The organism is Pedococcus soli (assembly GCF_054782575.1).
Window position 1 is genome coordinate 1,238,606 of sequence record NZ_BAAGSF010000004.1, and the last position, 56,778, is coordinate 1,295,383.

Below are 56,778 nucleotides of genomic sequence, written 5' to 3' on the forward strand. Positions count from 1 at the left end.
GGTGCTCGCCCGGGCCGCGAGGGCCGACAGGTCCGCAGGCGCCGGGCGGGCCAGGTCCTGCCGGCGGTGCAGGAGAGCGCGGAGCTCGTCATCGGTGCGCCCCCGGACGTCGTCGGCCATCGACCGGACGGCCGTGGGCTGGGGGCGGGACTTCGGGGGCACCGGACCACGGTAGTCGGCCGCCGTGAGGTCGCGTACCGCGTGACCGAGGGCCGGGTGTGGGTCTCATCCCGGCCGGGTGCTGTGCCGGGCGCCGTGTCGGGGCTCCGCCTGGTCCTGGCCCGGTCCTGTGCCGGGTCCGGGGCGGGCTCCGAGGCGGGGTCCGGGACGGGGTCCGGGCGCGGTCGAGTTTGGCGCGATTCCCAGTTGAACCACAGGTTCCCGAGGGATGATGCACAGAGCGAGAGGAGCCGCCATGTCGGAGCCCACCGGACCCACGGGGCCCATCGACCCGGTCGATCCCACCCGGCCGATGCCCACGCCGCACCCGGGGCAGCAGCCCGCACAGGGGCAGCCGCCGGCACAGGCGTCCCGGCCCGAGTCGTTCCCGTCGGCCACGTCCGAGGCGGCCCACGCGGCACCGGCACGGCCCGCGGGACCGACCGGCACGGCCGGGCCGACCAGCACCGCCGGTGCGACCGGTCCCACGCCGCCCAAGGGACCCAACCTCTGGCGCCAGGCCACCTCCACCACCGGCGGCACGATCGCGCTCATCGTCGCCTCCGTGCTCACCCTGCTCCTCGTGGTCGGCGTGCTCGGCGTCGGTGCGGTGGCAGTCGTCCGGACGGTGGCCGGGCACGACGGCGACCGGATGGGCCAGATGCACGGCCGCAGCGACAGCGCCCCGGGCCAGCAGCGCCGCCTCGAGAACGGCCCGATGGGCCGCGGCCAGCTGCCCGGCACCGAGAACGGTCCCGGCAAGGGCCACGGCAACGGCAACGGCAAGGGCAAGCCGAACGGCAACGGCAACGGCAACGGTCTCGGTGGTGGCCTTGGTGGCGGCCTCGGCATGGGCTCGATGATGGGTGGGGCAGCCGCCCTCGGCGACGTGCAGCACGGCGAGTTCACCGTGCAGGACGCCACCGGCAAGGCGGTCGTCATGACCCTCCAGCGGGGCACGGTCACCGCCGCGTCCAGCACGTCGGTCACCGTCAAGAGTGCCGACGGCTTCAGCGCCACCTACGTCATCGACGACACCACCCGTGGCCGTGCCGGTGCGCTGGCCAAGGACGACGTGGTCCTCGTCCTCGCGCGGAAGGACGGCAGCAAGGCCGTGTCCGTCCGGGTCGTCCGCGGCGCCTGACCACCGCAACGGCGGACCCGCTGCCCGGCCAGTAGCGTGAGCCCGTGAGCACCTCTCCCAGCGGCGAGCAGTGGACCCTCCGGAACGGACGTCAGGAGGCAACCGTCGTCGAGGTGGGCGGCGGGCTGCGGACCTACACGGTCGACGGGGTCGACGTGGTCGCCGGTTACGCCGAGGACGAGTTCTGCCTCGCCGGTCGTGGGCAGGTGCTCATGCCCTGGCCCAACCGCATCCGGGGTGGGCGGTACACGTTCGCCGGCGTCGACCACCAGCTGGCCCTCACCGAGATCCCGCTCTCCAACTCCAACCACGGCCTGGTCCGGTGGTTGCCGTGGCAGCTGCACTGGCACGACGACGACTGGTCCGCCCTCACCGTGCGCACGCGCCTGCACCCCTCACCGGGGTGGGACGGCAGCCTGGACCTCAGCGTCAACTACGTCCTGGACGACGACGGCCTCACCGTGAGCGCGCACGCGGTCAACGTGGGGAGCTCGCCCGCACCGTTCGGGTATGGCGCGCACCCCTACGTCGCCCTCGGGGAGACCCGGCTCGCCGATGTCGAGCTGACCATCCCCGCCACGCGTGAGGTGCTCGTCGACGAGCAGATGATCCCAGTCGCCACCGAACCGGTCCGGCCCGAGACGGACTTCCGCGAGGGGCGGGCCCTGGGCAGCACGAGTCTGGACACGGCATACACGGACCTGGCGCGGACCCGCGCGGACGGTGGGTGGGAGGTCGTCGTCGGCGGGCTCGCCACGGGCGAGGTGCGGGTCTGGGGCGACCGGGCGCTGGACTGGGTGCAGGTGTTCACGGCCAAGGGCGCCGACACCGGGGTCAAGGGAACCCGCGGCATCGCCGTCGAGCCGATGTCGTGCCCGAGCAACGCGTTCAACTCCGGGGACGGGCTGGTGGTCCTCGAACCCGGTCAGGACTGGTCGGCGACCTGGGGCATGAACCCCAGCCACCTCGCCTGAGCCTCAGACGGGTCGGGCCCCTGCCGGGTCGACGACCGGCACGACCTGGTCACCCGTGAGGCCGTTGACCTCGGGCGGGATCCGGCGCTCGACGGCGAGGGCGAGCAGGGCCATGGCGCCACAGCTGACGACGAGCATGGCGATGAACTCCGCTGACCACCGGTGGTTGAGCATGAACCCGGCGACGACAGGTCCCAGGATCGTGCCGGCCTGGAACGCTCCGGCACTGACCGCGTTGTAGCGACCGCGCAGGTGGTCCGGGGCCATGTCGTTGGTGATGGCGGGGATGGTCGGCTGCAGCAAGGTCTCCCCGAGCGCGAACAACGCGTGGAAGGCCAGCACCCCACCGGCTGCGACGAGGGTGCCAGGGGCGAACCCGGTGAGCCCGAGCGCCACCCAGGCGGCAGCCCACAGGGCGGCCATGACGAGCAGCACCCGCGTGCGGCGGCGACCGGTGATGCGGTGCAGGACGGCGAACTGCAGACCCACGATCACCGCGGTGTTGAGGGCGAAGGCGAAACCGATCACCTCGGTCGGCACCTCGCTGACCTGACGGGCGAAGGCGGGGAACCCGGCCTCCATCTGGCCGTACCCGACGAACGTGCCGAGGAACGTCAGCACGGTCATCCACACGACGGCCGGCTGGCGGACGATGTCGAGGTAGGAGCCGCCGGACCCCTCGGTGCCCTCCGGCTTCTCGGCGCGGCCGTGGACGTGGCGCAGGGGGCCGAGCAGGAGGCCGATCGGCACGAGCATGCTCGCGGCGTCGGCGAGGAAGATGACGGTGAACGACGTGGGGTTGTGGACGTCGGCGTAGAGGCCACCGATGACCCCGCCGAGGCCGATGCCGAGGTTGACCAGGGCGAAGTTGACGCCGAAGTACTGCTGGCGCGCAGGACCGGTGGTGACGGCCGCGACGAGGGCGTTGAACGCGGGCCAGGACACCCCGAAGTTGAAGCCGAGGAACACGAACGCCAGCGCCACCGTCCACGGCGTCGTCGCGAACGCCAGCACGACGCAGCCGACGAGCTGGGCGCTCGTGGCGAGCAGGAGCATCCGGCGGGCCCCGACCCGGTCGGTCAGGGCGCCACCGGGGCCGGTGACCGCGAGCGCCACGACGGCGATGAACGCCATCAGCGCGCCGGCGAGGTCGAGCGAGATGCCCCGGACCTCGTTGAGGTAGATGACGGTGAACGGCAGCGTCAGGCCGCGCCCCAGCGTCTGGACGGCCACGGTCGACAGCAGCCAGCGACCTTCGACCGACAGGTCACCCCAGAACTGGCGCACGCTCTGCCGCTGGCTCGAGGACTCACTCACGGGTCCATCCTCGCGCACGGCACCGACAGCCCCGAACCGGTTTTCCGGCCGCGCGGGGCCCGGGTGACGCGCGCAGGGCCACCCGGCACGCGGCATACCCGGAAAGGATTTGGCACCACCCGATAGCCTTGCGATGCGCACAGAGCGCACCCAAACTTTCGACGTAGAGGTGGACCAGTGCCCACTGGCAAGGTCAAGTGGTACGACGCGGAGAAGGGCTTCGGCTTCATCTCCGGTGACGACGGCAGCGACGTGTTCCTCCACGCGAACGCGCTGCCCGAGGGCGCGAGCACGCTCAAGGGCGGTGCCCGCGTCGAGTTCAGCGTGGCCGAGGGCCGTCGTGGGACCCAGGCGCTCCAGGTGACCCTGCTCGAGCCGGCGCCGAGCGTGACGGCCGGCAAGCGCGAGCAGAACCGCAAGTCGCCCGAGGACCTCGCCCCGCTCGTCGAGGACGCCATCAAGCTGCTCGACAGCACCAGCAACTCCCTGCGTCGGGGCCGCCGCCTCGACAAGGAGCACGGCACCAAGGTCGCCGCGGTCCTGCGCTTTCTCGCCGACCAGCTGGAGCCGTGAGCATGGCCACCCCCAAGAAGGACCCGGTGCTCGAGGGCGCCGTCGACCTGGCCCGTGAGGCCGCCGAGTCCATCGCGGAGGCCGGCACCGTCGGTGAGCACCTCGGCATGGAGCTCGACGAGGAGCGCCTCGGGACCCACTACTTCGCGTGCACGGCCCGGGCGTACCCCGGCTGGCGCTGGGCGATCACCGTCGCGCGGGTGCCGCGCGGCAAGTCGGCCACGGTGTGCGAGACCAACCTCGTCCCCGGTGACGGCGCGCTGCTGTCGCCGGAGTGGCTGCCGTACGCCGACCGCATCGCCCCCGGAGACCTCGGTGCCGGCGACGTCCTGCCCTACAAGGAGGACGACCCGCTGCTCGAGCCCGGGTTCGAGGCCACGGGTGACGAGGAGGTCGACGAGCTCGCGACGTACGAGCTCGGGCTCGGCCGCAAGCGCGTGCTGTCCGCCGAGGGCCGCGAGGCCGCGGCCCAGCGCTGGTACGAGGGTGAGAACGGCCCGCACGCCGAGGTCGCCGAGAAGGCCTCCTCGCCCTGCTCCTCCTGCGGGTACTTCCTCCCGATGGCAGGTGCCCTCCGGTCTTTTTTCGGCGTGTGCGCCAACGCCTGGTCGCCTTCCGACGGTCGCGTCGTGAGTCTTGACCACGGCTGCGGCGCCCACTCCGAGGTCGACGCCGAACCCGCCGAGCACGTCCACACCGGCGAACCGATCGTCGACGAGCTGAGCTACGACCTCGTCTGAGGGACGTCCCCCCCTTCCGCCCTCTTCCGCAAAGCGGGTGTCGTTCGGCAACACGGGACTTATTTGTCCTGGTATTGCCGAACGACACCCGCTTCGTCGTGTCGGCGGTTTCCACAGGCGCGCACCCGTGGGACCGCCGTCCACAGCTGCCGCTGGCGTCCGTTGGCCACGGCCGGTGACGGCATCACCCTCTCCGCATGGACTCGCAGGCAACCGCGTTGGTGGAGGCGCAGGGTGGGGTCGTCGGTGCCGGCCAGCTCGCCCGGTTGGGCATCCCCGCGTATGACGTGCAGAGCTGGGTCGCGCGCGGCTACCTGCGCCGAGCACGCCGAGGAGCCTTCGTCGCCGGCCGCCGATGGGACGACGCGGACGGCGACGAGCAGTACCGCCTGACGGTGATGGCGGTGATGCGTTCACGGCTGGACGGAACGGCCGGCGCGGTCGAGGCAGCCAGTCACCAGGCCGCACTCGCTCTCCACCGACTTCCCCTGTGGCACGTCGACCGCCGCCTCGTCGTGCTCAGCGGCGACGTGCAGCAGTCCACAACCGTGGCAGGGCTTCGGGTCATGCCGCTCCGGTCGATGGCTTCGGTGGTCGAGGTCGACGGGCTGCCCACCCTCGCGCTCGCAGACGCGGTCGTGACGACGGGCTCCGGGTCGGTCGAGGCGGGCGTGGTGGCCGCCGATGCAGCCCTGCACGGACAGGCAGCCACCACCGACGACCTGCACGCCGCCGCCGACCGGCTCCTGCCCGGGCTGCGTGGACGGGCCCGGGTTCGACGGGTGCTGGCGGCGATGGACCCCCTGGCAGAGTCGCCGGGCGAGAGCCGGACCCGACTGGTGCTGTCGGCCCTGGGGCTCCCCGTCGAGTCGCAGGTGGTCGTCCGGGACGAGCAGGGTGGGTTCGTCGGCCGGGTCGACTTCCTCGTCGCCGGGCGCGTGGTCGTCGAGTTCGATGGTGCGGTGAAGTACGGCGGCGCCGACGGTCGGGACGGCCTCGTCGCAGAGAAGAGGCGCGAGGACCGGCTGAGGTCCCTCGGTTACGAGGTGGTCCGTCTGACCTGGGCCGACCTCGCCCATCCTGCGCGGATGCTGGCCCAGATCAGGGCTGCCCTCCTGCGTCGCGCCGCCTGACCTGCTCGCCAGCACGCCGCGCACGGGTGACGTGCGCGCCATACCGTCGTCCCGGTAGCCGTGCCCCGGGCCTGGCTGACCCGGCAAAGCGGGTGTCGTGTGGCAAAACCGGGACAAATAAGTCCCGTGTCGCAGAAGGACACCCGCTTCGCGGAGAGGAGGGGTTATTCGGCGCCGGCGGCGTTGCCGCGGCCGCGTCTCACGTAGGAGAAGCCGAGCAGGCCGAGCACGATCGCGGCCACGCAGGTCCATGGCCACCAGTGGCGGTCGCCCTGGTGCAGGGCCGGGACGACGAGGGTGACGACCAGTGCCACGAGCCACGCGACGGTGCCCCACAGGGTGACGGTCGCGCTGCTCAGCGAGAGCGGCTGGAGCTCGTCCGACGCGGGGGAGTCGGGGTGCCGCTGCGACTCGCTCATGCGTGCAGCCTATCTTTCACACCGCCGCAACACGCAGGCCCTACTCTGCTGCCCATGGCGAAGTCCTCACCCACCTCCAAGCCTGCGACGGCCTCGGCCGCCAGTGCCCCCACCAGCGGACTCGACGGGTTCTTCCGGATCACCGAACGCGGCTCGACCATCCCGCGGGAGATCCGCGGTGGCCTGGTCACGTTCTTCACGATGGCGTACATCGTCGTGCTGAACCCCCTCATCATCGGCACCCAGCAGGACGGCACCGGCCAGTTCCTCGGCGGCGGTGACATCGTCAAGGCGCAGACCCTCGTGGCTGCCGGGACGGCGCTCGTCGCCGGCGTGATGACCCTGCTCATGGGGGTCGTCGCGAACTACCCCCTCGCGATCGCGACCGGCCTGGGGCTGAACGCGTTCGTGACGTTCGGCATCGCCAAGCTCCCCGACATGACGTGGGCGGACGCGATGGGCCTGATCGTCATCGAGGGCGTGATCATCCTCGTCCTCGTGCTGACCGGGTTCCGGCAGGCGGTGTTCCGAGCCATCCCGGCCGAGCTGAAGACCGCGATCTCCGTGGGCATCGGCCTGTTCATCACGATCATCGGCCTGGTCGACGCGGGCTTCATCCGCCGAACCGGCACGGGCCCGGTCCCGGTCGAGCTCGGCATCGGCGGCACCCTCAACGGCTGGCCGTCGCTCGTCTTCGTCATCGGCGTCCTCGCGATCATCCTCATGATGGTCCGCAAGGTGAAGGGCGCGATCCTCTACGGCATCGTCGGCGGCACGGTGCTCGCGATCATCGTCGAGGCGATCGGCAACATCGGTGGACAGTTCGACGCGACCGGCAAGTTCGTCAACCCGGCCGGCTGGGGCCTGAACGTCCCGACGCTGCCCAAGACCATCGTCGAGGTGCCCGACTTCTCGCTGCTCGGCAACTTCAGCATCCTCGGCTCGTTCAGCAAGATCGGCGTGGTCGCCGCGGTGCTGCTCGTCTTCACCCTGCTGCTCGCCGACTTCTTCGACACCATGGGCACGATGGTCGCGGTCGGCGCCGAGGGCGGGCTGCTCGACAAGAACGGCAACCCGCCGAACTCCGACAAGATCCTCATGGTCGACTCGGTCGCCGCGATCGCGGGTGGTGTCGGCTCGGTCTCGTCCAACACGTCGTACATCGAGTCGGCCGCTGGTGTCGGCGAGGGCGCCCGCACGGGTCTGGCCTCGGTCGTCACGGGCGTGATGTTCCTCTTCGCGACGTTCCTCGCCCCGCTGGTCAAGGTCGTCCCGTACGAGGCCGCGACCCCCGCGCTCGTCGTCGTCGGCTTCCTCATGATGCAGCAGGTCAAGGGCATCGACTGGGACGACCTGGAGATCGCGATCCCCGCGTTCCTCACGATCGTCCTGATGCCGTTCACCTACTCGATCACCGCGGGCATCGGTGCCGGCTTCGTCGTCTACACCCTCATCAAGGCGGCCCGCGGCAAGGCCGCCCAGATCCACCCGCTGCTGTGGACCGTGTCCGTCCTCTTCGTCATCTACTTCGCGATCACCCCGATCAAGGAGCTGCTCGGAGTCTGACCGGGCGCGGGTCCGGGCACCCGCACCACCACGTATGCCGCGTGGCCCCGCGAGGGGGCCGCGCGGCATACGTGCGTGTGGGTCCGGTGCGACCGCCCACCGGGAGGCGAAGGCGTCGTGAAACCGCGGTGAAAGCGCCGTCGCGCATGCTGGTGCCATGAACTCCACCGACACACTCGCCGTCCGCGCGCAGGGCCTGGTCAAGACGTTCGGCGACCAGCGCGCCGTCGACGGCATCGACCTCGAGGTCCACCGTGGCGAGGTCTTCGGCGTCCTCGGGCCCAACGGTGCCGGCAAGACCACGATGCTCAAGATGCTCGCCACGCTGCTGCCGATCGACGGCGGCACCGCTGAGGTCTTCGGTCACGACGTGGGGCGGGAGGGCCACGTCGTGCGGCAGCTGCTGGGCGTGACGGGGCAGTACGCCTCGGTCGACGAGAACCTCACTGCCACCGAGAACCTCCTGCTGTTCGGTCGCCTCCAGGGACTGAGCCGTGGTGAGTCCCGGCGGCGGGCGGGGACCCTGCTCGAGCAGTTCGACCTCACCGAGGCCGCGGCCAAGCCGATCAGCGCCTTCTCCGGCGGGATGCGGCGCCGGCTCGACCTCGCCGCGAGCCTCATCACGCGGCCGCCGTTGATCTTCCTCGACGAACCCACCACCGGGCTCGACCCGCGCACCCGCGGCCAGATGTGGGACACCATCCGCGAGCTCGTGACCGAGGGGTGCACCGTGCTGCTCACGACGCAGTACCTCGACGAGGCCGACCAGCTCGCCGACCGCATCGCCGTCATCGACCGGGGCGTCAAGGTCGCGCAGGGCACGTCCGACGAGCTCAAGTCCTCGGTGGGCCGCAGCTCGCTCGTGCTGCACCTCGCCGACCCGGCCGACCTCGAGGCGGCCACCGAGACCGCGCGCCGCCTCGTCGGCGAGGAGCCGGTGCCCTCACCCGAGTCGCGGCGCCTCGCCGTCCCGCTCGAGCGCAGCGACCAGGCCGTCGACGTGCTCGTCGCCCTCCGCGAGCAGGGGGTCGGGATCGAGTCGCTCACCGTCCAGAAGCCCTCGCTCGACGAGGTGTTCATGGCCCTCACCGGCCACGGCACCGACCCGTCCGGCACGTCCGGCCCGTCCGGCACGGCGTCCTCCACCACGTCCACCACCACGTCAGAGCTGGAGGCCGCATCATGACCACCACCACCAACCCCGGTCCGAACCCGACCACGACACCCACCGGCGCCGACCGGCCCCCGGTCCTGGACCGCCAGCTGTCGACCCACGTCTCCCTGCGCGACACCGTCGCCCAGACGATGACGCTGGCCTGGCGCTCGACCATGAAGATGCGGCGCAACTTCGAGCAGCTCTTCGACGTCACGATCCAGCCGCTGCTGTTCACGGCGATGTTCGCCTACATCTTCGGTGGCGCCATCAGCGGCAGCGTCAAGGGCTACCTGCCGCTCATCATCACCGGGCTCATCGGGCAGACCGTCCTGACGGCTTGCGTCGCCACCGGCGTCCAGCTCCGCGAGGACATGGACAAGGGCGTGTTCGACCGGTTCAAGGTGCTGCCGATCGCCCGGATCGCCCCCCTGGCAGGACCGATGGTCGCCGACCTCATCCGGTACGCCATCGCCTCGACGCTGACCTTCGCCACCGGCATCGCCCTGGGCTACCGACCCGGGGGCGGGGTGCTCGGGGTGCTCGGCGCGATCCTCCTGGCCATCGTCGCCGGCTGGTCGCTGGCGTGGATCTTCACGTGGTTCGGCACGATCGGGAAGACCGCGCAGGGCGTGCAGGGCGTCTCGCTGATGGTGATGTTCCCGTTGACGTTCCTGTCCAACGCGTTCGTCCCGACGGCCACCATGCCGTCGTGGCTGCGCGCGTTCGCCGACGTGAACCCGGTCAGCCTCGTGATCACCGCGATCCGCGACCTCGCCAACGACGGTGCCGTCACGGGCCACGTCGGCTGGGCCCTCCTCGGCTGCGCGGTCGTCATCGCGGTCTTCGCCCCGCTGTCGGTGCGGAGCTTCAACCGGAAGATGTGAACCGGCGCAGCAGCTCCGACGCGTCCGGCACGAGGTCCGGACCCGGCCGCGCGCCATACTCCTGCAGGAGCTGGCCGAGGAGTCCGGGCCGGACCTCGTCGGCGAGGGCGACCAGGGGTTCCCAGGCCAGTGAGGGGAGCGTCCGGTTGTAGTTCCAGCGGCGGGCGATCGCGAGTAGCCGCACGGCGTCGTCGGTCAGCGCGCGGTCGCCGAACCGAAGTCCCCAGGCCCCGATCGCGACGAGCATCACCCCGCTGAGGGGGAGGTCGTCCATGGGCGCGTTGGTGATGGATCCGCCCGACGACCTGGCCGAGGCGCCGAGCAGCAGGTCGCGCAGCTCGTCGGCGCGCGGGTCGGGTCCGGGTGGGCCGTGGTGGACCCGGGCGGTGAGGCCGGCGCCGGCGGCGATGGAGACCCAGGGCGTCGGCCCGCCGGTCCACCCGGGGATGTCGACCATCACCTCGACCAGGGCACGCTCGTAGTGGGCGAAGCCGTCCTGCGTCTCACCGCGGGCCAGGGCCAGCTCGGCCCGCGCGGCGTGCAGGACCATCCGTGAGCCCAGCTGGCCGCCGTCCGGCAGCTCGCCGATCTCCTCCATCAGCGCCGCGGCCCCGTCGACGTCACCGTCGAGCAGGCGCGAGACCACCGAGGTGAAGCGCATCGAGCTCGCGTCGTCGTTCGCGTGCAGCCGCAGCAGAACCGGCCACGCGAGCTCGGCGTGGTGGGCCGCGACGTGGTGGTCCCCGACGTACATCGCGAGCTGGGACAGCTCGGTGTGCAGCGACGCCTCGAGGTATGGCGTGAGGCCGTCCTGGCCGAGCGCCTGCCGGCTGTGGGCCACGGCTGCCGCCACGTCCCCGACGTTCTCGGCCGAGATGGCTGCCCAGAGGAGGAGCATCGCGACGCGGCCGGGGTCGGGCTCGTCGGCGGCGAGCTCGACGACCCGGGAGGCGACGTCGCCACCCTCGCCCTCGACGAACATCGCGTGGGCGGCCAGCGCCATGGGGTCCCGTGACGGCCCCCACCGCAGCATGGCCCGGCGCAGGTCCGAGGTGTCCCGCCCGCGGATCCAGCTGAGGTGGATGAGCAGGAGGCCCGCGGTCTCGAACGCCGCCGACCGCTCCGTGTCGTCGCGCGGGTCCCAGTCCGCGAGGACGTTCTGCGTCGCGTCGGCGAGGGCGAAGATGCGCGCGTGGTTGCCGGTCATGGTCCACAGGCTGCTCAACGTCGCCATGAGCCGGGCCACGGTGCCCGTGTCGCCACCCAGCAGCGCCCGGCGGAGCACGTCGGTGAGGTTGTTCTCCTCGACCAGCAGGGCGTCGACGGTGGCGTACTGGTCGGGGGAGAAGAAGACCGAACCGACCGCCGCCACGAGGTCCAGCGCCCAGGTGGTCTGCGCCTCGAGGGCCACCTCGTGGTCCCCGTGCTCGAGCAGGCGCAGCCCGGCGAACTCGCGCACCGTCTCCAGCATCCGGAACCGCGTCGCCCCGCCGATCTCCTCGACCGTGACGATCGACTGGTCGGCCAGGGCCTCGACCAGGTCCATGCCACCCGGACCGACCACGGCGGTCGCGGAACCGGCGTCGAACCCGTCGTGGAACACCGACATCCGGGCGGCCGCGACCCGTTCGTCCTCGGTCAGCAGGTCCCACGACCACTCGATGACGGCGGTGAGGGTGCGGTGCCGTTCGGGGGCTCCCCGGTCGCGGCTGCGCAGCAGGCCGAACCGGTCGTCGAGGGCGGCCCTGATCTGCTCGACCGACATGGTCCGCGCCCGCGCCGCGGCGAGCTCGACCGCGAGCGGCAGGCCGTCGAGGCGGGCCACGACCGCCTCGATCGTGCTGGGGTCGAGGGCGACTCCGGGACGGACCGCCTGCGCGCGACGGACGAACAGGTCGGCACAGTGGTCGGGCGCCAGCTGGGTCAGCGGCACGACGCGTTCGGCGGCGATCCGCAGGGGGGCCCGACTCGTCGTGAGGATGCTGAGGTCGCGGGTGGTGGCCAAGAGGAACGCGACCAGCCCCGCGATCGCCTCCAGCAGGTGCTCGCAGTTGTCGAGCACGAGCAGGGCCGGACCGCTGTCGAGCTCCTGGGCGATGCGCCCGCGCACGTCGGCCTGCTGGGCCGGTGTCAGGGAGTGTCGCGCGGTCACCGACCCCCGGATCCCGAGGGCCGCCCCGACCTCGGCGACGACGTCGTCCCCCGACCCGAGGCCGACGAGCTCGACGACGTGCACCCTCGGCTGGGTCGCCTCGCGGGCCAGCACGTGCGCGATCCGGGTCTTGCCGATCCCCCCGGGCCCCAGCACCGTCGTGAGCCGACCCGTCGCCAGCGCCGCCCGCAGCCGCCGCAGGTCCTCCTCGCGCCCCAGGAGCTCCTCGGCGTCGAACCGCACACCGGTGCGCCGAGGGTCGTCCGCGGCCAGCAGCTCACGGTGGGTGCGCCGCACCGCCGGGTCCGGGTCCACCCCGAGCCGGTCCGCCACGTCGCGCCGGTAGACCTCGTAACGTTCCAGCGCGGCGGGGACGCCGTGGACCGTGGCCTCGGCCCGCAGGAGCGCCACGAGGACCTCGGGGTCGTCGGGCGTGGTGGCCGCCAGTGCCTGCAACCGCGGCAGGGCCTCGGTATGCCGCGCGGTGCCGGCCAGGGAGAGGGCCAGGACGCGCTCGGCGGCGCGCACCCGGTGGCTGGCGTCCGCGCGGAGGTCGGCGAGCGGACCGCTGCCACGGTCGCCGACGGCCACCTCGGTGGCGGCGCGGGCGGCGGGTTCGGCCTGCTCGGCGGTTCCGGACCGCCACGCCTGCTCGGCACCGTCCACGAGCTCGTCGAGCAGCCAGGCGTCCACCGCGGCACGGGGCAGGCCCAGCCGGTAGCCGCCGTCGTGACGTTCGACCAGGGAACGGTCGATGGAGCGCAGCCGCGACACCAGGACCTGCAGCGCCTTGGTCGGCTTCTCGGGAGGGTCGCCGCGCCACACCTCCTCGACGATGCGGTCGTCGCCCAGGCCGGCGGGGTGCGCGGCGAGGAGGGCGAGGAGCGCTGCCGGCCGGTCACCGGGGATGACTCGGTCGTCCCAGGTGACACGGTCCAGGAGGCGCAGCCGGGCGGTCACCCCGCCAACCCTAGGACGCTGGCGGGCTGAGGCGGGCGGGCACGCGGCATACCGGGTCGGGCGGGCGCGGCCTCCCTGCTCGACCACGTGCCATCCGCGCCGGGGCACGTGCTGGGTCCCTGCTCGGGCACTCGGCCTCGCGGGCGGAGGGGCACGCTGGAAATACTTAGCACAGGTAATGAGTTATGCTAAGTACCTGAACCAAGGAGACCATCATGACCCCACCGCCTGCGCGCTCACCGCGCCGCACCGCTGAGGCCGGTCTCACCCCCGCAGCGGTCTCGCGGCTCGCCGGAGAGCTCCGACTCGCGTGCATGCGCATCTCGCGCCGCGTGAGGTTCGAGAGCACCGACGCCATCGCGCCGCACCAGTTCTCGGTCCTGAACCGCCTGGAGAAAGCTCCCTGCACGCCGGGTGAGCTGGCCGAGATCGAACGGGTGAGCGCCCCCAGCATGACCCGCACCGTCGGACGACTCGTCGAGCTCGGTCTCGTCGAGCGCACCGCCGACCCCTCCGACCGCCGACAGGTCATCCTGTCCCTCACGCCCGACGCCCTGACGCTGCTGCGCGACATCCGTCGCAAGCGCGACGCCTGGATGTCGGTGCGCGTGGGCCACCTCACGCCGGCCGAGCAGGACATCCTCGAGCAGGCCGCGGTCATCCTCACCAGGGTGGCCAACGAATGAGCCCGACCTTCTCCTCCCTGTCCGTGCGGAACTACCGCATCTACGCCACCGGCGCGTTCATCTCCAACATCGGCACGTGGATGGGCCGCGTCGCGCAGGACTGGCTGGTCCTGACCGAGCTGACGAACCACTCGTCCACCGCGCTCGGCATCGTCACGGGGCTGCAGTTCCTGCCGTTCCTCCTGCTCGCGCCGTGGGCCGGGATGATCGCCGACCGCTACCCCAAGCGCGTCATCCTCGCGATCACCCAGACGGCACTCGCGCTGTCGTCCCTGGCCCTGGGCCTGCTCGTCGTCACGGGCACCGCGCAGCTGTGGATGGTCTACGCCATCGCGCTGTTCACCGGTGTCGCGACGGCCGTGGACAACCCGGCCCGCCAGACGTTCGTCTCCGAGATGGTGCCGCGGGAGCGGCTCGCCAACGCCGTGTCGCTCAACAGCGCCAGCTTCAACGCCGGCCGACTCGTGGGCCCCGGCGTCGCCGGCCTGACCATCGCCGCGTTCGGCACCGGGTGGACGCTGCTGCTCAACACGCTGACGTTCGTCGCCGTGCTCATCGCCCTGGGGTCGATGACCCGCTCCGAGCTGAAGCCCGCCCCGACGCTGTCACGCGGGAAGGGCGCCATCCGCGAGGGCGTCCGGTACGTCCGCGGTCGGCCCGACATCATGCTCGTGATGGCTCTGGTCTTCGTGCTGGGGACGTTCGGGATGAACTTCCAGATCACCACCGCGCTCATGGCGACCCGCGAGTTCGGCAAGGGCCCGCAGGAGTACGGCCTGCTCGGCTCCATCATGGCGATCGGGTCGCTGTCGGCGGCCTTGCTGTCGGCCCGCCGCGCCCGCCCGCGACTGCGGATCCTGCTCGTCGCGTTCGTCGGCTTCACCATCTCCAGCGGGCTCGCCGCGGTCGCGCCGACCTACACCTTGTTCGCGTTGGCGCTGGTCCCCGTCGGGCTGTCCGCCCTGACGGCGCTGACCACCGCCAACGCCATGGTGCAGCTCACCGTCGACTCCGCGATGCGTGGCCGCGTGATGGCGCTCTACATGGCCATCTTCATGGGTGGGACGCCGCTCGGCGCTCCGGTCATCGGCTGGATCGGTGACGTGTGGGGCCCGCGCTGGACCATCGGGATCGGCACCATCGCCGTCGGGCTCGTCACCGTGGTGGTGTCGGTCTGGCTCGCGAAGCACGAGAATGTCCAGGTGACCTACGAGACCAAGCGCCGCCCGCGGCTGCGGATCCGGACCGTTCCGGCGCCGACACCGGTCTCGGAGCCGGTTCCCGAGGCTGCGCGATGACACCGGTCTTCCGCCGGCGCGTGACCATCGCCGTCCTGGCCATCGTCGTCGCCGTGGCGGTCCTCGCCAGCCTCGTGCGCTGACGGCTTACCGCAGCGCCCGGTCGTCCATCTGACCGAGGCGCGCTTCCGTGGTCCGCGGGACGCTGGAGCCATGGCAGGCGACCTGCCCCCGCCGGGTGCGTTGACCATCCGCCCGCTCGGCCCGGGGACCTGAGAGGTGTCGGGCTACGGCGTCACCCGCCGTTGCGCGACCCTCGAGGGCGCGCGCCGCTGGGCGTCGTTGCACCTGTCGGACTGCGGGGGCGGCCGGGTCACCCTGCTGGACGAGCAGGGGATGGTCGTCGAGGAGAGCCCCGTGGGTTCCGGGAGCCTCGCCGCCCTCAGCCGCCGCGACGGGTGAGGGCGGGCCGCTGGGTGCGGCGAGGGCTCCTCCGCCCTACTTGAGTCGGCAGAGGATGACGACGCCGAGGAGGTTCACCTCGGGGTCGTAGCCGGCGGGGCACTTGCCGTCCTTGGGGAGGACGGTCACCGGCGGCTTGGTCGTGCTCGGCGTCGGGGCCGGCTTCGAGGTGCTGCTGGACGAGGAGGGCTTCGGGGTCGACGAGGTCGAGCTCGGCGTCTGGCCGGTCACCCCACCCACGACACCTCCGACGACACCCCCGACGGTGCCGGCGAGGCCACCGCCGGCCGTGGTCGAGGGAGCCGGGGTCGAGCCACCCGCACCCGAACCGCCGGTCCCCGAGCCACCCGCGCCGGAGCCGCCCGAACCTGCGCCCGCAGCGGACGTGCTGCTGGGCGAGGGGACGGAACCGTTGGCGCCCGGCTTCGACGTGGACGACGCGGACGGCTTGCTGCCTGCGGCGACGCCGGCGGCGGGTCCGGGCTGGACGACCTCGTTGCCCGTGGGCAGGAAGGGCTGGCCGGTGCGCTGGGCGTCGGAGAGCGTGCCGTCGGGGACGACGGCGAAACCACCGCGGTAGGCGCGGGCGATCGCGAGGACCTCGTCGGCATACGCGTCGCTCTGGTTGTAGCGCAGGACGGCGGTGCGGGCCCCGCTCTCGGTGCCGAGGTTGCCCGGACCGGAGCAGAGGTAGACCGCGGCGCCGGTCACGGCGTCCATGAGGTTCTGCGGGTCCTTGCGGCCGTCGCCGTTCGCGTCGACGCCCACCGAGCGCCAGGTGCCCGGGATGAACTGCATCGGCCCGACCGCGCGGTCGAAGCTCGTGTCGCGGTCGAAGACGCCCCCGTCCGTGTCGCGGATGACCGCGGTGTTGTTCGTGCCGTTGAGGGGGATGCCGTAGATCCCGGGGCGGACCGTGCCGCTGGCGTCGACGCCGTTGCCGCCGTACCGGCCGTGGTTGGACTCCACCTTGCCGATCCCGGCCAGGAGGGCCCAGTCGATGTTGCACTCGGCGTCGGCCGCGTCGACGAGCTGCGCCCCGCGACGGTATGCCGCGAGCGCGGCGGCGGGGATGCCGTTGGCGCTCCCCGACAGCTGCAGGCCCGCGGCGTCGGCGACCTGGGTCGCGGTGGCCTCCGGCGGGGCCGGGAGCTCGGGCAGGGAGGGGAGGGAAGGAGACTCGGGGCGCTGGACGGCGTCCTTCGGCACGGTGACCAGGGGGCTCGAGTCGGCGACCACGTCCGTGCTGGGGTTGCCGTCGGTGGCCACGAGGACCAGCCCGCTGCCGATCAGGGCCACCGCGGGCAGGGCGGCAGCGATGGTGCGCCAGTTCACGCGGGTCACGCGGGTCATCGTCGACTCCTCGGTCCAGTTCTCCCCACCCCCGGGGCTTACACCGGGAACAACGAGGATTCGGAGCCGAGGTTACGCGCGGGTTGCCGCGGACGCGCGCCGATCAGCCGACAATGTGCTCAATACAGGCAATCAGGGCAGAGACGTCCTCGGGCTCGGTGGCCGGGAAGGTCGCCACACGCAGCTGGTTGCGGCCGAGCTTGCGGTACGGCTCCACGTCGACGACGCCGTGCGCGCGCAGGGTCTTGGCGATCGCCGCGGCGTCCACCGCGTCGTCGAAGTCGATCGTGGAGACGACCTGCGAGCGGGCGGCCGGGTCGGAGACGTACGGGGTGGTGTAGCTCGTGCGCTCGGCCCAGTCGTAGAGGCGGCCGCTGGAGTCCGCGGTGCGCTCGACGGCCCAGTCGAGGCCACCGTTGCCGTTGATCCAGTCGATCTGCGACCGCAGCAGGGCGAGCGTGGCCAGGGCCGGGGTGTTGTAGGTCTGGTTGAGCCGGCTGTTGGACACGGCTGTCGGCAGGCTGAAGAAGTCGGGGACCCACCGGCCGCTCGCGGCGATCTCGTCCACCCGGGCCAGGGCCGCGGGGGAGAACGCCGCCAGCCACAGGCCACCGTCGGCGGCGAAGCACTTCTGCGGGCCGAAGTAGTAGACGTCGGTCTCGGAGACATCGACCGGCAGTCCACCGGCACCCGACGTCGCGTCGACGAGCACCAGGGCGCCCTCGTCGGCACCCTCGACGCGCTTCACGGGGGCCATGACACCGGTGGACGTCTCGTTGTGGGGCCAGGCGTAGACGTCGACGCCAGCCTCCGCACGTGCGGTGGCCAGGGTGCCCGGGTCGGCCTTGATGATCGTGGAGTCGCCGAGGAACGGCGCGTTCTGGGTGACCGAGGCGAACTTGGACGAGAACTCGCCGAACGCCAGGTGCTGCGCGCGCTCGCGGACCAGCCCGAAGGCCGCGATGTCCCAGAACGCGGTCGAGCCGCCGTTGCCCAGGATGATCTCGTACCCGTCCGGCAGGCTGAACAGGTCGGACAGGCCCTCGCGGACCGCCCCGACGAGGTTCCGCACCGGTGCCTGGCGGTGCGACGTGCCGAGCAGGGTGGACCCCAGGCTCGCGAGGTAGTCGACCTGCTCGGAGCGCACCTTCGAGGGACCGGAACCGAACCGGCCGTCCTTCGGCAGGAGGTCGGCGGGGATCGTCTGGGCGGCGTTGTCAGTCACGCGCCCAGTGTCGCACCCCGTCCCGAGGCGTGGGACGTCAGGTCCACCGTCCGGACTCCACCCCGCGCCATACCGTCCTCTCCGCCCACTCCGCGGCGTTGTGGTGCAGCAACCTCTGCTAGCAGAGGTTGCTGCACCACGGACAGGGAGCAACCTGTGTCGGGTGCTGCAACCTGTGCTGAGTGCGCTCTGATCGACGTCAGACACGGACGCGCCGCCGAGCGCGCAGGATTGCCGCGTCGACGCGTGAGCGAACCAGGCGGAGGTCATCAGCCTCCGCCCACACGAATCGGGTGACCTCGCGACCGGCATCGCGCAGGCGGTCCTCGCGCCACTTCTCCGTCGCCAGGGCAGCTCTCAGCTGATCGGCCGTGGGGTTCACCAGGTCGCCGGAGTACTTGGCCATCCCGTCGAACTCGATGACCACCGGCTCGTCATCGAGCTCGAAGTCGGCCCGCCACCGTCGCCCTTCCGCCTGCACCCAGACCTGCGGGGTGAAGCGGTAGCCCAGGACGCGCAGGGTGTGCGCCAGGCGGGTCTCTCCCACGGACTCATGGCGACCATCGGCGTGCTTCAGGAGCTGGCGGACGGCTGTGATGCCGGGGTGTCGGCCATGGGCGCGGACGGCTGCGGCGAGCTCTTCGGGCGTCGCGAGACCGCGACGGAGGGCGGCGTCGGCAGCGACGAGCGTCTCGAACGGGAACGGACAATGACCGGGCCGCGACGGAACGAGGCCGACCTGCACCACGGCTTGAGCCACGGGAACGGTGAGGTAGCCACGCGGACACAGGACGGGGTCGCCACCGAAGGCGGGATGGAGAAGGGCCGATGGCCGATGCCTGGAGTGGTCATCGCGCACGCGGCACAGGTGGGCCGTGCTGAGGTCGGACTTCCAGAGGGGTACGTCGTGCAGCACCAGCGCGGACTGGTGGCTCGCAACCGCCCGTCCGTCGAACGAGCGGATCAGGGCGAGCGTGAGGAGGCTGTGTCGCCGGCGCTCGGTGTCGAAGTGGTCGTCCCCCTCCTACGGGGGACGGTCAGCGTTCGGCGGATGCACGGCATACCAGCCGCGGATGAGGCGCGTGACGGAGCCGAGTCGTCTCAGTCGGCGGAGGTCCGATGGACCGATGCCGATCTGTGCCGCCTCGGCAGCCGAGACGATGCCGTCCTTGGCCAGGTCGTGGAGTTCCATCGCGAAAGGGTGTCGCAGATGACCCGTTCCTCGCGGAGGGCCTGTGGACAACGCGGTACCTCGGCCAGTCCGGGCCCCACCCAGCACAGGTTGCTGCCCAAGGGGTAGGGAGCACCATGTGCTGACTGCAGCAACCTCTGCTAGCAGAGGTTGCTGCAGTCAGCGGCAGTCAGGGGCAGAGTGCCCCTGGCGGGTATGGCGCGGGGGTCAGGCGCGGTGGCCGGTGACGGCGTCGAGGCCGCGGGGGCCCTCGCCGACGTACCGGGACGACGGGCGGATCAGGCGCCCGGTCTTCTTCTGCTCGAGGACGTGGGCGGACCAGCCGGCGGTGCGCGCCGAGACGAACAGCGGCGTCATCATGTGGCCGGGGACGTCGGCGAAGTCGAGCAGCACGGCCGCCCAGTAGTCGACGTTGGTCTCCAGGACGCGGTCGGGCTGGCGCTCGCGCAGCTCGGTGAGCGCGGCCTGCTCGAGCTCGAGTGCGACCTGGTAGCGAGGAGCCCCGAGCCGCTTGCAGGTGTCGCGCAGGACGGCGGCGCGCGGGTCGTAGGCCCGGTAGACCCGGTGGCCGAAGCCCATCAGGCGCTCGCCGCGGTCGAGGACGTCCTTGACGTAGGCCCGGGCATCGCCGGTCCGCTCGACGCCCTCGATCATGTGCTGCGCGCGGGACGGCGCACCACCGTGCAGCGGCCCGGACAGTGCTCCGATGGCGCCCGAGAGGCAGGCGGCGACGTCGGCGCCGGTGGAGGCGATGACCCGGGCGGTGAAGGTCGAGGCGTTCATGCCGTGCTCGGCCGCCGACGTGAAGTAGGCGTCGATCGCCTCGACGTGCGCCGGGTCGGGCTCGCCGCGCCAGCGGATCATGAACCGCTCCACGATCGTCCTGCCCTCGTCGACCCGCGCCTGCGGCACCATCGGGGTGTTCTGCCCGTGGGCGGACTGAGCGATGAACGACAGGATCATCACCGAGGCGCGGGCCAGGTCGTCCCGGGCCTGCTCGGGGGAGATGTCCAGCAGGGGCTTGAACCCCCACAGCGGTGCGAGCTGGGCGATCGCCGACTGCGCGTCGACACGGATGTCGCCCGTGTGCACCGGGAGCGGGAACGGCTCTGCCGGCGGCAGGCCGCGCTCGAACGAGTTGTCGACGAGCAGGCCCCAGACCTGTCCGAAGCTGACCTTCCCGACCAGGTCCTTGAGGTCGACCCCGCGGTAGCGGAGCGAGCCGCCCTCCTTGTCGGGTTCGGCGATCTCGGACTCGAAGGCGATGACACCCTCGAGCCCGGGCTTGAAGTCACTGTCGGACATCGGGTCCCCGATCTTGTTCGTCAACACTGGCGATGGTCAGGCTCGGGACATTCTGCACCGTCGGCGCCGTCCGCCACCATGGAGCCATGCTCATTGCGGACGAGGACTACGACGGCGAGACGTTCACGGGCGACCTCCGGGGCGGTTCGGGAGCCTCCGCGGAGAACGCCCGGTTCCTCGAGTGCACGTTCGACGAGGCGGACCTGTCGTCTCTGCGGGCGTCGCGTGCGCGGTTCAGCGAGTGCGGGCTCACCGGGGTGCGTGGGGCGGGGGTGGACCTCTCGGAGACGGCGTGGCAGGACTGCACCGTCCGCGGTGCCCGGCTCGGCGCCGTCCAGCTGTATGGCGCGCAGCTGCGCCGGGTGCGCTTCGAGGGTTGCAAGATCGAGTTCCTCAACCTGCGCGGGGCCAAGCTCCTCGACGTGCAGTTCGTCGACTGCCAGCTCGTCGAGCCGGATCTCGCCGAGGCCGAGCTGACCCGGGTCCAGGTGGACGGTGGCCGGGTCATCGCCCCGGACTTCTCCCGCGCCCGGCTCAAGGACGTCGACCTGAGCTCGTCCGTGGTCAGCGCGCCACGCGGGATCACCGGGATGGCGGGCGCGACGATCTCGCGCCTGCAGCTCATCGACCTTGCCGAGGCGTTCGCCGTGGAGCTGAACCTCAAGGTCACCGACTGAGGGTCAGCCCTTCGCGCGGCGCTTGTCCCGGACCGACAGGCTCTGCTTGCCCTCGTCGCGGATCTCGAACAGCTCGATCGCCTTGAGGAGCTTGATCAACGAGCCGTAGCCGTAGTTGCGGGAGTCGAACGACGACTGGTTCGAGATGTACTGCCCGATCGTGCTGACCCTGGCCCAGCCGTCCTCGTCGGCAGCGCCCTCGGCGGCGTTGCGCAGCATCCGGACCAGGCGCGCGTCGCCCTTGAGGTCGGCGGGGCTGCGCCGCGACGAGGACGGAGCGTCCGTGGCCTTGCTGGCGGCCGCAGCCGCGGCGGTCGCAGCCTTCTTGCGTGCCGTCGTCCGCTTGGCGGTCGGGGCCGCCGCGGCAGCCGGCTCGGCAACGGGCTCGGCAACGGGCTCGGCCGCCGTGGAAACCGGCTCGACCACCTCCTCCTCGGGCTCGGAGAGCTGGTCGAGCCGCAGGAACTTCGTGCAGGCGGTCTGGAACGGCTCGGGCGTCTTCGCCTCGCCGAACCCGTACACCTGGGCCCCCTTGGCGCGCAGGTGCATCACGAGCGGGGTGAAGTCGGCGTCCGAGGACACGATCCCGAACGCGTCGGGGTGGTCGTTGTAGAGCAGCGCCATCGCGTCGACGACCATCGCCATGTCGCTGGCGTTCTTGCCGCGGGAGTAGTCGAACTGCTGGATCGGCTGGATCGCGTTGGCGTGCAGCACCTCGGTCCATGGCCGCAGACCGGGCTTGGTCCAGTTGCCGTACGCCCGGCGGATGCTCGTCTCCCCGAGCTTGGACAGCTCGCTGAGGATGAGGTCGAGCTTCTTGGCGGAGGAGTTGTCCGCATCGATGAGCAGGGCGATGCGTGCGCGGGGGTCCATGCCGCGACGCTACGCCCGAACCGCGGCACGGGGCGCGGGCCACGCGGCATACAGTCCTCTGGTGCCGTTGCTCCTCGACCTCGCCCCGCTCCGGGAGAACGCGCCGTACCGCCGCCTGTATGCCGGGTTCACCCTCTCGAACGTCGGCTCCCAGCTCGCGGTGGTCGCCATCGGCCTGCAGGTCTACTCGCTCACGCACAGCACCGCGGCGGTCGGCATCGTGGGCCTCTGCGCGTTGGTGCCGTTGGTGTTCATGGGCCTGTACGGCGGCACGCTGGTCGACCACTACGACCGCCGGGTCGTCGGGCTGGTCGCGCAGGGGGTGGCCTTCGTGACGAGCCTGCTCTGCGCCCTGCAGGCCTGGATCGGCAACACGCAGGTGTGGGTCCTCTACCTCCTGGTCGCGGTGTGGAACGGCGCGTTCGCCGTCTCCTCACCCGCCCGCAGCTCGATCTACCCACGCATCCTGCGGCGCGACCAGCTCCCCGCGGCCAATGCGTTGTCCGTCTTCGCGATGAACGCCTCGATGACCGTCGGCCCGCTGCTCGCCGGTGTCCTCGTCGATGCAGGCGGGTTCAAGGCGGCCTACACGACCGATGCCGTCATCACGACCGCGGCCCTGTGGGGTCTTGCCAAGCTCCCGCCGCTCCCGCCCGAGCCGACGGAGGAGGGTGCGACACCGAGCAAGCCTGGACTGCGTTCTGTCCTCGACGGATTCGCGTTCCTCGCCACCCGCCCGAACGTCCGCATGACGTTCGTCGCCGACATCGCCGCGATGCTGCTGGCCCAGCCCCGGGTGCTGTTCCCCGCCGCCGGCGCGGTGATCTTCGGCGGCGGCGCCAGGACCGTCGGCGCCCTCAGCGCGGCGGCGGCGGTCGGCGGGATCGTCGCGATGTTCTTCTCGGGACGGCTCGGCCACGTGCGACGGCAGGGGCTGGCGATCATGGTGTCGATCGTCGGCTGGGGGTTCGCGATCGCCGGCTTCGGTGCGGCCATGCTGGCCGCCGGGGGAGTGCTCAGCCGCGGCCACGCGCTGTGGTTCGGCCTGCTCGCGATGGCGGTCGCCGGGGCGTCGGACTCCGTGAGCTCGGTGTTCCGCACGACGATCCTCCAGGCCGCGACGCCGGACCACCTGCGCGGGCGGCTGCAGGGCGTGTTCATCGTGGTGGTCGCCGGTGGACCGCGCCTCGGCGAGATGGCGGGAGGCTTCCTGTCGACCGGTGTCGGTGAGGCCTGGACGGCCGTGATCGGCGGTATGGCGTGCGTGCTCGCCATCGTCGTCCTGGCCCGCGTGCAGTCGGGCTTCCTGCGCTACGACGCCCGCCACCCCACGCCCTAGCCGGCGACCGGGTGGCCGACCGCCGGTTCGCGGCCCTCAGGCACCCGGTGCCGGGGCTCGGAACGCCGGTCTCCGGGCCTCCGGTTCCCGAGCCTCCGGTTCCCGGGCTTTCGCTTCCCGGGCCGTCAGGCGACGACGTCGCGCTGGGCCAGCGCGCGGCGGCGCACGTCGTCCGGGTCCTGCATGGCCCAGCGGACGGTCGCCGTGGCCAGGCCACCGATCGGGCGGCCCACGAAGCGCTCGGTGACGGGCAACCAGGGCAGCCGCAGCGGCATACGGGCCCAGCGGGGGAGCATCGCGACCGCACCGGCGGCCAACGCGCTGTAGCCGGCCCGCGCAGCGAACGGTAGAGGGGGGTGGACGAGCAGGAACCGGGCCGCCTCGCGCGCCGCCTCGGTGGACTCGAGCTCGGGGCGGTAGTCCTCGATGGTCTGGCGCAGGGCGGCGACGGTGCGCGGCGGGTCGATCACGCCGAGGGCCTCGGCGACCACGCAGCTCTGCTCGACGTAGCGGTCGGCCTCGGCGTCGGTGAGGGGCGTCACGGCGTACCGCTGGTAGGCCGTGAGGAAGCTGTCGGCCTCGGTGACGTGCACCCACTTCAGCAGGTGCGGGTCGCTGGCGGAGTAGGGGCGGCCGTCGGGCGCCTTGCCGCGGACCCGCTCGTGGATGCCGCGGATGCGCGCGATCAGCGCCTCCGCGTCCTCGATGGTGCCGAACGTCGTCGTCGCGAGGAACTCGCTCGTGCGCTGGAGGCGTCCCCACGGGTCACCCTTGTAGCCCGAGTGACCGGCGACGCCGACCATCGCCAGGGGGTGCAGGGACTGCAGGAGCAGCGCCCGGATCCCGGCGGGGAACATCGACGCGTCGGCGTGCACACGCCAGATCGGGTCCTGCGGGGTGAACCACCGCGGACCCTCCGCACCCCAGATGCGCTCGGCCTTCACCTGGGCGTCGTTGCCGGCGACCTTGGAGCGCAGGGCGTGCGCGAGCTGGCGACGGGCGCCCGCACTGAGCGCGCCGGCACCGTTCGAGATCGGGTCGAGCAGGGCCACCTCAGTGACCGCTGCGACGGCGGGGGAGCTGCTTGAGGCGCTCGGCGGGGGTGGGGAGGTCGGCGGGACGGACCCGCGTCGACAGGTCGCTGTTGGCGATCAGCTCCCCGATGGGCGTCGTGGTGGTCGGGTGCGCGGCGATGGGGTCCTCGCCGGAGAAGACGACCCAGACCGCCTCGCCGTGGTCGGCCCGCGGGTCGAACGTCTTGAGGACGGACCCGTCGCGGACGGTCCCGGCGTGCTCGATGGCCCGGCGCCTGGCCTTCTGCCGGTCGAGGGCCTTCTGCGCTGCAGCCATGGCCGGCTCCTTGGCCTGCTGGGCGAGCACGATCGCGTGCGGGCCGTACTTCACGCCCCACCGGATGATGCTGCCGACGGCCTTGCCCTTGCCTGGCATCGTGCCTCCCTGTCGCTGGCTCGTTCTCCCCACCCTAATCTCGGACCATGACAGTTGCGCGGCGCGTGGACTACACCGGCGAAGGGCTCTCCGAGGACGAGGTGGCTGACACGCCCTGGCAGCAGGCACGGCTCTGGGTCGACGAGGCGATCGCCCGGTCCGAGGCGCAGGACGACGTGCCGGAACCGACGGCCATCTCCATCGCGACGGTCGACGCCGACGGGCAGCCGAACGTCCGGACCGTGCTCATGCGCTTCTTCGACGACCGCGGACCCGGGTTCGTCACCGCGACCGTGTCGGCGAAGGGTCGGGAGATCGCCGCCACCGGCGGCATCGCGGCGGCGCTCACGTGGCCGTCGATGTTCCGCGCCATCCGCTTCCGTGGCCGGGCCGTCGAGCTCGACCGCGAGGAGATCGAGGGCTACTTCTTCTCCCGCCCCTGGGCCTCGCGCATCTCGGCGTGGGCGTCACAGCAGTCCCAGCCCGTCGGCAGCCGGGCGGACCTCGAGGCCGCCTACGACCGGTATGCCGCGCAGTTCCCCGACCGGGGCAAGGCCGACGACGTGCCCGTCCCCGACTTCTGGGGCGGGTGGCGGGTGCACTGCGACGAGGTGGAGTTCTGGGGCGGGCGACGCAACCGGCTGCACGACCGGCTGGTGTTCACCCGTACCGGCGAGGGCACCCTCGACGACCCGGCGAGCTGGAGCCTGTCCCGCCGTCAGCCCTAGGGCTGCAACGACGCCCGCTTCTCGCGCGCGTTCTCGTCCTGGCCGTCGACGTCCCGCTCCACCTCGTCCTCGCCGTTGCCGGAGTTCGCTCCCTCGCTGGGCTCACGCTCCTTGCGGCGCAGGAGGAACGACGCCAGCGCCAGCACGATGACGGTCCCGGTCAGCAGCCCCATGAGCCGCAGCGTGTCGGCGAACTCGGGCTTGCCCAGCAGGTCGGGTGCCTTCACCGACAGCACGACGATCTCCTTGATCGAGGCGATGATGCCGACGAGCAGGAACGGCTCGGCCACGAGCTCGCGGCGGGCCAGCGTCGTGCGGACGGCGAACAGCAGCTCGACGACGATGAAGACGAGCAGCAGGAGGTCGAGGATCTCGGCCGACGTCTCGATGACACCGCCGCTGCCGAGGTCACCGAACGCCAGGGCGGTCTTGCCGATCACCACTCCCGCGAGGCCGAAGAGGATGACGGCCACCGCCAGGTAGACGACGTTCTCGACCTGCTCGATCAGCCGCTCGATCCACTCGCCCATGACGGACATGGTGGCCGACGGCGCGCCGGTCGGCACCCTGAGCGCGCCGTCGGGTCCCCTCCAGTCGTGTCCGCATGGCGGGATGGGCGTTGATGAATCGTGAGACGTCGGCACACTTGTGAAACGAATCACACACGCGCACGCCAAGGGTGTCGTCCGCGCGGTCCTCCTTCTTCGACCGCCGATTTCCAGGAGCCCCATGGCCACCGCCATCCACCCCGTCGTCGCCGAGGTCACCGCCCGGGTGACCGAACGAAGCCGCGCCAGCCGCACGGCATACCTGCAGCGCCTCTCCCGCGCTGCCTCCGAGCTGAGCCTGCGCCCGGCCCGCACCGACCTCGGGTGCTCCAACCTCGCCCACGCCGTCGCGGCGTGCGGGGGGAGCGACCGCACCACCATGGCTGCCGACACCGGGGTCAGCCTCGGGATCGTCACGTCCTACAACGACATGCTCTCCGCGCACGCGCCCTTCGAGCACTACCCGCAGGCCATGAAGCAGACCGCCCGTGAGGTCGGTGCCGTCGCGCGCGTCGCCGGTGGGGTCCCCGCGATGTGTGACGGCATCACCCAGGGCCGGGCCGGCATGGAGCTCAGCCTGTTCAGCCGCGACGTGATCGCGATGTCGACGGCGATCGCGCTCTCCCACGACGTCTTCGACGGCGTCCTCATGCTCGGGGTCTGCGACAAGATCGTCCCCGGCCTCGTCGCCGGTGCGCTGTCGTTCGGCCACCTGCCGACCGCGCTCGTGCCCGCCGGGCCCATGGCGAGCGGGCGCTCCAACGCCGACAAGGCCGAGACGCGCAAGGCGTATGCCGCCGGCGAGGCGGGGCGCGAGGAGCTCCTCGCCAGCGAGGTCGCGTCCTACCACTCGCCCGGCACGTGCACCTTCTACGGCACCGCCAACTCCAACCAGATGCTCATGGACGTCATGGGCCTGCACCTGCCCGGTGCAGCCTTCATCCACCCCGACGACCCGGTGCGTGACGCCCTCACCGCGGCGACCACGCGTCGCGTCGCGGAGATCGCGGGCTCCGAGCAGCCGTACGGCATCGGCCAGGTCGTCGACGAGAAGTCCGTCGTCAACGGTGTCGTCGCCCTGCTCGCCACGGGCGGCTCGACGAACCACACGATGCACCTGATCTCGATGGCTGCCGCTGCCGGGGTCGACCTGACGTGGGAGGACTTCGACGACCTGTCTGCGGCCGTCCCCTCCGTCGCGCGGATCTACCCCAACGGCCCCGCGGACGTGAACCACTTCCACGCCGCCGGAGGCACGCCCTACCTCGTCCGCACCCTGCTCGACTCGGGGCTGCTGCACGAGGACGTCCTCACGCTCGCCGGGCCCGGCCTGCGCCACTACACGCGCAAGCCGCAGCTCGTCGACGGCGTCCTGGAGTTCGTCGACGCCCCGGCGGAGTCGCTCGACCCCGCGGTCCTGCGCCCGGCGACCGACCCGTTCGCCGCCGACGGCGGGCTGCGTGTCCTGCGCGGCAGCCTGGGCCACGCCATCATCAAGGTCTCGGCCGTCGCCGACGAGCACAAGGTCGTCGAGGCCCCGGCCCGGGTGTTCACCGACCAGGTCGGGTTCCTCCAGGCGTTCTCACGCCGTGAGCTGGACCGTGACGTCATCGTCGTCATCCGCGAGCAGGGTCCCAGCGCCAACGGCATGCCCGAGCTGCACGCGCTGACCCCGTCCCTCGGTGTCCTCCAGAAGCGTGGCCACGCCGTCGCGCTCGTCACCGACGGCCGGATGAGCGGAGCGTCCGGTGCGATCCCGGCCGCGATCCACGTGACACCGGAATCTGTTCACGCCGGCCCCATCTCGAGGATCCAGGACGGTGACGTGATCCGTGTCGACGCCCGCACCGGTCGACTCGACGTCCTCGTCGACGAGGACGAGTTCGCCGCGCGGCTGCCCGCCCAGCGGGTGAGCGAGGAGGGGGTCGGTACGGGTCGTGAGCTGTTCGCGCCGATGCGTGCGGCAGTGGGCCGCGCCGACGAGGGCGCCCACGTCTTCGCCAGCCTGGGGCGCGCCTTCGACCACTCCGTCATCCCCTCCGAGGAGATCTCATGACCGTCCCCGCGACCGTTCCCGCCAAGCCCGTCATCTCCCGCGAGGCGGACATCCTCGACCTCGCCCCGGTGATCCCCGTGGTCGTCGTGGACTCCGTCGAGCAGGCGGTCCCCCTCGCGCGGGCGCTGCTCCGCGGCGGCATACCGGTCATCGAGCTGACCCTGCGCAGTGCGGCCGGTCTCGGCGCCATCGAGGCCGTGGCCTCGGAGGTCGAGGGCATGGTCGTCGGCGCGGGCACCGTGGTCACGCCCGAGCAGGTGCGCCAGGTGCAGGACGCCGGCGCACAGTTCATCGTCACGCCGGGTTCGCCCCCACGGCTGCTGGAGGCGGCTCTTGCTTCAGGCCTGCCCCTGCTCGCGGGTGCGGGGACGCTGACCGAGATGCTGACGCTGGCCGAGGCCGGGCTCGAGGCGATGAAGTTCTTCCCCGCCGAGGCCAGCGGTGGACGCCCGTACCTCTCCGCCGTGGCCGGGCCGTGCCCGCAGCTGCGCTTCTGCCCGACCGGCGGCATCACGCGGGAGACCGCGGCGGACTGGCTCGCGCTCCCGAACGTCGGCTGCGTGGGTGGCTCGTGGCTCACCCCGAAGGACGCCGTCGCGCGCGGCGACTGGGACGTGGTCGAGCGGCTGGCGGCCGAGGCTGCCACACTGCGTCCCTAGGGGATCGCGCCTGTCACCGGGCGATTCGGCATCGTGTGGTGCCCCGCGAACAGGTGGGCGGTGGCCTCGTCGGGGGACTTGAGGCCGCCGCCCACCGCTGTGCCAGAGACCATCCGGGGGTCTGGGCGTCCGCACGTCCGGGCATGGAACAGCCCGCGGGCCTCGCCTCGCCGAATTCGAGCGGCTCGACATGTGCAGGGGACGACCTGCACGGCCCGCGGGCTGCGGTGAACTGCTTGGGATTGCGCAGGATGCGCCGTCGAAGCAGTCGACGTTGCGCACCTAGCGCGCAGTCACCTCACGCGTCCAATATGAAATCAATTCCTGGACCACCTCCCTTCCGTGTACCTCGACGCTAGGTCCACCCAGCGCGTCCCGCAACGGGTTAAGGGAGGGTGTCCGGATCGTGGCCGCCGCCGGGTCGCGACGACGGCCACGATGCAGGGGTCCACGGTCCCGGCCTCAGACGGAGGTGACGACCTCGTCGTAGCCGAGCCGCGGGAGGCGGTCGAACCAGGCGTCGGGGCCGGGGCGGCCGATGTTGACGACCATGAGGGCGCGGTGCTTCCCGTCGGGGAAGAACTCGCGGGAGACGGCGGCGGCGTCGAAGCCGGTCATCGGGCCTGCGGCCAGGCCGGCCGCGCGGACACCGAGGATGAAGTAGGCCGCCTGCAGCGTGGCGTTGAGGTCCGCGGTGGTGCGACGGTTCTCGTCGTCGGCCGCCAGCATGTCGCGGGCACCCGGGAAGATCGGGAACACCGTGGGGAGCTCGTCGTGGAAGTCGTCGTCGGCCGCCAGGATCGCCACGAGGGGGGCGGTGGACGTCTTCGGCTTGTTGTTGCCGCCCATGTGCTCGACGAGCCGGCCGCGTGCCTCGGGGGAGCGGACCAGGACGATGCGCAGGGGCTGGTTGTTCATGGCGGTGGGGCCCCACTTGACCAGCTCGAAGATCGCGCGCACCTGCTCGTCGGTGACGGGCTCGTCGCTGAAGGAGTTGGCGGTCCGGGCCGCGCGGAACAGGAGGTCGGCGGCCTCGGGCGCGAGCTCGAGGTGGTCGGCGAACTGGGCCTCGAGCTCGGTCAGGTCATCATGCGTCTGGGTCATAGAAAGTTGAACAGTCAACTTCATGGTTGCATTCCCCAACCACGCCGCCGCAGGTCAGAGCCGCCGGAGCTCCCCGTCAGGCGCGGGCGGTGAGGCTGTCGACGCCGAGGTGCTGGCGCCTCGGGCGGATCTCGGGGCCTTCCCAGGGGCACCCGCACGATCCGCGGAGGACGACCTGCGTGGGCAGGATCTGCGGGGCGACGTCGCGGGTGCGGCCCTGGATGCGCTCGTGCAGGCGGATCGCCGCCCAGCGACCGAGCCCGTGCGTCGGCTGCTTCACCGTGGTCAGGCCGGGGTCGACGTACCGCGACGCCATGATGTCGTCGAACCCGACGATCGCCAGGTCCCGCGGCACGACCACCCCGCGCCGTGCGAGCAGCGTCATCGTGGCCAGGGCCAGCTCGTCGTTGGCGCAGACCAGGGCGTCGGCCCTGCCGGGGGCGGCCATCAGCGTCTCGACGATCTCGAGGGCCGAGGACTCCTCGAACCAGACCCGCAGCGGTGGCAGCCCCTCCGTGACCCCCGCCGCAGCGAGGGCCGAGACGAACCCGTCGTAGCGCTGGCTGATGTCGTGGGAGGTCTCCGGGTCGCCGACGAAGACGAGCTTGCGGCGGCCGTGCCCGAGCAGGTGCGTGGTCAGCTCCTCGGCGCTCTCGCTGTTCTCCACGAGGACCGTGTCACAGCCCTCGATCGGGGCGTGCGCGAGGACGACCGTGGGGGTCTTCGTGGCCAGGGTGCGGATGATGGAGTCGCTCGCCGTGCCGTGGGTGAGGACGAGCCCGTCGACCCGCGCGAGGAGGGTGCGCAGGGTCGTGTCGAGGTCGGCGATGCCGGCGGCGAGCACGACGACGACCGACTGGCCGTACTGCGCGGCCGTCGACTCGTACCCCGCGAGCAGCTCGGCGAAGTACGGACCGGTCAGGCCGGGGAGGACGAGCCCGTGGGCCTCGTGCCGCTTCACGTCCAGCGTGCGCGCGGCCCGCAGCGGCACGTAGTCGAGCTCCTCGACGGCCCGCAGGACCTTCTGGCGCGTCAGCGGCGAGGACCGCGCGGAGCCCTGGAGGACCCGCGAGACGGTCGCGATGCTGACCCCGGCCCGCTCGGCGACCGTGTAGATCGTCACCGGTCGGTCGTCAGCCTCCACGCTCACCGTCGGGCCCTGTCCATGGGGAGCATCCTTGCGGGCAGGCTGGGGACCGGCAAGCACGCCACCGACCGCGTCCGCCCCTCGGGAGCGGCCGCGGCCGGGTGGGTGCGGTCAGGACGTCGTGGTCGCCTGCTCGAACGGGTTCGGTATGGCGTCGAGCAGCGTGCGCGTGTAGGCGTCCTGCGGGTTGCGGATCACCTCGAGGGCGTTGCCCTGCTCGACCACCCTGCCCTGCGACAGCACGAGGATCTCGTCGGCCAGCAGCCGTGCGCTGAGCAGGTCGTGGGTGATGTAGAGGACACCGATGTCGTGCCCGGTGACCAGCTCCTGCAGCAGCTCGAGCACCTCGGCGCGGATGGAGACGTCCAGGCTGGAGATCGGCTCGTCGGCGACGATCAGCTCGGGGTTGGCCGCCAGGGCGCGCGCGATGACGACGCGCTGGCGCTGGCCGCCCGAGAGCTCGTGCGGGTAGCGGTCGAGGAACCGGTTGCTCGGGGTGAGCGCCACGGTCTCCATGAGCTCGCCGGCGACGGCGTCGGCCTCCTGCGCCGAGAGCCCGCGGTGGTTCCGCAGCGGACGGGTCAGCGTGTACCGCAGCGTCAGTGCCGGGTTGAGCGAGCTGTAGGGGTCCTGGAACACCATCTGCACGTGCTTGCGGTAGTCCCGCAGCTGGCGCGTCCTCAGCTTCTCCACCGCGATGGTGCCCTCGGAGCCGATGAAGCGGATGGTGCCGCTGCTGGGCTTGTCGACCCCGGTGATCATGCGGGCGAGCGTCGTCTTCCCGCTGCCGCTCTGGCCCACCAGGGCCGTCACCTCGCCCTTGCGCAGGGCGAAGGAGACGTCGTCGACGGCCAGGGTCTGCTGCTTCCTCAAGCCGCGTCGCCGTTCGAAGACCTTGGTCACCGAGTCGACCTCGAGGAAGACCTCGCCACGGCGGGCGCGATCGCTGTCCTCGGCCGTCTTGACGAACTCCGGCCCGGCGAAGCGCGTGGTCTGCTCCGGCAGGCCGTCCGGCTTGTCCTCCGAGGGCCCGCGCTGCAGGTGCGCCACGTGGCACGCCACGCGACCTCCGGCCAGGGGGAGCAGCTGCGGTTCGTCGCTGGAGCAGCGCTCGATGGCCTCGGGGCAGCGCGCGGCGAACCGGCAGCCGCTGATCGGGCGCGTGAGGTCCGGTGGGCGGCCCGGGATGTAGGTCACCCGCACCGTGTCGGCGCGCGGGTTGCTGTACGAACCCAGCAGTCCCTTGGAGTAGGGGTGCAGCGGGTCCTTGACGAGCGTCGTGGCTGCCTGCTGCTCGACGAGCTGGCCGGCGTACATGACGAAGATCCGGTCGGACAGCTCCATGACGGTGCCGATGTCGTGGCTGATGAACAGCACGGCGAACCCCTGCTCCTTCTGGAGCCGGCGCACCGCCTCGAGGATCGAGCGCTGCACGACGACGTCCAGGCCGGTCGTCGGCTCGTCGAGAAGGACGAAGCGTGGGCGGTTGCAGAGGGCCAGCGCGAGGTTGATGCGCTGCTTCATCCCTCCCGACAGCTCGTGCGGGTAGGCGCTCATGAACTTCTCGTCGATCATGACCATCGAGAAGAGCTCACGGACCCGCTCCGTCACGGCGTCGCCGCGCAGCTCGCTGTGCTCCTCGATGGCGTCGCGGAACTGCGCCTCGACGCGCATCACGGGGTTGAGGGAGTTCATGCTGCTCTGGAACACCGTGGCGATGTCGCGCCAGCGGCGGTGCCGCAGGTCCTCCTGCGACATGGAGGCGATGTCCTCGCCGTCGAACTCGATGCTGCCGTTGCTGATCCGTCCCGGCCGTTCGAGCAGGCTCAGCAGGGCCATCGCCAGGGTGGACTTGCCGCTGCCCGACTCGCCGATGAGGCCGACGAACTCGCCCTCGAGGAGGTCGAAGCTGACCTTGTCCACGGCCGTGAGAGCCGGTGACATCTTCGGCTCGAACCGGACGCTCAGGTCACGGACGCGCAGCAGCGGGTGGCTGTTGCGACGGGTGTCGGCGGCAAGGGTCTGCGACGTGGGCACCGATTCGGTGGTCGCGGCGGCGGTGGTGGCGTCGGTGGTCGTCACGAGTCCTCCCGGAGGTGGGGGTTGGACAGCAGGTCGACGCCGAAGTTGATGAACGTCAGCGACGTGATGAGGAGGGCGAGGATGAGCCCGGGCGCGAGGACCCACGCCCACAGGCCCTGCCCGACCGCACCCTGGGAGTCGGCCTGGTAGAGCATGGTTCCCCACGAGATCGAGTTCGGGTCGCCCAGGCCGAGGAAGGACAGGCCGGCCTCGGCCCCGATGGCGCCGGTGGAGGCGCCGACGAACCCGGCGGCGACCAGCGAGGTCATGCTCGGCATGATCTCCCGGAAGATGATCCGTCCCGACCCCTCGCCGGCGAACTTCGCCGCGGTGACGAAGTCGCGGTTGCGCAGGGTGATGATCTGCGACCGCTTGGCGCGGGCGTGACCGGCCCACGACGTGATGCCGATGACGAACACGATGAGCGGTATGCCGCGCACCTCGCTGTAGGCGATCAGCACGATCATGAGGGGCAGCACGGGCACGACGATGGCGACGTTGGTGATGAACGAGAGGATGTCGTCGATCACCGTCCCCTCCTTGTAGCCCGACCACATGCCGATGACGAGGGCGATCGCGGTGGAGACGAGGCCGCCGAAGAGGCCCACGAGCAGGGAGACGCGGCTGCCGTAGACGAGCTGGGAGAAGATGTCGGCGCCCTGGCTCGTGGTCCCGAGCAGGTGGTCGCCGCTGACGGGCAGCAGCGCGTCGAAGTCCGAGCGCGTGCCCTCGTAGGGCGCGATCAGGGGTGCGAACGCGGCGATGAGGATGAAGGCCAGCAGCAGGATGATGCCGACCCGGGCCTTCGTGTTGCTCCACAGGAGCTGCCACCACCGTTGCTGGCTGTAGCCGGCGTCGCCTTCGCCCCGCTCGTCGGTGGCGTCGCCGGGGCGTTCCTCGGAGCCGGTCTGGACGATTCCTGCGGTCATGACTGCGCCCTCCGTGCACGCGGGTCGAGCACCCCGTAGAGGAGGTCCGCGACGAGGTTCGCCAGCAGGACGCCGACGATGATGAACAGGAGCAAGGTCTGCAGCAGCGGGAAGTCGCGGTTGCCGATGGCCTCACCCATGAGGCGCCCCATGCCGGGGTAGTCGTAGATCTGCTCCACGAGGATGGAGCCGCCGAGGACGCCGCCGAGCGCGATCGCGAAGCCGGTGACGCTGGGCAGCAACGCGTTTCGCGCTGCATACCGGAGGGCAACCACGCGGTCGGGGAGGCCCTTGGCCTTCGCGAGCCGGATGTAGTCCTCGCCCAGGTTCATCACCATGGTGTTGCGCATGCCAAGGATCCAGCCGATCGGCGCGGTGATGAGCAGCGACAGGGCGGGCAGGAACGAGTGGGACACGGCCTCGGTGATGAAGGGTCCGTTGAAGCCCGGGGTGGAGGCGGAGTACCCACCGCTGGTGGGGAACCAGCCCACCGTGTAGCCGAAGACGAACAGCAGCAGCAACGCGATCCAGAACGACGGCAGCGTCCCGATGAACGTGGACCCGAGCGTGACGATGCTGTCGAAGCGGGTGTTGCGTCGCCACGCGGCATACGCACCGAGGGTGATGCCGATGACGAAGGCGAGGATCTGCGTGACCCCCACGAGCACGAGGGTCCAGGGCAGGGCCTGACCGATCACCTCGGTGACGGGGTAGGGGTAGTACGTGTAGGAGATGCCGAAGTCGCCGTGCGCCAACGCCCCCAGGTAGCTGACGTACTGCGTGAACAGGTTGCCGTCGGGCGCGCCGAGCATGGCGCGCATGGCCTGGACGGCGGCGGGGTTGAGCTGTGCGTCCTTGCCGGCGAGCTTCTGGACCATCACCTCGGCAGGATCTCCGGGCTGGAGCCGGGGGATGATGAAGTTGAGGGTGATCGCGGCCCAGAGGGTCGCGAGGAAGAACGCGATCTTGCGGACGAAGTACCTCACGGCGGACCTCCTTGTCCGTGTGCGCCCTCGGGCCGGGAGACCGTCGAGCTCGTGGCGGGCCTCACGGCCCCGGGGGGCCAGCGGGAGCACCGGTGTCGGTGCTCCCGCTGGCGCGGGTTGCTGCTGGACCTGTGCGTCGCCGGGTTACTTGGCGGGCTTGAGGTTCGTGATGATCAGCAGCCGGTCGTCGGCGGGCTGGGCGTAGGGGTTCGCCTCGTCCGGCCAGCCGACGGCCTTGTCCGTGCGGTAGAAGATGCGCGCCGGGGCGTAGATGAGCGGGATGACCGGGTACTTCGTCATCATCGTGTCGACCAGCGTGCCGACGAGCTGCTTCTGCTTCGCCTCGTCGACCGTGGCGCTCAGCTCCTTGACCGTCGCGTCGGTCGACGCGTCGCGGAAGCGCTCAACGTTGCCGAGGATCGCGGTCTTGGTCGGGATCTGGTTGGACGCGAGCTTGCCGCCGATGTTCTTGGCGTTCTCGCAGCCACCGTGCAGGTACTCGAGCAGGGCCTGGTAGTCGCCGCTCTTCTTCTGCGCGTCGACCGACTCGGGGGCGGTGGCCAGCACCTTGGAGTTGACGCCCATGGCGTTGAGGTCGCGGACGATCACCTCGGCCATCGACTGGTAGTCGATGTACCCGGCCTGGACCGTGAACGTGATGTTGATCGGCTTGCCGTCCGGCGTCGTGCGCTTGCCGTCGGCGCCCTTGGCGTAGCCGGCGGCGTCGAGCATCTGGTTGGCCTTGGCGGTGTCGAACGGGATCACCGTGTTCGCGCCGCCGTTCGCCGCGTACTGCTCCGGGAGCAGGTTCGCCGCGGCCGGGAGCTTGAGCCCGGTCTGGCTGGCCGGCTTCATGATCCCGTAGGTCGCCTTGTCGGACATCTCCTGGCGGTTGAAGCCCTGCGCGATGGCCTCGCGGAACTTCACGTCGTTGAACGGTGCCTTCTCGACGTTCGGCGAGAAGACGGTCATGCCGTTCGGCGGGAAGTACAGGTGGTTCGTCTTGGGGTCGGCGTCGATGAACGCACGCTTCGGGTTGGGGATCTCACCCTGGTAGGCGTCGAGCTGGCCCGACTTCAGCTTCAGGGCGGCCTGAGCGGCCTCGAAGTTGCCCTCGAGGACGAGCTTCTGGACCTTGACCTTGTCGGCCTGCCAGTAGTCGGCGCGGCGGACGAGCTCGAGGCGACGGCCGTTGTAGCTGCCGACCTTGAACGGGCCGGTGCCGACCGGGGCCTTGTCGATGTACTTCGTGGGGTCGCCGACCTTGCCGTACACGTGCTCCGGGAGTACCTGCATCTTGATGAGCTCGTCGAACTTCGGGGCGGCGTTGCCCGTGAACTCGATCCGGACCTTGTTGCCCGTGGCGGTGACGCTCTTCGCCGGTGCGCCGAACACGTCGGTCCAGATGCCGGCGCGGTCCAGGGCGGGGTACTGCTTGGCGAGGTTCAGGGTGAAGGCGACGTCCTTGGCCGTGAACGCCTGGCCGTCGCTCCACTTCACGCCGTCGCGGATGGTGAAGTCGAGCGTGGTCGCGCCGCCGTCCCACGTGAAGTCGGTGGCCAGCCAAGGGGTGACCTTGCACGTGATGCCGTTGCGGATCATCAGGGGCTCGTAGAGCCACGTCTTGGTGACCGCGTTGACGGCGTAGGGGTTGTAGTCCACCAGTCCACCGATGGTCGCCGGTGCGTCCGACGGGAAGTTGAGCTGGGCGATCATGCCGTCGCCACCAGCGCCCCCACCTCCCTCGCCTCCTGCTGAGCGGCTGCCCGCGCAGGCCGAGAGGCCCAGGGCTCCGCAAAGTGCAAGAGCCACAACGGATTTGGTTTTCGTCGACATTGACTGACCTTCCGGGGTGATGAATGTGTTGTCACCTTGGGTCGGTCCGCAGTGGCGTGTCAACGGTTCTGGCCATGAAAGTACTTTCATGGCCACGGCTCGTGCTCAGTGATCGAGTTTCATTTATTTACAAGCGAATTCGGGTTGTCATCGGCGCTTGCGCCACTGCTATACAACAGGGGTGTCTTTTCGGACGAACGCGATGACGCGTGGCCACCATGAACTCTCCAGCGACGCAGGGCTGAGGGCGGTGTTCACGGACGAGGCATGCCTGGCCCGTCTCGACGCCGGTGACAACTCGCTCCTGATGTACCCCGCCAGCGCCCACGAGGCCGGCCCGCTCAACCTCTGGTTGCGGCGCCTCGACGGCGACGACGCGGCATACGTCCCACTGCTCGGGCCTGCGAGCCCCAGCTCGGTGAGCTGGTCCGCGGAGGTCCCCACGGTGACCGGCGAGTGGGACGGGCTGCGGTATGCCGTGACGTTCCGCCTCGCCGCGTCGGCCCCCGTGTGGTTCTGGCACGTGGCGGTCGAGAACACCGGTGACACGGAGGTCGAGGTCGACGTCGTCCTGACGCACGACCCCGGCCTGGCGCCCTACGGGGCGGTCCGCAACAACGAGTTCTACGTGAGCCAGTACCTCGACCTCACCCCGGTGACCACGAGCCGTGGCACCGCGATCGCCGTGCGGCAGAACATGCCCGGCGAGCTGGTGCCCTGGGTGCTCGTGGGTTCGCTGGCCAGCGGCGCGGGCTGGGCGACCGACACCCTCCAGCTGGTGCGCGGTGCGCAGCGGCCGGGAGAGCCCGTCGCCCTCGCGACGGCCGTCCTGCCCTCGCACCGGCTCCAGCACGAGCACGCCCTGGTCGTCCTCCAGGACGCCCCGGTTCGCCTGACTCCCGGAGGGAGGCACCTGACGGGGTTCCACGGCACCAGCCTCGAGGACCACCCGGAGGCCACCTCGGACTCGGACGCCCACTGGGCGGACGTCGCCCTGGCCCAGCCCGAGGCCGACGCTGTCGACTGGTTCGAGGACGCCCTCGCGTCGCAGGGGGCGTCGCACGGGTCCGGTGCCCGCTCCGGCGCGCTCTTCAGCGCTGCACCCGTGTTCTCGAGCGAGGACCTCGACGCCGACACCCTGCGCGAGATCACGGGTCACACCGACCTCGACCATGCCGAGCACGACGACGAGGGCGAGCTGCTGGCCGGGTTCGGCAGCGACGGTTCGCACGTCGTCACGGCCGCCAAGGAACGCGCCGTCCTCCGCCCGCACGGCCACCTCCTGCGGACCGGCGACTCCCTCGTGCCGGACACCCGCGGACTCACCTCGACGGTCTGGATGACGGGTGGCTTCCACTCGCAGGTGACGCGGGGCCACGTCGGTCGCGACCGGCTGCTGTCGACCCGTCGCGGCTACCTCGGCGTGCAGCGGGCCCAGGGCCTGCGGGTCTTCGTCGAGGACGGCGCGAGTGCCACCGGCTGGGCGCTGCTCGAGACCCCGAGCGCCTGGTCGCTGCGCACCGACTCCGCCACCTGGTGGTACTGCGCCGACGACGTCGCCCTCGAGGTCACCTCGTCGGCCCCCACCACCTCCCACGAGCTCGGCCTGTCGGTGCGGTGGCTGTCCGGTGCCCCGCGCCGCGTCCTCGTGGCCCTGCACGTCGCCCTGTCGGGCGACGACGGGCTCGACCCCGCCGACCACCTCCTCACCGAGCGTGACGGCGGCCTCGACATCGGTGACGACGACACGACCCTGCGACTGGACTGGCAGGGCAGCGGGATCGCCGTCGGCGGCGACGAGCTCCTGTTCGCCGACGGCACGACGCGTGGCACCCCGTGGGTGACCCTCGAGGTCCCTGCGCGCAGCCGGTTCGACCTGACCCTCTCGGTCGCCGACGCGCGGACCGACCTGGAGGTGCGTCCGACGGCCGACCAGCACCTCGGGCCGGACTGGACCTCGACGGTCTCCCGCGGCCTGCGGCTCGGGACGCCGGTCGCTGCCGCGTCCGACCCCGCAGGCGCCCTTGCCGCCGAGGTCGCCCGCATCGACGCGGTCCTGCCGTGGTTCACCCAGAACGCCCTGGTGCACTACCTGTCCCCGCGGGGTCTCGAGCAGTTCTCGGGCGGCGGGTGGGGGACGCGTGACGTCTGCCAGGGACCGGTCGGGCTGCTCACGGCACTGGGGCGCGACGACGAGCAGCGCGACGTGCTGCTTCGTGTCTTCCGGGCCCAGAACGCCCGGGGCGACTGGCCCCAGGCCTTCGACTTCCTCCCGCCGCTGGCCGAGGGCGGCCAGCAGGACGCCCATGGTGACGTCGTCTACTGGCCGTTGCTGGCGACGGGCGACTACCTGCGGGCGACCGCAGACGCCTCCCTGCTGAGCGAAGGGGTCCCCTTCGTCGGTGACGACGGCCTCACCGTGCCGGCCTCCGTGGAGGACCACCTCCGCAGGGCCCTGGACCGCGTGGCGGAGGTGCGCGTCCCCGGAACGGCCCTGCCGGCCTACGGGCACGGGGACTGGAACGACTCGCTCCAGCCGGCCGACCCCCACCTGGCGGCCCGCCTCGTCTCCACGTGGACCACCGTCCTGCTCGTGACGGCACTGCGGTCCCTCGCCGAAGGCCTCGAGTCCTGCGGTGCCGCTGACGACCTGGTGACCCGGGCGCGGGAGGCGGCGGACGCCGCCGACGACGCCATCCAGTCCGACCTGATGGTCGACGGGGTCCTGCCGGGGTACGTCCTGCTCCACGACGACGGCACGTGCGAGCCGTTGGTGCACCCGCGCGACACCCGCACCGGCCTCACGTACGGCGTGCTGCCGTGGATCCACGCGATCTCGGCCGACCTGCTCACCCCGGACCAGGCCCGCGCCCACCTCGACCTGATCGAGGAGCACCTGCTCGGTCCCGACGGCGCCCGGCTCTTCGACCGCCCGGTGGCGTACCGGGGCGGGCCGATGAGCGTCTTCCAGCGTGCCGAGGCGAGCACCTTCTGGGGTCGCGAGATCGGCCTCATGTACATGCACGCCCACCTGCGCTACGCCGAGGCGCTGGCGCGGTTCGGCGAGCCGCGGCGGCTGTTCGCCGCCCTCGCGCAGGCCAACCCGGTCGGGATCACCGAGCGTGTGCCGAACGCCCGCCCGCGACAGAGCACCACCTACTACTCCTCCTCGGACGGCGCCTTCGACGACCGCCTCGACGCGAGCGAGCGGTATGCCGCGCTGATGGCGGGCGACGTCGACCTCGAGGGTGGGTGGCGCGTGTACTCCTCCGGACCGGGTCTCTACCTGCGCCTGCTCGCCGAGACCCTCCTCGGAGTGCGTGCCCGTGCCGACCGGGTCGAGCTGGACCCGGTGCTCGACCCCGGCCTGGACGGACTGACCGCGCGGGTCCCGTTGGGGGACAAGCGGTTGCGGATCACCTACCGCGTCGGCGCGGTGGGATCCGGGGTGACCCGGGTGACGTCCGGCGGCCGTGAGCTGCGGTCGATCCCGTTGCAGAACCCGTACCGTGGAGCGGGTGTCAGCGTCGCCCGGACGGACCTGATGGCGCGCGCGACGGGCGACGACATCGAGCTCACCGTGGAGATCTCCTGACATGACTGCCGACCAGAGCGCCCGGCCCTGGCTGGACCCTGACCGCAGCACCACCGAACGCGTCGAGCTCCTCCTGGCGCAGATGACCCTGGCGGAGAAGGTGGGGCAGACCCACCAGGTCGCCAACATCCACCCCGACGACGACGCCGCGCAGCTCGCCGGAGGACGGATCGGCTCCAGCCTGTTCGCCAGCGGTGCCACGGGCGGGAACGAGCGTGACGAAGGTGTCCTGGCGGCGAACATCGACGCGGCCCAGCGCCACGCGGTCGAGGCGAGCCGGCTCGGCATACCGGTCCTGTTCGGGCGGGACGTCATCCACGGGCACCGCACGGTGTGCCCCATCCCGCTCGGTCTCGCGGCGTCCTTCGACGAGGAGCTCGTCGAGGAGGTCGCCGCCGTGGCTGCCGCCGAGGCGGTCGTCGACGGTGTCGCGTGGACGTTCGCGCCCATGGTGGACCTGTCGGAGGAGCCGAGATGGGGCCGGGTGGCCGAGTCGCTCGGCGAGACGCCGGTCCTCAGCGGGCGGCTGGCTGCCGCGATGGTGAAGGGGTTCCAGGGCGACGACCCCTCGGACCCCGACCACATCGCGGCCTGCGCCAAGCACTTCGCCGGCTACGGCCTGTCCGCGGGCGGCCGCGACTACGACACCGTCTCGGTCGGCGAGAACACGCTGCGCAACCTGCACCTGCGCCCCTTCAAGGCCGCCGTCGACGCCGGTGTCGCCACGATCATGGCTGCCTTCAACGACGTCGACGGCACGCCCATGCACGCCCACCGGCACCTGCTGAGGGACGTGCTCAAGGGTGAGTGGGGCTTCGACGGCGTCGTCGTCGCCGACTGGAACGGGATCGGGCAGCTGGTCCACCAAGGTGTTGCCGCAGACCTGCGCGCGGCGGCGCTCCTGGCGATCGAGGCGGGCGTCGACCTCGACATGTGCTCGGGCTCGTACGCCGCGCACCTCGCCGAGCTCGTGGAGTCCGGCGAGGTCGACGAGGCGCTGGTCGACGACGCGGTGCGCCGGTTGCTCACCCTGAAGTTCCGGCTCGGGCTGTTCGACCGTCCCTACGTCGGCGAGCCGACCCGCAGCAACGCACCGACGGACGCCTCGAGGGCGACGGCCCTGCGCGCCGCCCACGCGGCGCACGTCCTCGTCTCCAACAACGGGATCCTGCCGCTCGCACCCGGAGCGGGGACCGTGCACCTCACCGGTCCGTACGCCGAGGCCGCGGAGGAGCTCTTCGGGACCTGGACGCTCGACGGCCGTGGTGAGGACGTCGTCGCCCCGGCCACCGCCTTCAGGGCCCGGCTGGGCGGGGAGCAGCTGCTCGTCTCCGACGGCCGGTTCAGCGACCGCTCCGTCCAGCAGGTGCGCAACGCCGACGTCACCGTCGCGGTCGTCGGGGAGCACCCCTGGCGATCCGGCGAGGCCAACTCGGTCACCGACATCGGCCTACCGGCCGGGCAGCTCGAGCACCTGCGTCAGCTGTCACGGATCGGGAAGCCGCTCGTCGTGGTCGTCTACACCGGTCGGCCGCTCGAGCTCGGTGACGTCCTGGACCTCGCCGATGCGGTGCTGGTCGTCTGGCACCCCGGTGTCGAGGCAGGAAATGCGTTGGCGGACATCGTGTTCGGTGACGTGGCACCCCACGGACGCCTGCCGATGACGTTCCCCCGGACCACGGGGCACATCCCGACGAGCACCCACCAACGGCCCACCGGTCGGCTCATCGAGCTGCACGAGGAAGGTCGGCAGGGCCGCTACCTCGACGACCAGGTCTTCCCGAGGCTGCCGTTCGGGTACGGCCTCACGTACACCTCGTTCGAGTACGGCGAGCTGCGCACGGTCGCCGGGACGGAGCTGTCCGGGGCCGGTGAGGTCGTCGTGGAGATCGATGTCACCAACACCGGTGGCCGCGCCGGTCGGGAGGTGGTGCAGCTGTCCTTCCGCGACCCGGTCGCCCAGGTGACCCGACCTCTCGTCGAGCTCGTCGACTGGGCGTTCCTGGACCTCGCGCCGGGGGAGAAGGGCACCGCCTCGTTCACCGTGCGAGCCGACCAGTTCGCCTACTTCGGCACCGACAACACCACCCGGGTCGACGCGGGGGAGATCGTCCTCGTCGCCGGCCCCGACGCCCTGCACGGGTCCCGGCTTTCCCTGCGCGTCAACCCCTGAGCGCACCAGACCGTCGTGGCACCTCGCCACGACGGCCTCGGTCGTCCCCGGACCCCCGGGGCCCTCGGGATCCCTTGGGCCGACCGAGCTCCTCAACCCCAGAACCCCTGAACCCCAGAACCCCTGCCCCCCAACGGAAAGCGTCATGATCCAGATCCAGGACAAGCAGATCCTCATCGACGGCGAGGCCCGCGTGGTGATGGCCGGCGAGATCCACTACTTCCGCGTGGCGCGCGAGGAGTGGGAGCAGCGCATCCTGCTGCTCAAGGAGGCGGGCTGCAACACCGTCGCCTCGTACATCCCGTGGCTGTGGCACGAGCTGCCCGACGGCACGATCGACGTGACCGGTGCCACGCGGCCGGAGCGCGACATCGGCGCGTTCATCGACCTGTGCGCCGAGCACGGCCTGTGGTTCATCGCCCGGCCGGGACCGTTCATCATGGCCGAGCTGAAGAACGAGGGACTGCCGTTCCGCCTCTACACCGACCACCCCGAGATCGTGCCGGTCGGCTGGGACGGGAAGCAGACGCCCAGCCGCACCGTCGACTACCTCGCGCCCGCCTACCTCGACGAGTGCCGTCGGTGGTTCGGCGCCGTCCTGCCGCTCATCGCCCGACGGCTGCAGCCGAACGGCGGCAACGTCATCGCGGTCCAGCTCGACAACGAGATCGGGATGCTCGCCTGGGTGACCAACAGCCCGGACCTCACCGACGACCTCGTCGCCGACTTCGCGCGGTGGGCCGTCGCGCGCCACGGCGGCGACGCGCCATACCCCTTGTCTGGCACAGCGATCCGCACACCCGGTGAGGAGGATGCGGGCGTGCTGCGACAGGACCTCGCGGTCTTCATGCGCGACCGGTTCCGGCGCTACGTCGAGGAGCTGCGCACGATGGCCGAGGCGCAGGGGGTGACGGACGTGCCGTTCCTCATCAACATCCACGGCACCGAGGGCGGCAGCGGGGAGCCGTTCCCCATCGGGGTCAGCCAGCTCGTCGACACGTATGCCGGGGTGCCGGGGATGCTGTCCGGGTCCGACCACTACATGGGCGACATGACGCTCAACACGACGACCGACCTCTACGTCATCAACGCCTTCATGGACGCGGTGCACGGCCCGGGCCAGCCGACGACGTCCCTGGAGTTCGAGGCCGGGTCGGGCGACTACGGCGGTGGCATCGACAACCAGTACGACCCGTCGACGGTCGACCTCAAGACCCGCCGTTCGCTGGCGCAGGGCAACCGCGCCATCAACTACTACCTCTTCGCCGGCGGCATCAACCCGCCGCTCGAGGAGCCCGTGGGCGACGGGAACGACCGGATCAGCTTCACCGGAGAGCGCCACGGCACCGCCGCGCCCGTCGGCCCCGAGGGCCAGAAGGGCATGACGTATGCCGCGACCGCGCGGGTCGTGCACGCGGTCCGGGTCCACGAGCGCTGGCTGTCGCGCATGGAGGAGGAGCACGACGGCGTGCAGCTGGGGCTGGTCCTCGACGCCTACGCCACGGAGTACCACCACCCCGACAGCGCGGTGATGACCGAGGTCGTCGACGACCTGCAGCGACACCGTGGCGCCGGCCCGCGGCGAGCGCTCGTGCGGTCGATGCTGCTCGGCGGGTACCGGTTCCCGGCAGTGCACCTGCAGCGCGACGAACCCACTGGGGTGGTCGCCCTGTCGACCGGGCGCCACCTGTCGCCGGAGGTCCAGCAGGGCCTCGTCGACCACCTGACCCGCGGCGGTGGCCTGCTCCTGCTCGGTCGGGTGCCCGACCGAGACCTGGAGGGTCGACCCTGCACGCTCCTCGCCGACGCGATGGGTGTCTCCGGGGCCGACCTCACCTGGGGGGCCGACCACTACTACCCGTCCGCCGTCGCCAGTGGCTGGGCGGCACCGTGGCCCGAGACCCGGGTCGGCTGGTTCCAGGCGCTCGAGCACGAGCGCGGTGAGGCGGTCCTGCACGACGTGGACGGAGCCGTGATCGGCATCGACGTCGAGGTCGGCGCCGGCCGCGCGATCCTGCTGGCTGCCGAGCTGCCCTCGGACGTCGGCCTGTTCGGGCGTGCCCTCCGGCGTCTCGGCGCCGCTCCGGGGCTGGAGTTCTCGGCCGCGGTGCCGGGGATCTTCGCCACGACGTCCGCGACGGCTGATGGTGAGCGGATGCTGCACCTGACGAACATCAGCGGGCACGACAACCCCGTCACGCTGACCCTCGACGGCACGATGCTCGGTGACGGCGCCCTCGTCGTCCCGCCACGGACGAGCGCGTTCCTGGCGCTCGGTATCGACACCCCGGTCGGCCGGGTCGAGTGGGCGAACGCCGAGCTCATCGAGGTCGGCGACGACCGGCTGGTGTTCGGGCCGCCGCTGGGCGGTCGGACCACGGTCGTCCTCGACACGGTCCCGGGCACCGAGGTCGTCGCGACGGCAGGCCCGGACGAGGTCGCCGTCGCGCGGGACGGGGACGTCCGGACGTTCACGGCCCCTGCCGGCTCACCCCTGGTCCTGACCCTCACCCCCGCCTGACCCCCCGGCCCCTGACGCGCAAAGCGGGTGTCGTTCGGGAACACCAGGACAAATAAGTCCCGGTTCGCCGAACGACACCCGCTTTGCGGAGGGGTGAGGGCGAGACGCGGGGTCAGGGCTCGCGGTGCACCTTGTAGGACGCGGCCTGGGCGCGGGGCTTGATCACCAGCAGGTCGATGTTGACGTGTGCCGGGCGCTGCACCATCCAGACGACCGCCTCGGCCACGTCATCGGCCACGAGCGGCTCGGCGACCCCGGCGTACACCGAGTCGGCCCGCTCCTGGTCCCCGCCGAACCTCGTCAAGGAGAACTCCTCCGTCTTCACCATGCCCGGCGCGATCTCCGTGATCCGCACCGGCTGGTCCACGAGCTCGAGGCGAAGGGTCTCGGTCAGCACGGCGACGGCGTGCTTGGCCGCGGTGTACCCCGACCCGCCCTCGTAGACGGTCCGGCCGGCGATCGAGCCGACGTTGACGATGGTGCCGGCACCCGACGCGACGAGAGCCGGCAGCAGGGCCTGGGTGACCTGCAGGGTCCCGATGACGTTGGACTCGAACATCCCCCGCCAGTCGGCGACGTCGGTGGAGGCGGCAGGCGCCAGGCCCAGGGCACCACCGGCGTTGTTGACGAGGACGTCGAGCCGGTCGCCCACGGCCGCCGCGAGCGCCGCGACGTCGGCCGCGTCCGAGACGTCGCACGTGACGGCGCGGCCGTCGATCTCGGTCGCCAGGGCCTCGATGCGGTCGGCGCGACGGGCCGCGCAGACGACCTCGAAGCCCGCTGCGGCGAGCTGCCGCGCGGTGGCCGCACCGATGCCGCTGCTGGCTCCGGTGACGACGGCGAGGGGTCGGGTGGTCATGAGGTGCCTCCTGCAGGGCTGGCGGGACGGATGGTGGCGGGGTCGATGGCGATCCAGGTGGCCTCGGCCTGCGCGAGGAGGGTGCCGTCGGCGGCATACAGGGCCGTGCCGCTGAGGTGCTTGCGCCCCTCCTCGCCGCGCTGCCACGCCATGACGACGTGGGGTTCACCGGCAACGGGAAGGGTGTCGACGCGGGCGGTCATGGTGCCGAGCACCATCGGCCGCCCCGCGATGCCGGACGCCCAGCCGCCGGGACAGTCCAGCGCGGCCCACACCGTCTCGAGGTCGACGTCGTCGCCGGGCACCCACGCGCAGGCGTAGGTGTCCGAGTCCGCCACCCGTCCGGGCTGCAGCCGCAGTCCGTCCCCACGGGAACGGCCGGTGCCGCAGGAGAAGCAGGTGGGGAACGGGTGGTCGGCCAGCCCCTCGTAGCGTTCGCCGGCCGCCTGCGCGTCCTCGAACGACACCGGACCCGGTATGCCGCGCGGCTCGGGTCCGCGGACGGCCTGCCCCTGCGCCACGAGGTGGTCGCCGTCGAACAGCTCGACGACGGTGGTCGAGCCGTCCGGACCGCCGGGGACCGTGCGCGTCGCCATCTCCCGGTCCAGCGGCGGCGGGGTCCGCAGGCGCACGGAGACCGTAGGGAGCTCCGGGGAGGTGGGGACCCGTCCGGCGAGGTGACCGCTGACCCAGCCGCCGTTGCCCGACTCGGGAGGGCCGCAGAACCGCGCCGGCACGAGGAAAGCCATGGCCCGAACCTACTGTGCGCCCCGTGGGGTGCGCCGGGGGCACCGACCCATGGAGCCGCAGACGCGGGCACGGGTGAGAATGGGCGGGATGTCACGACCCGAGGCCACCACCGATCCGACCGTCAGCCTGCGCAGCATCGCGGTGCCGGCCTACGGGCCGACGGTCATCGCGGCGATCGGTGCGGGGGCGATCGTGCCGATCGTGGCCCTCAGCGCCCTCGACCTGGGGGCGTCCCAGTCGGTCGCCGCGCTCACCGCGGGGCTCGGGCTGGTCGCGGAGCTCTTCTTCGCCGTGCCGGCGGGGGCACTCGTGAACCGCGTGGGGGAGCGCCGGGCCCTGCTCTGGGCCAGTGCCGTCGACGCCGTGGCAGCCTTCGTCGCGCTGACGGCCCCCTCACTGGCCGTCCTGATGGCCACCGTCTTCGCGATGGGCTTCACCTCGTCGGTCTTCCTCGTCGCACGTCAGGCCTACCTCATCGACGCGGTGCCGGCCTCGATGCGGGCGCGCGCCATGTCGACCCTGGGCGGGGTCAACCGGATCGGCATGTTCATCGGCCCGTTCGTCGGCGCACCGATCATCCACGCCTGGGGGCCGCGGGCCGGGTTCGCCGTCGCGGTGGCTGCCGGTCTCGCCGCCGCGGCCCTGGTGCAGTTCGGCCCGGACCTGACGGCCGCCCACGAGGCCCAGGCCAAGGAGGAGTCGCGCGACCGGACGCCGGTCAGCACCGCCACGGTGCTGTGGGACCACCGGCGCACCTACCTCACCCTCGGGCTGGGGATCATGGTCATCGGTGCGGCCCGGTCCTCCCGGGTGGTCCTGCTCCCCCTGTGGGCCGAGTACGTCGGGCTCTCGGCGAGCACCACGGCCATCATCTTCGGGATCGTCGCCGGCGTGGAGATGCTCCTGTTCTACCCCGCCGGCTCGGTGATGGACCGGTTCGGCCGCATCTGGGTGGCGGTGCCCTGCGTCGTGCTGCTGGGGATCGGGATGCTCGCCCTCCCGCTCACCCACAGCGCGGTGGCGGTGACCCTGGTCGCCCTCGTCGCGGCCGTCGGCAACGGGATGGGGTCGGGCATCGTCATGACCCTCGGCGCCGACAGCGCCCCCGAGTGGGGCCGGTCGCAGTTCCTCGGAGGCTGGCGGTTCATGTCGGTGATCGGTGGGAGCGGCGCCCCGGCCCTGATCAGCCTCGTCACCGCCGAGGCCGGGCTGGCCGCCGCCTGTATCTCCCTTGGCGGGCTGGCGCTCCTCGGCACGGGATGGCTGGGGTACTGGGTACCGCGCTTCGACCCCTCTCGCCGCCGCGGCTGAGCAGGGCGGCCCCGGCTGACGCCTCCAGATGAGAGGCTTGCCCTGTGACGGACCTGATCGACACCACCGAGATGTACCTCAAGACGATCTTCGAGCTCGAGGAAGAGGGCATCGTCCCCCTGCGTGCCCGCATCGCCGAGCGGCTCGGGCACTCCGGTCCGACCGTGTCCCAGACCGTCGCCCGCATGGAGCGCGACGGGCTGCTCAGCCTCGGGGGTGACCGTCACCTCGAGCTGTCCGACCACGGTCGCCTGCTCGCCACCCGCGTGATGCGCAAGCACCGCCTGGCCGAGCGACTCCTCGTCGACGTGATCGGCCTGGAGTGGGAGTACGTCCACGACGAGGCGTGCCGCTGGGAGCACGTGATGTCGGAGCGGGTGGAGCGCAAGATCCTCGCGATGCTCAAGGACCACCACGACTCGCCCTACGGCAACCCCATCCCCGGACTCGACGAGCTCGGGGAGGAGGAGCCCATGGAGGGTTTCCGCACCGGCCTGCAGACGCTCACCGAGCTCGCGGGAGAGCACCCCGAGGTCGTCCTGGTGCGCCGCATCGGCGAGCCCGTGCAGGTCGACCACGAGGCGCTGGCCCTGCTCACCGTGGCCCGGTTGCTGCCCGGGGAGCGGGTGCGCGTCCACCGTGCCGACGGCCGCGTGGTCGCCGTCCGGGAGGATGCTCCGGACTCCACCGCGGTGTCCCTGCCGGACGACGTCGCGCAGCACGTCTTCGGCGCGCTCATCTGAGCCATCCGTGGTAGCCCTGCGAGGGTGCTGAGCACGAACTCCAGCCGCGCCCTCACGGACCGATGCACGTTTCGACCGCTTTCTTGGGGTTTTCTTGACCCGCCGTGACCCGAACGTGACATTCCCAGAGGCCTTGTGTACGGTGGCCGAGGTCTCTTCGCCCCCCGGAGAGGCTGGCCCGATGTGGAAACGCCTAGTCCTGTCACCACGCCCGGGTCCACCAGCAACACCGCTTGGCAGGAGCGGGGGACCCAATTTCGGGCCGTCTCCGGACGGTCCTTGGGGTGAAGTCCTCGTGTGAGCGCCCGCAAGGTCGGGTGGCAAACCGCGAGGGCCGGGTGATCTACCTCCACCCGAACCCGACAGCTCACCTCGTAGGCGCTGGAGGTTCAACCATCGTGGCTTCACACAGCTCTGGTCGCCATCGCGCGCCCGGTCGTTTCAATCCCGTCTCCGAGCTCGCTGACATCGCCGCCAAGGCCGCTCAGCCCGCCGTGAAGACATCCGCCGTGATCGCCGCCTCCGGTGGCCTCGTGGCGTCCTTCGCCCTCCCCGCCTCCGCAGCCCCGGCTGCCGAGCCCTCGACCCGGACGGCCGCCACCACCGCCGCCCCCGTGGCCGTGAAGGCTCCCGAGGCCGCTGCGCCCCAGGCCGCGGACGCGTTCGGCGTGATCGGCTTCAGCGCCACCGCCAAGCCGAAGCCCAAGCCGAAGCCGAAGCCCAAGGCCCGCCCCGTGGTCGTGCCGGCCGCCCAGACGCGTGCCCCCGCCGCGGCGAGCCGCTCGACTGAGCGCTCCACCGTCCCGGCCGCACCGTCCGGTCCCGCCGTCGGTGGCGTCCTCGGCATCGCCGCGCAGTACGCCGGCATCATGTACGTCTACGGCGGCACCACCCCCGCCGGCTTCGACTGCTCCGGCTACACCGCCTACGTCTTCCGCCAGCTCGGCATCAACCTGCCGCGCACGGCCGAGGCCCAGCGCCAGGCCACCACCCCCGTGTCCAACCCGCAGCCGGGCGACCTCGTGTTCTTCGGCTCGCCGGCCTACCACGTGGGCATCTACGCCGGGAACGGCAAGATGTGGGACAGCCCCCGCACCGGCAAGGCCGTCGCCCTGCGCGACATCTGGTCCTCCAGCGTGACCTACGGTCGCCCCTGAGCCTGCGCGCTCCCCGAGGCTGACCTCCGGCTCCACGAAGGCCCCCACCGCACCGCGGTGGGGGCCTTCGTCGTGCGCCCACCGGTATGCCGGGTGCCTGATGTGGGGTGCCGCCCGCCCGTGTGACGCCGCGCAGGGCGTCGTGTGAGGATGGAGCGATGAACGCAGTGGAGATCGACGTCTGGGCCGACGTGGTCTGCCCGTGGTGCTACCTCGGCAAGCGGCGCCTCGAGCTGGCCATCGCCGAGAGCGCCCACCCGGCAGAGGTCACGGTGACCTACCACGCCTTCGAGCTCGACCCCAGCACGCCGAAGGGCACGGGTGACACCGTCCTGGCGTGGTTGGCCGGGCGGTACGGCACGGACCTCGACGGCGCCCGCGAGATGGCCGAGCGGCCGGCGACGATGGGCCGCCCCGACGGCATCGACATCGAGGTCGACAAGCAGCTGCGGTCCAACTCCTTCGACGCGCACCGACTCGTCGCTCTCGGGCTGGCCCAGGGTGGACCGGCGCTGCAGGGTGCGGTCCTGGAGCGGATGTTCAACGCGCACTTCACCGAGGGCAAGGCCATCGACGACGTCGAGACCCTGCAGCGGCTCGGTGCCGAGGCCGGGCTGGACGGGCGACGCGTGTCGGCGGTGCTGGCCGGCGACGAGTACACCGACGAGGTCCGTGGCGACGAGGAGGCGGCCCGCGAGCTCGGGATCACCGGGGTGCCGTTCTACATGGGCAACCACAAGGTGGGCCTGTCGGGGGTGCACACCGTGGAGATCCTCGGTCGGCTCATCGAGGCCGCTGCGGCCGATGACGACGAACAGGCCACGGCCGACGCCTGAGCCGGTCAGCCCAGCTGGGCCTCGAACGCGGCCAGCAGCCGGTCGCTGAACAGCACGAACCGGACGAGGTCGATCTCCGGCGCTGCGCCGGACCGGGTGGCCAGGTCCGCGCGCACCGCTGTCACGGCGATGCGCGCCACCTCGTCGGCGTCCCAGCCGTAGACGCCCGCGCTGACGGCAGGGAAGGCCACCGACCGCGCGCCGACCTTGCGGGCGACGGCGAGGCTGCGCGTGAAGCACGAGGCCAGCAGGGCGGGGTCGGTCTGGCCGCGGTGCCTGTTCGGACCGACCGTGTGGATGACCCACCGCGCCGGCAGGTCGCCGGCGCCCGTGGCCACCGCGTCGCCGACCTCGAGGCCGTCGCGGTGGGTGGTGTCCCGGAGCCTGCGGCACTCCTCGAGCAACCGGGGTCCGGCTACGGCGTGGATGGCACCGTCGACACCGCCACCCCCGAGCAGGGCCGAGTTGGCCGCGTTGACGATCGCGTCGACCTGCTCGCGGGTGATGTCGCCCCGGACCGCTTCGATGCGCGTCATACCTCCACGCGTCCTCAGGGGTTGACGGCGAGGAAGACGAACGCCGCGAGCAGGACGATGTGCACCCCACCCTGCAGGCGCGTCGCGCGGCCGGGCACGACGGTGAGCACGCTGACCAGGACGGTCAGGCCGAGCAGGACCATCTGCACCGGGCCGAGCCCGAGCAGCAGCGGGCCGTCGAGCCAGATGGAGGCGATGGCGATCGCCGGGATGGTCAGGCCGATGCTGGCCATCGCCGAACCCAGCGCGAGGTTGAGGCTGATCTGGATCCGGTTGCGCTGGGCGGCCCGCACGGCGGCCAGCGTCTCGGGGAGCAGCACGAGCAGGGCGATGACGACACCGACGAACGACTGCGGGAAGCCTGCCGCGGCCACGGCCGACTCGATGGCCGGCGACTCGACCTTGGCGAGGCCGACGACCGCGACGAGGGAGGCGAGCAGGAGGCCGAGGGAGAGGTAGGTCTGCCTGGTGCTCGGGGGGTTGGCGTGCTCGTCGTTGAGGGGTTCGCCCTGCTTGCCGACGGGGAGGAAGAAGTCGCGGTGCCGCACGGTCTGGGTGGTGACGAACATGCCGTAGAGGACCAGCGAGATGACCGCGGCGAAGGCGAGCTGGCCGGGCGTGAACTCCGGTCCCGGCTCGCCCGTGGTGAACGTCGGGACGACCATGGTGAGGATGGCCAGCGTCGTCACGGTGGCCAGCGCGGCGCCGGTGCCCTCGGCGTTGAACGAGATGAGCTTGTACCGGCGCGCGCCGACGAACAGCGACAGCCCGACGATCCCGTTGCAGGTGATCATCACCGCCGCGAACACCGTGTCCCGGGCCAGCGTCGAGGTCTCCTTGCCGCCGGAGATCATCAGCGTGACGATCAGCGCCACCTCGATGATGGTGACGGCGACGGCGAGGACGAGGGAGCCGAAGGGTTCACCGACGCGGTGGGCGACGACCTCGGCGTGGTGCACCGCGGCCAGCACCGCGGCGGCGAGCGCGGCGGCGATGACGATGACGGGCAGGGTGCCGAGATCGCGACCCCAGGTGAGGGCCAGGGCAATGAGTGCCACGACGGGAGAGAGGGTGGTCCAGGTGAGCATGGGGTTGGTCGTTCGCGCGGCCATGCTCCATTGTCCCAGAGATTTCGAACCCCCACCGCACCGTCCACGCCCGTCCGCCGCGCCGTCCTCTCCGGTAGCGCCTAGCGTCGACCCATGACGTTCTCCATCGCTGGTCAGGTCGGTGACGCGTTCGGGGTCGCCGTCGCGAGCAAGTTCCCGTTCGTCGGGGCGGTGGTTCCTGCCGCCCGGCTCGGGGTGGGAGCCGTCGCGACGCAGGCGATGGCGCGTGTCTCCTACCGCGACACCGCCCTCGAAGCACTGGCTGGTGGAGCCGATGCGCACGGTGCGGTTGCCGCGTGCACGCAGCCCGATGACGGCCGGGAACACCGGCAGCTGGGCGTCGTCGGCGTCGACTCGCAGGCGACGTTCACCGGCAGTGAGTGCATGGACTGGGCGGGTGGCGTCAGTGGGCGCGAGGCCACCGGCGGGTACGCCATCCAGGGAAACATCCTCACCGGTCGCGACGTCGTCGAGGCGATGGAACATGCCTGGCTCGCCTCGTCGGGCGGTTCGCTGACCGACCGACTGCTCGCCGCCCTGCTCGCCGGGGATGCGGCCGGGGGCGACTCCCGTGGTCGTCAGGGAGCGGCGCTGTATGCGGTGGCACCGGGTGCGGGGTACGACGGCTGCGGGGTCCTCGCCGACGTCCGGGTCGACGACCACCCGCAGGCACCGCCGGAGCTGGCGCGGCTGCTGGTCGTCAACGACCTGCTCTTCGGCACGGCCGAGGAGGTACTGCCGCTCACCGGCGCGTTGGCGGAGGAGGTCGGGAGCCGTCTGGCCGCGCTGGGGCACCCGGTCGTGGACACCGGCGGGGACGGTGCCGTCGGCCGGGCGTTGGAGTCCTGGGCCTCGGAGGCGAACTACGAGATGAGGATGAGCCCCGACGGCATAGACACCAAGGTGCTCGCGGCGCTCCGTGCGGAGACGGCCGACCTGCGCCGGGAAGGTCAGGCCGGCCCTCCGGGCTGACCGTCCTGGGGAGCCGTGCCGTTCTGGCCGGCGCGGCCGGGGTCGAGGGGGTCGACCTGGCCGGGCTGCGCGTACGGGTTCGGCTCCGTCGGCTTGAGGCGGCGGCGCTCGTGGGCCTCCCGGATCTCCTGGCGCTCGCGCTCCTCCCGCTGCTCGCGGGCCAGTCGCTGCAGCCTCGCCTCCTGGCGCTGCGCCTCGGCGCGCTCGCGCACCTGCTTGAGGAACGCCTCGTCGGCCTCGGGGTCGGTCGCCACGAACCGCCCGGGGCGGTCGTACTCGGAGTACCCCGTGTTGCCCTTGTAGGGCATCCCGCGGGGCGCTGACTGGGGCTTGCCCGCCACGAGCCAGGCGACCGCACCGACGACCGACGTGATCAGCACGATCATGATCCAGCTCGCCTTGCCGAGGTTCCGCATCCGGTGCTCGTCGGTCATGATCACGTCGAGCAGGCAGTAGATCCACAGGGCTGTACCCAGGACCCCCAAGCCGAGCTCTGCGCGAATCACGCCGCGATGGTGCCACGCCCGCACCGGATCCGTCCCGGAAATCCCCGGACCGCGCCCTTGCCGGATCACGCAACACCTACCCGCTCCGGGCAGGCGAGCGGTCAGCGACGCAGGACGCGGGCCTCCCAGGCGCGCAGGGGCGCAGTGACCGAGCTCGGCTCACCGACGTTGCCGAGCAGCAGCGTCGAACCGGCCCAGCCGTCGAGGTCGTCGAGCACGTCGAGGGCGAGCTCGTCGCCGGAGAAGTTGGCGACGACGAGCAGCTCGACGCCCTCGTGCGAGCGGGTGAACGCGTAGAGCGTCGGGTGGTCGGCGGCGAGCATCTGGAAGTCGCCGTGGCCGACAGCCGGCTCGGTGTGCCGCAGCTCGATCACCCGGCGGTAGTGGTGGAACACCGAGTCGTCGTCGGCGACCTCGGCCTCGGCGTTGATCTCCACGTAGTTGGGGTTGGCCCTGAACCACGGTGTGCCGGTGGTGAACCCGCCGTGGTCGGTGCCGTCCCACTGCATCGGGGAGCGCGCGTTGTCGCGGCTGCCGATCCTCAGGTTGTCCAGCACGCTGGCGGCGTCCGAACCCGACTCGACGGCCATCCGGTAGTAGTTCACCGACTCGATGTCGAGGAAGTCCTCCGACGACGCGAACGGCACGTTCGTCATACCGAGCTCTTCACCCTGGTAGACGTAGGGCGTCCCGCGGTGCAGGTGCAGGACCGTGCCGAGCAGCTTCGCGGATGCGACGCGGTGCTCGGGCGCGTCGGAGCCGAACCGCGACACGGCGCGCGGCTGGTCGTGGTTGTTCCAGTAGAGGGAGTTCCAGCCGGTCTCGGCGAGCCCCTCCTGCCAGCGGCCGAGCGACGTCTTGAGCTCGCGCAGGTCGAGGGTGCGGCGGTCCCACTTGTGGTCGCCGTGGTCGAGACCGACGTGCTCGAACTGGAACACCATGTCGACCTCGTGCCGCTCCGGGTCGGTGTAGAGGACGGCGTCGTCCACCGTCACGCCGGGCATCTCGCCGACGGTGAGCAGCTTCTCCGCGCGCCCCTCGAAGACCGACGCGTGCATCTCCTGGAGGAACTCGTGGATGCGGGGCCCGTTCAGGAAGTGCGGCGTCCCGTCGCCGAGCCCGGGGCTGCCGGGGATCGGCTCGCCGTCGGGCAGGGACGTGACCTTGGAGATCATGTTGATGACGTCCATGCGGAACCCGTCGACGCCGCGGTCCAGCCACCAGCGCATCATCGAGTAGACGGCTTCGCGGACCTCGGGGTTCTCCCAGTTGAGGTCGGGCTGCTTGCGGCTGAACAGGTGCAGGTAGTACTCCCCGCTGACCTCGTCGAGCTCCCAGGCCGGACCGCTGAAGAACGACTCCCAGTTGTTCGGGGCGGTCAGGGACCCGTCCGCGGACTCACCGGGGGAGCGCCACCAGTACCAGTCCCGCTTGGGGTTGTCGGTGCTCGAGCGCGACTCCACGAACCACGGGTGCTCGTCGGAGGTGTGGTTCACCACGAGGTCCATGACGATGCGTATGCCGCGCGCGTGCGCCTGCGCGATCAGCTCGTCCACGTCCGCGAGCGTCCCGAAGGTCGGGTCGATGTCCTGGTAGTCGGCGATGTCGTAGCCGTTGTCGTCCTGCGGGCTGGTGTAGATCGGCGACAGCCAGAGCACGTCGATGCCCAGGGTGTGCAGGTAGTCGAGGCGGTCGATGATGCCGCGGACGTCGCCGATGCCGTCGCCGTTGCTGTCCTGGAAGCTGCGGGGGTAGATCTGGTAGACGACGGCGTCACGGAACCCCGGGGCTTCGGTCATGGGCAGCAGTCTGGTCGCCGTTGCGTGGTGCGGCAAAGCTATTGCACGGAGGTGTCGGATGCCGGATCATCACGAGTGACCCACTCGTACCCACTGGGGGGCGGCGGGCTCGGATCGGACGGGTGTTCCTCGTGTTCTTCACAGTCGTGCTCGGCGGGATCTTCGCGATCGGGGCGGTCGCTGTCGTCGTCGGCCTCGTGGTGGCAGTGGTGGCGCGGTCGCGAGACCACCGCACCAGGGACGAGCGTCGCGCGGACGAGCACGGCGATCTCGCGCCGGGTTCGGCCAGGGTCACGCCCGGCTACGGCGCCAACCAGATCGGCGGCATGGGGCACTGACCCCGAGGGCTCAGTAGCAGCCGGTCACCGTGGCGGCGAGCATGTCCAGGCCCTGCTTGAGCGCCAGCGTCGAGCTCTTGCCGTTCACCACGAACGCGAACGTCTTCACCTGGCCGTCGGCGCCGAGGGTCCAGCCCGACAGGGCCACGGCGTCGCTGAGCGTGCCTGTCTTGGCGTGCACCCGTCCGACCGCGCACCTCGACTCGGCCGTCGTGAACCGCCCCATCGACGAGCTGAGGGTCCCGCTCCGGCCGGCGATGGGCAGGCCCGCGTCGGAGCGCAGCAGTGCCAACCGGGTGGCGTTGCCGGGCTCGAAGGCGTTGGCCACGATCCGGGCCAGCTGCAGCCCGCTCAACCGCCCGCTGCGGGACAGGCCGGAGCCGTCGTAGAGAGCGGTCGCGGACAGCCCCTCCTTGCCGAGCAGGGCCGACTGGGCGTTCCGCGCCGCCGTCCACGTGTTGCCGTACCCCGTCGCGATGGCGACGAGCCGGTGCAGTGCCTCGGCGTCCTCGTTGTCCGAGT

At 71.5% G+C, this 56,778-nt stretch carries 51 protein-coding genes and 1 riboswitch (2 of these 52 only partly in view); of the genes, 25 read left to right on the forward strand and 26 right to left on the reverse strand.

Going from position 1 to position 56,778, the window contains the following annotated elements; genetic code table 11:
- Positions 1–162, reverse strand: partial view of a helicase-associated domain-containing protein gene (locus ACYVKF_RS11995; protein ID WP_460966551.1) — the start only. It extends 2,127 nt beyond the left edge of the window; only the first 162 of its 2,289 coding nucleotides appear in the window; it begins with the start codon at positions 160–162; its stop codon lies beyond the left edge, outside the window.
- Between the two features lie 253 nt (positions 163–415).
- On the opposite strand from ACYVKF_RS11995, the gene ACYVKF_RS12000 reads away from it, so the two are divergent.
- Both ACYVKF_RS12000 and ACYVKF_RS12005 read left to right on the forward strand, forming a co-directional pair.
- On the forward strand, positions 416–1,303 hold the full coding sequence (locus tag ACYVKF_RS12000) for a hypothetical protein (RefSeq protein ID WP_460966553.1): 888 nt from the start codon (positions 416–418) through the stop codon (positions 1,301–1,303).
- Positions 1,304–1,347: 44 nt separating this feature from the next.
- Positions 1,348–2,277 carry an aldose 1-epimerase family protein gene (locus ACYVKF_RS12005; protein ID WP_056916441.1) on the forward strand — a complete coding sequence of 310 codons (930 nt, stop codon included), beginning with the start codon at positions 1,348–1,350 and terminating at the stop codon, positions 2,275–2,277.
- A gap of 3 nt (positions 2,278–2,280) precedes the next feature.
- Here ACYVKF_RS12005 and ACYVKF_RS12010 read toward each other — a convergent pair whose 3' ends face one another.
- Positions 2,281–3,594, reverse strand: a complete 1,314-nt coding sequence (locus tag ACYVKF_RS12010) for an MFS transporter (RefSeq protein WP_056919709.1) — start codon at positions 3,592–3,594, stop codon at positions 2,281–2,283.
- Positions 3,595–3,771: 177 nt separating this feature from the next.
- Between ACYVKF_RS12010 and ACYVKF_RS12015 the strand changes: the two genes are divergently transcribed.
- From ACYVKF_RS12015 to ACYVKF_RS12025, 3 genes are all read left to right on the forward strand, one after another.
- On the forward strand, positions 3,772–4,167 hold the full coding sequence (locus ACYVKF_RS12015; protein ID WP_056916443.1) for a cold-shock protein: 396 nt from the start codon (positions 3,772–3,774) through the stop codon (positions 4,165–4,167).
- Between the two features lie 2 nt (positions 4,168–4,169).
- Positions 4,170–4,907 (forward strand): DUF3027 domain-containing protein, encoded by a 738-nt coding sequence (locus tag ACYVKF_RS12020; RefSeq protein WP_056916444.1) that lies wholly within the window; start codon positions 4,170–4,172, stop codon positions 4,905–4,907.
- A gap of 197 nt (positions 4,908–5,104) precedes the next feature.
- Positions 5,105–6,040, forward strand: coding sequence for a type IV toxin-antitoxin system AbiEi family antitoxin domain-containing protein (locus ACYVKF_RS12025; protein ID WP_460966556.1), 936 nt, complete (start codon positions 5,105–5,107; stop codon positions 6,038–6,040).
- Between the two features lie 164 nt (positions 6,041–6,204).
- Here the strand turns inward: ACYVKF_RS12025 and ACYVKF_RS12030 are convergent, their stop codons facing one another.
- On the reverse strand, positions 6,205–6,459 hold the full coding sequence (locus ACYVKF_RS12030; protein WP_082553299.1) for a DUF2530 domain-containing protein: 255 nt from the start codon (positions 6,457–6,459) through the stop codon (positions 6,205–6,207).
- A 54-nt stretch (positions 6,460–6,513) separates the two neighbouring features.
- On the opposite strand from ACYVKF_RS12030, the gene ACYVKF_RS12035 reads away from it, so the two are divergent.
- The 3 genes from ACYVKF_RS12035 to ACYVKF_RS12045 all read left to right on the forward strand — a co-directional run bounded on the left by ACYVKF_RS12035 (position 6,514) and on the right by ACYVKF_RS12045 (position 10,065).
- On the forward strand, positions 6,514–8,025 hold the full coding sequence (locus ACYVKF_RS12035; protein WP_460966559.1) for an NCS2 family permease: 1,512 nt from the start codon (positions 6,514–6,516) through the stop codon (positions 8,023–8,025).
- Positions 8,026–8,182: 157 nt separating this feature from the next.
- Positions 8,183–9,211 (forward strand): ATP-binding cassette domain-containing protein, encoded by a 1,029-nt coding sequence (locus tag ACYVKF_RS12040; RefSeq protein WP_460966561.1) that lies wholly within the window; start codon positions 8,183–8,185, stop codon positions 9,209–9,211.
- On the forward strand, positions 9,208–10,065 hold the full coding sequence (locus ACYVKF_RS12045; RefSeq protein WP_460966563.1) for an ABC transporter permease: 858 nt from the start codon (positions 9,208–9,210) through the stop codon (positions 10,063–10,065). Before ACYVKF_RS12040 ends, ACYVKF_RS12045 begins: the two co-directional genes overlap by 4 nt.
- Here ACYVKF_RS12045 and ACYVKF_RS12050 read toward each other — a convergent pair.
- Positions 10,049–13,177 carry an ATP-binding protein gene (locus ACYVKF_RS12050; protein ID WP_460966565.1) on the reverse strand — a complete coding sequence of 1,043 codons (3,129 nt, stop codon included), beginning with the start codon at positions 13,175–13,177 and terminating at the stop codon, positions 10,049–10,051. The two genes, ACYVKF_RS12045 and ACYVKF_RS12050, sit on opposite strands and share 17 nt — an antisense overlap.
- 215 nt (positions 13,178–13,392) lie before the next feature.
- On the opposite strand from ACYVKF_RS12050, the gene ACYVKF_RS12055 reads away from it, so the two are divergent.
- The 3 genes from ACYVKF_RS12055 (at position 13,393) to ACYVKF_RS12065 (ending at position 15,563) form a co-directional block, all read left to right on the forward strand.
- On the forward strand, positions 13,393–13,863 hold the full coding sequence (locus ACYVKF_RS12055; protein WP_056916451.1) for a MarR family winged helix-turn-helix transcriptional regulator: 471 nt from the start codon (positions 13,393–13,395) through the stop codon (positions 13,861–13,863).
- Positions 13,860–15,161 carry an MFS transporter gene (locus tag ACYVKF_RS12060; RefSeq protein WP_460966567.1) on the forward strand — a complete coding sequence of 434 codons (1,302 nt, stop codon included), beginning with the start codon at positions 13,860–13,862 and terminating at the stop codon, positions 15,159–15,161. The genes ACYVKF_RS12055 and ACYVKF_RS12060 overlap by 4 nt, the downstream gene beginning before the upstream one ends.
- A gap of 219 nt (positions 15,162–15,380) precedes the next feature.
- Positions 15,381–15,563, forward strand: coding sequence for a hypothetical protein (locus ACYVKF_RS12065; protein WP_460966569.1), 183 nt, complete (start codon positions 15,381–15,383; stop codon positions 15,561–15,563).
- Positions 15,564–15,599: 36 nt separating this feature from the next.
- Here the strand turns inward: ACYVKF_RS12065 and ACYVKF_RS12070 are convergent, their stop codons facing one another.
- The 5 genes from ACYVKF_RS12070 to ACYVKF_RS12090 form a co-directional block, all read right to left on the reverse strand.
- Complete coding sequence (locus ACYVKF_RS12070) at positions 15,600–16,916, reverse strand: lytic transglycosylase domain-containing protein (protein ID WP_460966571.1); 1,317 nt, start codon at positions 16,914–16,916, stop codon at positions 15,600–15,602.
- Positions 16,917–17,019: 103 nt separating this feature from the next.
- Positions 17,020–18,141: a phosphoserine transaminase gene (serC, locus tag ACYVKF_RS12075; RefSeq protein ID WP_460966573.1), complete on the reverse strand. Its 1,122-nt coding sequence runs from the start codon at positions 18,139–18,141 to the stop codon at positions 17,020–17,022.
- 199 nt (positions 18,142–18,340) lie between these two features.
- Complete coding sequence (locus tag ACYVKF_RS12080) at positions 18,341–18,901, reverse strand: hypothetical protein (RefSeq protein WP_460966574.1); 561 nt, start codon at positions 18,899–18,901, stop codon at positions 18,341–18,343.
- Positions 18,902–19,165: 264 nt separating this feature from the next.
- Positions 19,166–19,333, reverse strand: coding sequence for a type IV toxin-antitoxin system AbiEi family antitoxin domain-containing protein (locus ACYVKF_RS12085; RefSeq protein ID WP_460966576.1), 168 nt, complete (start codon positions 19,331–19,333; stop codon positions 19,166–19,168).
- 207 nt (positions 19,334–19,540) lie between these two features.
- Positions 19,541–20,638 carry a citrate synthase 2 gene (locus ACYVKF_RS12090; RefSeq protein ID WP_056917400.1) on the reverse strand — a complete coding sequence of 366 codons (1,098 nt, stop codon included), beginning with the start codon at positions 20,636–20,638 and terminating at the stop codon, positions 19,541–19,543.
- Positions 20,639–20,724: 86 nt separating this feature from the next.
- Here ACYVKF_RS12090 and ACYVKF_RS12095 point away from each other — a divergent pair, with 86 nt between their 5' ends.
- Positions 20,725–21,315 carry a pentapeptide repeat-containing protein gene (locus tag ACYVKF_RS12095; protein WP_460966578.1) on the forward strand — a complete coding sequence of 197 codons (591 nt, stop codon included), beginning with the start codon at positions 20,725–20,727 and terminating at the stop codon, positions 21,313–21,315.
- A 3-nt stretch (positions 21,316–21,318) separates the two neighbouring features.
- Here the strand turns inward: ACYVKF_RS12095 and ACYVKF_RS12100 are convergent, their stop codons facing one another.
- Positions 21,319–22,188 (reverse strand): NYN domain-containing protein, encoded by an 870-nt coding sequence (locus tag ACYVKF_RS12100; RefSeq protein ID WP_460966580.1) that lies wholly within the window; start codon positions 22,186–22,188, stop codon positions 21,319–21,321.
- A gap of 58 nt (positions 22,189–22,246) precedes the next feature.
- Between ACYVKF_RS12100 and ACYVKF_RS12105 the strand changes: the two genes are divergently transcribed.
- Positions 22,247–23,527, forward strand: a complete 1,281-nt coding sequence (locus tag ACYVKF_RS12105; protein WP_460966939.1) for an MFS transporter — start codon at positions 22,247–22,249, stop codon at positions 23,525–23,527.
- Between the two features lie 125 nt (positions 23,528–23,652).
- On the opposite strand, the gene ACYVKF_RS12110 is transcribed toward ACYVKF_RS12105, so the two are convergent.
- Both ACYVKF_RS12110 and ACYVKF_RS12115 read right to left on the reverse strand, forming a co-directional pair.
- Entirely contained in the window at positions 23,653–24,573 is a 921-nt protein-coding gene (locus ACYVKF_RS12110) for an oxygenase MpaB family protein (protein WP_460966940.1), read from the reverse strand.
- A gap of 7 nt (positions 24,574–24,580) precedes the next feature.
- Positions 24,581–24,976, reverse strand: a complete 396-nt coding sequence (locus ACYVKF_RS12115; protein WP_056916460.1) for a hypothetical protein — start codon at positions 24,974–24,976, stop codon at positions 24,581–24,583.
- 47 nt (positions 24,977–25,023) lie between these two features.
- Between ACYVKF_RS12115 and pdxH the strand changes: the two genes are divergently transcribed.
- Complete coding sequence (gene pdxH, locus ACYVKF_RS12120; RefSeq protein WP_460966582.1) at positions 25,024–25,704, forward strand: pyridoxamine 5'-phosphate oxidase; 681 nt, start codon at positions 25,024–25,026, stop codon at positions 25,702–25,704.
- Here pdxH and ACYVKF_RS12125 read toward each other — a convergent pair.
- Positions 25,701–26,234, reverse strand: coding sequence for a phosphate-starvation-inducible PsiE family protein (locus tag ACYVKF_RS12125; protein ID WP_157581474.1), 534 nt, complete (start codon positions 26,232–26,234; stop codon positions 25,701–25,703). The genes pdxH and ACYVKF_RS12125 overlap by 4 nt on opposite strands.
- 199 nt (positions 26,235–26,433) lie before the next feature.
- On the opposite strand from ACYVKF_RS12125, the gene edd reads away from it, so the two are divergent.
- Both edd and eda read left to right on the forward strand, forming a co-directional pair.
- Entirely contained in the window at positions 26,434–28,308 is a 1,875-nt protein-coding gene (gene edd / locus ACYVKF_RS12130) for a phosphogluconate dehydratase (protein ID WP_460966585.1), read from the forward strand.
- Positions 28,305–28,967, forward strand: a complete 663-nt coding sequence (eda, locus tag ACYVKF_RS12135; protein ID WP_460966587.1) for a bifunctional 4-hydroxy-2-oxoglutarate aldolase/2-dehydro-3-deoxy-phosphogluconate aldolase — start codon at positions 28,305–28,307, stop codon at positions 28,965–28,967. Before edd ends, eda begins: the two co-directional genes overlap by 4 nt.
- A gap of 462 nt (positions 28,968–29,429) precedes the next feature.
- Here eda and ACYVKF_RS12140 read toward each other — a convergent pair whose 3' ends face one another.
- From ACYVKF_RS12140 to ACYVKF_RS12165, 6 genes are all read right to left on the reverse strand, one after another.
- Positions 29,430–30,071 carry a malonic semialdehyde reductase gene (locus tag ACYVKF_RS12140; protein WP_056916464.1) on the reverse strand — a complete coding sequence of 214 codons (642 nt, stop codon included), beginning with the start codon at positions 30,069–30,071 and terminating at the stop codon, positions 29,430–29,432.
- 76 nt (positions 30,072–30,147) lie between these two features.
- A complete protein-coding gene (locus tag ACYVKF_RS12145; protein WP_460966589.1) occupies positions 30,148–31,221 on the reverse strand; it encodes a LacI family DNA-binding transcriptional regulator in 1,074 nt (357 codons plus the stop codon).
- A gap of 108 nt (positions 31,222–31,329) precedes the next feature.
- Positions 31,330–33,300, reverse strand: a complete 1,971-nt coding sequence (locus ACYVKF_RS12150; RefSeq protein ID WP_460966591.1) for an ABC transporter ATP-binding protein — start codon at positions 33,298–33,300, stop codon at positions 31,330–31,332.
- Entirely contained in the window at positions 33,297–34,229 is a 933-nt protein-coding gene (locus ACYVKF_RS12155) for an ABC transporter permease (protein ID WP_056916465.1), read from the reverse strand. Before ACYVKF_RS12155 ends, ACYVKF_RS12150 begins: the two co-directional genes overlap by 4 nt.
- The gene (locus ACYVKF_RS12160; protein ID WP_056916466.1) at positions 34,226–35,215 is read right to left on the reverse strand and encodes an ABC transporter permease; all 990 of its coding nucleotides are present in this window, start codon (positions 35,213–35,215) and stop codon (positions 34,226–34,228) included. The genes ACYVKF_RS12155 and ACYVKF_RS12160 overlap by 4 nt, the downstream gene beginning before the upstream one ends.
- Before the next feature lie 144 nt (positions 35,216–35,359).
- A complete protein-coding gene (locus ACYVKF_RS12165; protein ID WP_460966594.1) occupies positions 35,360–36,931 on the reverse strand; it encodes an ABC transporter substrate-binding protein in 1,572 nt (523 codons plus the stop codon).
- A gap of 301 nt (positions 36,932–37,232) precedes the next feature.
- Between ACYVKF_RS12165 and ACYVKF_RS12170 the strand changes: the two genes are divergently transcribed.
- The 3 genes from ACYVKF_RS12170 to ACYVKF_RS12180 all read left to right on the forward strand — a co-directional run bounded on the left by ACYVKF_RS12170 (position 37,233) and on the right by ACYVKF_RS12180 (position 45,340).
- Positions 37,233–40,646, forward strand: coding sequence for a GH36-type glycosyl hydrolase domain-containing protein (locus ACYVKF_RS12170; RefSeq protein WP_460966596.1), 3,414 nt, complete (start codon positions 37,233–37,235; stop codon positions 40,644–40,646).
- Between the two features lies 1 nt (position 40,647).
- Positions 40,648–42,819, forward strand: coding sequence for a glycoside hydrolase family 3 N-terminal domain-containing protein (locus ACYVKF_RS12175; RefSeq protein ID WP_460966598.1), 2,172 nt, complete (start codon positions 40,648–40,650; stop codon positions 42,817–42,819).
- A gap of 145 nt (positions 42,820–42,964) precedes the next feature.
- Positions 42,965–45,340: a beta-galactosidase gene (locus ACYVKF_RS12180; RefSeq protein WP_460966600.1), complete on the forward strand. Its 2,376-nt coding sequence runs from the start codon at positions 42,965–42,967 to the stop codon at positions 45,338–45,340.
- A gap of 112 nt (positions 45,341–45,452) precedes the next feature.
- Here ACYVKF_RS12180 and ACYVKF_RS12185 read toward each other — a convergent pair whose 3' ends face one another.
- Positions 45,453–46,199 (reverse strand): SDR family NAD(P)-dependent oxidoreductase, encoded by a 747-nt coding sequence (locus ACYVKF_RS12185; RefSeq protein WP_460966602.1) that lies wholly within the window; start codon positions 46,197–46,199, stop codon positions 45,453–45,455.
- Entirely contained in the window at positions 46,196–46,948 is a 753-nt protein-coding gene (locus ACYVKF_RS12190; protein WP_460966604.1) for a hypothetical protein, read from the reverse strand. Before ACYVKF_RS12190 ends, ACYVKF_RS12185 begins: the two co-directional genes overlap by 4 nt.
- Positions 46,949–47,036: 88 nt before the next feature.
- Here ACYVKF_RS12190 and ACYVKF_RS12195 point away from each other — a divergent pair, with 88 nt between their 5' ends.
- From ACYVKF_RS12195 to ACYVKF_RS12210, 4 genes are all read left to right on the forward strand, one after another.
- On the forward strand, positions 47,037–48,260 hold the full coding sequence (locus tag ACYVKF_RS12195; RefSeq protein ID WP_460966606.1) for an MFS transporter: 1,224 nt from the start codon (positions 47,037–47,039) through the stop codon (positions 48,258–48,260).
- A gap of 44 nt (positions 48,261–48,304) precedes the next feature.
- Positions 48,305–49,003, forward strand: coding sequence for a metal-dependent transcriptional regulator (locus tag ACYVKF_RS12200; RefSeq protein ID WP_056916474.1), 699 nt, complete (start codon positions 48,305–48,307; stop codon positions 49,001–49,003).
- A 182-nt stretch (positions 49,004–49,185) separates the two neighbouring features.
- Positions 49,186–49,399: riboswitch (cyclic di-AMP (ydaO/yuaA leader) on the forward strand.
- Between the two features lie 2 nt (positions 49,400–49,401).
- Entirely contained in the window at positions 49,402–50,160 is a 759-nt protein-coding gene (locus ACYVKF_RS12205; protein ID WP_460966609.1) for a C40 family peptidase, read from the forward strand.
- Positions 50,161–50,318: 158 nt separating this feature from the next.
- A complete protein-coding gene (locus ACYVKF_RS12210) occupies positions 50,319–50,996 on the forward strand; it encodes a DsbA family oxidoreductase (RefSeq protein WP_460966611.1) in 678 nt (225 codons plus the stop codon).
- Between the two features lie 5 nt (positions 50,997–51,001).
- On the opposite strand, the gene ACYVKF_RS12215 is transcribed toward ACYVKF_RS12210, so the two are convergent.
- A complete protein-coding gene (locus ACYVKF_RS12215; RefSeq protein WP_460966613.1) occupies positions 51,002–51,532 on the reverse strand; it encodes an O-acetyl-ADP-ribose deacetylase in 531 nt (176 codons plus the stop codon).
- 14 nt (positions 51,533–51,546) lie between these two features.
- Complete coding sequence (locus ACYVKF_RS12220; RefSeq protein WP_460966615.1) at positions 51,547–52,644, reverse strand: calcium:cation antiporter; 1,098 nt, start codon at positions 52,642–52,644, stop codon at positions 51,547–51,549.
- Positions 52,645–52,734: 90 nt separating this feature from the next.
- Here ACYVKF_RS12220 and ACYVKF_RS12225 point away from each other — a divergent pair, with 90 nt between their 5' ends.
- Positions 52,735–53,613, forward strand: coding sequence for a DUF1028 domain-containing protein (locus ACYVKF_RS12225; RefSeq protein WP_460966617.1), 879 nt, complete (start codon positions 52,735–52,737; stop codon positions 53,611–53,613).
- Here the strand turns inward: ACYVKF_RS12225 and ACYVKF_RS12230 are convergent.
- Positions 53,592–54,119 (reverse strand): PLD nuclease N-terminal domain-containing protein, encoded by a 528-nt coding sequence (locus tag ACYVKF_RS12230; RefSeq protein ID WP_082580827.1) that lies wholly within the window; start codon positions 54,117–54,119, stop codon positions 53,592–53,594. The genes ACYVKF_RS12225 and ACYVKF_RS12230 overlap by 22 nt on opposite strands.
- Positions 54,120–54,220: 101 nt before the next feature.
- Positions 54,221–55,918, reverse strand: coding sequence for a glycoside hydrolase family 13 protein (locus ACYVKF_RS12235; RefSeq protein WP_460966619.1), 1,698 nt, complete (start codon positions 55,916–55,918; stop codon positions 54,221–54,223).
- Between the two features lie 131 nt (positions 55,919–56,049).
- On the opposite strand from ACYVKF_RS12235, the gene ACYVKF_RS12240 reads away from it, so the two are divergent.
- Positions 56,050–56,256 (forward strand): hypothetical protein, encoded by a 207-nt coding sequence (locus ACYVKF_RS12240; RefSeq protein ID WP_162246857.1) that lies wholly within the window; start codon positions 56,050–56,052, stop codon positions 56,254–56,256.
- 10 nt (positions 56,257–56,266) lie between these two features.
- Here the strand turns inward: ACYVKF_RS12240 and ACYVKF_RS12245 are convergent, their stop codons facing one another.
- On the reverse strand, positions 56,267–56,778 hold the end of the coding sequence (locus ACYVKF_RS12245) for a D-alanyl-D-alanine carboxypeptidase/D-alanyl-D-alanine-endopeptidase (RefSeq protein ID WP_460966622.1). 805 nt of this gene lie beyond the right edge of the window; the window shows 512 of its 1,317 coding nt (coding positions 806–1,317); its start codon lies beyond the right edge, outside the window; its stop codon occupies positions 56,267–56,269.

Bases quoted from the DNA above. Each gene is read 5' to 3' on its own strand.
- ACYVKF_RS12220 (WP_460966615.1), bottom strand. From the start codon at position 52,644: ATGGCCGCGCGAACGACCAACCCCATGCTCACCTGGACCACCCTCTCT.
- ACYVKF_RS12165 (WP_460966594.1), bottom strand. From the start codon at position 36,931: ATGATCGCCCAGCTCAACTTCCCGTCGGACGCACCGGCGACCATCGGT.
- ACYVKF_RS12025 (WP_460966556.1), top strand. From the start codon at position 5,105: ATGGACTCGCAGGCAACCGCGTTGGTGGAGGCGCAGGGTGGGGTCGTC.
- ACYVKF_RS12115 (WP_056916460.1), bottom strand. From the start codon at position 24,976: ATGCCAGGCAAGGGCAAGGCCGTCGGCAGCATCATCCGGTGGGGCGTG.
- ACYVKF_RS12035 (WP_460966559.1), top strand. From the start codon at position 6,514: ATGGCGAAGTCCTCACCCACCTCCAAGCCTGCGACGGCCTCGGCCGCC.
- ACYVKF_RS12180 (WP_460966600.1), top strand. From the start codon at position 42,965: ATGATCCAGATCCAGGACAAGCAGATCCTCATCGACGGCGAGGCCCGC.
- ACYVKF_RS12070 (WP_460966571.1), bottom strand. From the start codon at position 16,916: ATGACCCGCGTGACCCGCGTGAACTGGCGCACCATCGCTGCCGCCCTG.
- ACYVKF_RS12210 (WP_460966611.1), top strand. From the start codon at position 50,319: ATGAACGCAGTGGAGATCGACGTCTGGGCCGACGTGGTCTGCCCGTGG.
- ACYVKF_RS12140 (WP_056916464.1), bottom strand. From the start codon at position 30,071: ATGACCCAGACGCATGATGACCTGACCGAGCTCGAGGCCCAGTTCGCC.
- ACYVKF_RS12030 (WP_082553299.1), bottom strand. From the start codon at position 6,459: ATGAGCGAGTCGCAGCGGCACCCCGACTCCCCCGCGTCGGACGAGCTC.
- eda (WP_460966587.1), top strand. From the start codon at position 28,305: ATGACCGTCCCCGCGACCGTTCCCGCCAAGCCCGTCATCTCCCGCGAG.
- ACYVKF_RS12040 (WP_460966561.1), top strand. From the start codon at position 8,183: ATGAACTCCACCGACACACTCGCCGTCCGCGCGCAGGGCCTGGTCAAG.
- ACYVKF_RS12195 (WP_460966606.1), top strand. From the start codon at position 47,037: ATGTCACGACCCGAGGCCACCACCGATCCGACCGTCAGCCTGCGCAGC.
- ACYVKF_RS12020 (WP_056916444.1), top strand. From the start codon at position 4,170: ATGGCCACCCCCAAGAAGGACCCGGTGCTCGAGGGCGCCGTCGACCTG.
- edd (WP_460966585.1), top strand. From the start codon at position 26,434: ATGGCCACCGCCATCCACCCCGTCGTCGCCGAGGTCACCGCCCGGGTG.
- ACYVKF_RS12175 (WP_460966598.1), top strand. From the start codon at position 40,648: ATGACTGCCGACCAGAGCGCCCGGCCCTGGCTGGACCCTGACCGCAGC.
- ACYVKF_RS12225 (WP_460966617.1), top strand. From the start codon at position 52,735: ATGACGTTCTCCATCGCTGGTCAGGTCGGTGACGCGTTCGGGGTCGCC.
- ACYVKF_RS12155 (WP_056916465.1), bottom strand. From the start codon at position 34,229: ATGACCGCAGGAATCGTCCAGACCGGCTCCGAGGAACGCCCCGGCGAC.
- ACYVKF_RS12090 (WP_056917400.1), bottom strand. From the start codon at position 20,638: ATGTCCGACAGTGACTTCAAGCCCGGGCTCGAGGGTGTCATCGCCTTC.
- ACYVKF_RS12100 (WP_460966580.1), bottom strand. From the start codon at position 22,188: ATGGACCCCCGCGCACGCATCGCCCTGCTCATCGATGCGGACAACTCC.
- ACYVKF_RS12235 (WP_460966619.1), bottom strand. From the start codon at position 55,918: ATGACCGAAGCCCCGGGGTTCCGTGACGCCGTCGTCTACCAGATCTAC.
- ACYVKF_RS12190 (WP_460966604.1), bottom strand. From the start codon at position 46,948: ATGGCTTTCCTCGTGCCGGCGCGGTTCTGCGGCCCTCCCGAGTCGGGC.
- pdxH (WP_460966582.1), top strand. From the start codon at position 25,024: ATGACAGTTGCGCGGCGCGTGGACTACACCGGCGAAGGGCTCTCCGAG.
- ACYVKF_RS12095 (WP_460966578.1), top strand. From the start codon at position 20,725: ATGCTCATTGCGGACGAGGACTACGACGGCGAGACGTTCACGGGCGAC.
- ACYVKF_RS12085 (WP_460966576.1), bottom strand. From the start codon at position 19,333: ATGGAACTCCACGACCTGGCCAAGGACGGCATCGTCTCGGCTGCCGAG.
- ACYVKF_RS12125 (WP_157581474.1), bottom strand. From the start codon at position 26,234: ATGGGCGAGTGGATCGAGCGGCTGATCGAGCAGGTCGAGAACGTCGTC.
- ACYVKF_RS12045 (WP_460966563.1), top strand. From the start codon at position 9,208: ATGACCACCACCACCAACCCCGGTCCGAACCCGACCACGACACCCACC.
- ACYVKF_RS12185 (WP_460966602.1), bottom strand. From the start codon at position 46,199: ATGACCACCCGACCCCTCGCCGTCGTCACCGGAGCCAGCAGCGGCATC.
- ACYVKF_RS12060 (WP_460966567.1), top strand. From the start codon at position 13,860: ATGAGCCCGACCTTCTCCTCCCTGTCCGTGCGGAACTACCGCATCTAC.
- ACYVKF_RS12000 (WP_460966553.1), top strand. From the start codon at position 416: ATGTCGGAGCCCACCGGACCCACGGGGCCCATCGACCCGGTCGATCCC.
- ACYVKF_RS12055 (WP_056916451.1), top strand. From the start codon at position 13,393: ATGACCCCACCGCCTGCGCGCTCACCGCGCCGCACCGCTGAGGCCGGT.
- ACYVKF_RS12215 (WP_460966613.1), bottom strand. From the start codon at position 51,532: ATGACGCGCATCGAAGCGGTCCGGGGCGACATCACCCGCGAGCAGGTC.